Raw genomic sequence first — 55180 nt, 5'->3', positions numbered from 1 at the left:
GCGCGTTCGGTTGCAGTGAGGGCGGGATGGATGAACGGGTGCAGCAGGCGCAGCAGGACGGCTTCGCGGACGGCGGGCTGTCCGCGAGGATCGTGCCGTTGAAGCGGCGCGAGGACGGGCCGCGTGCGGAACGGATCGCGAGCGTGGTCGACGCGTTCGGGCGGTTGCGCGGCAGCGTCGCGCGTTTTGTCGCACTGCTCGCGCGGCGCGACGCGGCGGCACTGGCGCCCGACGCATCGGACGTCATGCCGTTCGATGCGTTGTTGCAGGCGCTTGCCGCGCATGCCGAACGCACGGGGTTTCACTGCCTTCCCGAACTGAACCGCTGCATCGAACGTGCCGGTACGGCGGAACGGCACCGCGACGTGATCTTCGCGCAGGCGCCGCCGGCCAGTGACGCCGCATTGCGCAACGCGGCCGCGATGTTGGAGCGGCTCGATGCCGAGTTCGTCGGCCTGTGCGTTGCGCACGTGCTCGCGTGTCACCCCGCGCACCCGCTGCCGGCCGATGCGGCGACGATGCCGCGCGGCGGCCGCGCGATCGTCGCGTGAATGCCTTTTGAAAGAGGTCTGAGATAGACATGCCCCCGTTTCGACTGTCGCGGCTGGCATCCGGCCACGCCAACGGGCCGGCGCTGCGGCCGCCGCAGGATCGCTGCTGCGCACCCTCGCGCAACCTGAGAGCCAATCTGCGACCCTGACGCGCGTGCAGGGCAAACGCGTCGTGTACGCCGGCGGACGCCCCGGGCCGCATGCGGCGATCCGGCGGCTCGTCGAAGTGGCCGGCGGTTTGCCGACCGTGCACGACGGCGGCATCGAGGACCGCAAGGGCAAGCTGGCCGCGTCGATTCCCGGCGCGGACCTGGTCGTATTCCCGGTCGATTGCGTCGACCACGATTCGATGAACACGCTCAAGCGCATGTGCGAGCGGCACGGGATCGCGTATCACCCGCTCAGGACGGCCAGCGTCGCAAGCTTCGTTGACCTGATGATGGAAGAGCCGGAAGTGCCAGCGACGCAGCACGGCTGCGGTCGCACGACGGCGTTCTGCCTGCGGCACGGCTGACGACGCGCGGGCGGGGCAGTCAGGGCTGCATGAAGCCGGTGAGTGCCGCGATCTGTTTCGCGCAGTGTTTCTGCGCCTGCTGTTCGATCGCGCGATAGAGCCGGACGATCTCGTCGCCGACCGGCGTGAGCGTGCAGCCGCCGCCGCTGTGGCCGCCTTGTTCCGACACGGTGGCGGGCGACGTGAGCGAGCGGTTCAGTTCGTCGATCAACAGCCACGCACGGCGATACGACATGCCGAGGCTGCGCGCGGCTGCCGAGATCGAGCCGTGCTCGCGCACCGCTTCGAGCAGTGCGACCTTGCCGGGCCCGAGCGCGACCGTGTCGCCCATGCGGATGCGCATGCGGAAACTGACCTGCGGTTCGTCGATCGCGCGCCGCTTGGCGGGAGGTGGGGATTTCGTCATGCGCGCAAGGATACACGAACGGGCTGTGCGTGCGCGGGCCGTGCGGTGGCTAGCGTGCCGGCGGAAAGCAGTGCGCGTAGTCCTCGCAGCCGGGGCATCCCGGCGCGGGTCCGGGCGGCTCGCCGAGCTGCGCGGCGATTTCCATCGCGACGAATTTCTTCCAGCGCAGATGCGCGACGTTGCGTGCGGCGAGCGCGGGGAAATTGCGCGCCAGCATCCCGGACACCGCGTCGCGCCCGTCGAGCCCGAGATCCCGCCACAGGCGATCGGAGCGCAGGCACGCGTGCGCTCCGATCGCGGCGATGCACTCGGCGTCGTCGGCGCGAACCGTGTGGCTGACGTCGCGCAGCGGCAGCGCGTTCAGCGTCACACGTCACTCGACGCCGACGATCACGCTCGATGCCTTGAAGATCGCCGTCGCGGCCGCGCCGCTCGCGAGCCCGAGGCGATCGACGCTGTCGTTGGTGACGATCGCGACGATCTGCGCGCCGCCCGGCGCGGCGATCGCGACTTCCGCATTGACCGCGCCCTTCGTGACGGACGACACGGTGCCCGCGATGCAGTTGCGCGCCGACACCTTGTTGCTGTCGACGTCGACCATCACGACGACCGACGACGCCTTGACCAGCGCGAACGCGGCGGAACCGGCCGCGAGGCCCAGCGACGCTGCGCTGCCGTGCGTGATGACGGCGACGATGTCGAGGCCGTCCGGCGTGCGGAGCGTGACTTCGTCGTTGACGGCACCGGCCTTGACGGCGGTGACCTGGCCGGCGAAGTGATTACGGGCGCTGGTTCGCATGATGGATCTCCGGAAGGGATGCCGCTGCCCGGTGGGCAGCGCACGGTGAATGCAGTGCGGCGGATAGTGTACTGCCGCCGCGACCGGCCGGCCGCCGCCGGCTGCTATGTCGCGGATCAGGCGCCGGCCGCGCGTGTCATTCGCCGGCCGCCGGTTTCCGCGCAGGGGTGTTCGCCTGCGGTTGCGCGTGCTGCGCGGCCGGCGCCGCCTCCGCTTCCCAGCCGCCGCCGAGCGCGAGGAACAGCCGCACCTGGTCGGCCGCGACCTGCCCCTCGGCCGCCGCGACCTGCGCATGCACGCTGGTCAGCGTGCGAGTTGCGTCGAGATCGGAGAGGAACGATTCGCGGCCGGCCTGATAGAGCCGATGCGTTTCGTCGGCCGAGCTGCGCGCCGATTCGTACGCGGTCCGCAGCGCGTCCGCGCGCTGCGTATCGGCCGCGTAGGTTGCGAGGCTCGATTGCGTTTCGCGCAGCGCGTTCAGCACGACGCCGTCGAAATGCGCGAGCGCGCCGGCCGTCGCCGCCTCGGCCTCGCGCACGCGCGCGCGCTGGCCGTTGACCGGGAAGGTCCAGCTGATCAGCGGTCCGAACGACCAGCGGTTGGTGGTCGGCGAGAACAGGTCGGCGGCGAGGCCGGTCGTGCCGGCCGATGCGCCGATGCTGACCGACGGGTACAGCGCGCCGGTCGCGACGCCGATCCGCGCGGTGGCGGCCGCGAGTTGCCGCTCCGCTTCGCGCACGTCCGGGCGGCGGCGCAGCAGCGCGGCGCCGTCGCCGATCGGAATCGGCTGGCGCAGCGCCGGCAGCCGCTCGCAGGCGGCGACCGCTTTCGGCAGGTCGGCGGGCGCGCGCGCGAGCAAGGCGGCGAGCTGGTACTGCGCGACCTTGCGGCGCCCCTCGAAGCGCGGAATATCCGCGGCGAGCGTGCGCACCTGCGTCACGCCGCGCGTCACGTCGGTCTGGTTGCCGCGCCCGGCATCGCGCAACCGCTGCGACAGCGCGACGCGCTGCCGCTGCAGCGCGAGCGACTGCTTTGCGATCGCGAGCTCGTCGCCGGCCGAGCACGCTTCGACATACGCACGCACGACGTCAGCGACCACCGCGATGCGCGCGAGATCGCCGGCGGCGCGCACGGCATCGTCGTCCGCGCGCGCGGCTTCGACGCCGCGCCGCAACTTGCCGAACAGGTCGATCTCGTACGACACGCTGATGCCGATCGATCCTTCGTTCACTACCGGCAGCTTCTTTTCCAGCAGGAACTGCTCGGCCGACTCCTGCGCACGCTGCACGCCGGCCTCCGCGCTGCCGGAAAACCCGCCCTGCGCGTTCGCGACGTCCAGCGCCGCGCGCGAGCGTGCGAGGTTGGCCGCCGCCACGCGCAGGTCGGTGTTCGACTTCAGCGCGTCGCGCACGAGCTGGTCGAGCACGGGATCGTCATAGAGCTGCCACCAGTTGCCGGGCACTGCATCATGCGACACGAGCGTGCCGCCCGCGCCGTCGAGCGCGCCGTTCGCGAGCGGCGCGTTCACGTACGCCTGCTGCGGCAGGTGGTAGTCGGGGCCGACGGACTTGCACGCGCCGAGCGCGAAGGCGAGCGGCGCGAGCGCCGCCGCGAGCCGGATGCCGCGCCGCGTCATTGCGACGCTCCCGCCGCGCGCGCGGCCGACGTAGTTGATGCGGTTGATGTGGCCGACGCGGCGCCGGCCGCCTTCGGTTTCGACGTGTCGTCCGCCGCGCGCACCGACACCGTCGCGGTGCGGCCGGCGATCATCCGGAAGTCGTCCGGCACCTCGTCGAGCGCGACGCGCACCGGCACCCGCTGCGCGAGGCGCACCCAGCTGAACGCCGGGTTCACGTTCGGCAGCAGGTTCGCGCCCTGCGTGCGGTCGCGATCCTCGATCGCGGCGACGATGCTCTGCACGTGGCCGCGCAGCGGATGCGGCTCGCCCATCACCGTGATGTCGACGGCCTGGCCGATATGGATGCCGCGCAGCTTGGTTTCCTCGAAGTAGCCGTCGACGCGGAACGAGTTCAGGTCGACGACCGACAGCACGGCCCGCCCGGCCGGCACGTATTCGCCGACGCGCGGCGCGCGATCGTTCAGGTAGCCGTCGACCGGGCTGACGATCGTCGTGCGCTGCAGGTTCAGGCGCGCGGTGTCGAGCGACACCTTCGCATCCTCGACCGTGGCCTCGCCCTGTTCGACGCGGGTGCGGCTCTCCTCGACCTGTTCGCTCGCGACGAGGTTGCCGAGCTTCAGGTTGCGCGCGTATTCGCGCTTCGCCTGCGCGAGCGTCGCGCGGCGCTGGTCGAGCGTCGCTTCGGCGAGGCGTTCCGCGAGCGTGTAGCGCGCCTGGTCGATCACGAACAGCACCTGGCCGCGCTTGACCGGCTGGTTGTCGACCACCTGCACCGACGTGATGAGGCCCGACACGTCGGGTGCGACCTGGATCACGTCGGCGCGCACGTGCCCGTCGCGCGTCCACGGCGAGAACATGTAGTAGTTGACGATGCGCCACAGCACGAGCGCGGCCACGACGACGACGATCAGGGTAAGCAGGACCTGTCCTGCGGAGAACCAGGATTTTTTCACGTTAGGTAGCCACGAGACGGTGGGAGACGATCACGACGGCGGCAAGCACGAACACGTAGATGCCGAGATCGAAGATCGAACGGTGCCAGACGAGGCGATAGAAGCCGATGCGCGTGAGCCCGGCGCGGATCGCGACGTTGATCAGGTAGGCGATCAGCATCAGCACGAGCGGGGCCGGCACGAATACGCCGAAGATGTCGATTTCGCCGATCATGGTCGCGGCCTGGAAAGCGGGGAAGGGTAGCGGATCATGCCTGCGCTCCGCCGCGGGCCCGGGGCGCGTGCGCCGCCTCGGCCGGATACAGCGACAGGCGCAGGCCGACGAGCGCGTGCAGCGTGTCGCGCAGCCAGCGATGCATTGCGGGCGCGGCGGGCGCAGTGGGCGATGCGGCGGCATCGGTGGCCGGCGGCTGCGCGCGGCCGGCAGCGCGGCGCAGCGCGTCGTCGATCGTCGCGAGCAGCGCGTCCGGCGCGGGCTGGCGCGCATTCGCCGCCGCGCAGCGCGCGAAATGCGCGTGGACGCCGCTCAGCACGCGGTCGATCGCGGCCGGCATGTCGCCGTCGAGCTTGCGGCGGTAGCGGCGCAGGTCGAGCGCGTTCAGCGCGATGCGCAGGTCGCGGAAGCTCTCGATCGACGGATGCCGGTGGTCGTCGGACGCGCCGAGGCGCGGCAGCAGGTGCGTCACGCGGTCGAGCATCCGCGACGCATGGTTGCGCGGGTTGTCGATCGGCTGCGTCGACGCCGACAGCGCGACGTCCTCCCAGCCCGAGCGCAGCAGCCGGCGCACCGCGAGCTCCGCGCCGAACGGCCGGGTGGCGCGGGTCCACACGAACGCGAACAGCAGCCCGGCGACGCCCGCGAGGTTGCTGTTCAGGAACACGAAGAAATCGGCTTCGTATGCGCTCTGGATGCTGATGAAGGTGGCCGTGTTGACCGCGACCAGCATCGTCACCATGTTGAACTGCGGCCTCGGCAGCAGCGTGCCGACCAGGATGAACGGCCCGGCGAAGAGCAGCACGAGCATCGCGAAGTCGTGCACGTGCGGCAGCACGACGAACAGGTACAGGCCCGCGATCACGACGCTCGCGCAGGTCGCGAGGAAGAACCGGAACACCATCGGCGCCGGCTCGTCCAGCGCGGCGAAGAAGCTGCACGAAACGGCCACCAGCGTGACGGCGCTCGCGCCGTCGTGCCAGCCCGAGCTGATCCACAGCCCGCAGGCGGCGACGATCGCGCACACCACCGTGAGCGTCGAGAACAGCATCATCCCGCGGTCGAAGAAGCGTTCGGTGCCGCCGAGCCGCCAGTGCCGGTAGCGCGGCTGCCACACGCCCGATTCGTTCGCGATCAGCGCGCGCAGCGAACGGCAGTCCTGCCACACGTCGATCACCTGGCGCAGCCGCCACAGCGCGTTCGACAGCAGCGCGCCGTCCCAGGTCGACAGCGCGGCGTCGGGCGGCTGCAGCGCGGCGATGCGCTCGCGCAGCCGGTCGGCGACCGGATCGTCGACGCTGCCGGTGCTGTCGCCCCGCAGCGCGGGCAGCGGCGCGTCGAACCACTTCGCCGCGTCGGCCAGCAGCGCGTCGAGCCCCGCGGGGCGCACGTGGAGGTCGCGCATCAGCGCGATCAGCGGATCGGCGAGCGACGAGATCAGCGGCAGGAACAGCTGCATCCGGCCGCTCAGCGCCTGCGCGCGCGCGAGGATGCGCGGATGCGCATGGTCGTAGCCGAGCTGGCTCAGCAGGAATTCGAGCCCCGTGATCGTCGCCGCGAGGCGCTGCCGGCACGCGGAAAGCGCCTTGCCCGCGAGGTGCCCGGACAGCGTTTCGCGGCCGTAGAACGCGGCATCCTTGAACCACGCGTCGGTCCGCTCGATCAGCGTGGGCGCGAGCCGGCTCGGGAAGATCGTGCTGCCGACCACGCTCGCGCAGACGATGCCGAGCACGATTTCCTCGGTGCGCGCGATCGCGACGTCGAACACGGTGGTCGGGTCGGTCACGGTCGGCAGCGCGATCAGCGGCATCGAATAGCCGGCGAGCAGGAACACGTAGCTGCGCGCGGTGCGGTCCGACATCGCGAGGTAGAGCAGCGTGCCGCACCACGCGCCGACGATCAGGCTGAACAGGAACGGCGTCTCGACGAACGGCGGCACGAAGAAGATCGCGGCGGCCGCGCCGAGCGCGGTGCCGAGCGCGCGGTACAGCGCCTTCGAGCGCGTGGCGCCGACGAACGGGTTCGACACGATGTAGACGCTCGCCATCGCCCAGTACGGGCGCGGCAGCTGGAAGAACAGGCCGAGATACAGCGCCAGCATCGACGCGGCGAACGTCTTGGTCGAGAACAGCCAGTCGCGAACGCTCGGGAACGTCATGGCGCGGAGCCGGGGGCGTGGCGCGGCGCGGCCTCGCCCGGCGCGTTGAAGGCGTCGAGCACGCGCAGCGTCGTCTCGAGCTCGGCGCGCGTAATGCCTTTCAGCACGCGTGCGCGCAGCACCTTCAGGTCGGCTTCCATCTGCGCGGTGACCGTGCGGCCCGCGTCGGTCAGCGAGATCGTTTTCGCGCGGCGGTCGCCCGGATCCTCGTCGCGGCGCGCGAGCCCCGCCGCGCACAGCTGGTCGAGCAGCCGCACCAGAGATGGCCCTTCGATGCCGACGTGTTCGGCGAGGGTGCCTTGCCGCACGGCCTCGCCGAGCCGCCCGACCATCAGCAGCGGCGCCGCGCAGGCCTCGGAGACGCCGTACGCGTTCAGCACGCCGTCGCTCGTCCGGCGCCATTTGCGGGCGGAGAGCACGAGCATGCTGCTGACGGCAAGGCGGAGATCGTGCAGGTTCGTCATGGCCGAAATGATAGAGGCAATACCATTCGATAGCAAACTATCGGTTTTCGTCATGTACGTGTCACGTCCGCGCGGCTCGCGCGGGACGGCATGGACGCAATGTAGGGTGTCGATCGGGAATCGGTCAAGGTGCGTGGAGGCGTCGGGGTAATCGTCTGACGTAAGCGGCCGAGTGTCGGCGTAGAGGGCCGTGCCGATGCTCATCCGGCGTCGGCCTCCAGCCCGTAGAAACGGTAGAACTGCGCAATTGGTGCATCCCTCGCGAGCGCCTGAAGCGGGAAGGCGTCCGCCGGATTCCGAGTATTCGTCGTGGTTGATAGCTGCCGTATGAAATCCGCGGGAATGCCGGGTCTCACGCGGCCGTGGCGATCGAGAAAGTGCCCCCATAGCGACAAGTCGCGAAATCCCGGTCCCGCGATTCGTTTTGCCGGAACGTGCTCGCGGCGCCGTCCGCGTCGCTCGGCGTCGACGAAGCGGCGCGCCGCGTCGGGCTCAGCCGCCGCAGCTTCACCCGGCTGTTCCGCGAGCAATTGGGGGTGAGCTACGTCGCGTGGCGCGAGCAGGCGTGCCTGCTGGCCGCCATCGCATGGTTTGCGCAGGGCCGCTCGATCACGCGCGTGGCCTATGATCTCGGCTATGGCAGCCCGACGGCGTTTTCGGCCATGTTCAAGCGCGTCGTCGGCGTCGCGCCGCATCATTACCGCACGTAACGTCGAGTGTTCCTGCCGGAACGCTTATCCTGCATTGGAGCGCAAGCGGAGACCATGCACCCTTCCATCCTTCAGCCCGGCACGTTGTGGCCGGCCATCGTGCAACGAACGGCGCACGCCCTGCGGACAGGGGCGTTGCGCCCGATCGAAACCGTCCAATCGTCGATCGTGGACGGCGGCGTGCGGTTCCTCGTCCGTCGCGTGTCGAGCCTGGCCCGCAAGGACACGGCACGCGCGGCGGGCCGTGCCGGAGGCAATCCATTCCTCCCGTACGACCCCGACCTGTTTGTCGCGGATATCTCCGATACCCATGTGGCGTTGCTGAACAAGTTCAACGTCATCGAGCATCACCTGCTGATCGTCACCCGCCGCTTCGAAGCGCAGGAGTCGTTGCTGAACGTGGCGGACTTTGCCGCGCTGCTCACCTGCATGGCGGAGTTCGGGAGTGTCGGTTTCTACAACGGTGGGGCGGCCGCCGGTGCGAGCCAGGCTCACAAGCATCTGCAGATCGTGCCGCTGCCGTTCGTCGAGGGTGGCCCGGCGTTGCCGATCAGCCCGTTGATCGAGTCGGCGCGGATCGCCGGTGCGATCGGCACCATTCCGGGCCTCGCGTTTGCGCATGCGTTCGCGCCGCTGGAACTGTTCGCGGCGCCCGTGCACGAGACGGCGCGCGCGGCATGCGAGCGCTACCGCGCATTGCTCGATGCGGTTGGCATCCGGGCGCTCGATGTCGACGGCGAACCGCGCCAATCGGCGCCGTACAACCTGCTGGTCATGCCTGCGGGGCTGCTGCTGGTGCCGAGATCCACCGAGCGTGTCGAAGGCATCTCGATCAATGCGTTGGGGTTCGCCGGCTCGCTATTCGTGCGGGACGACGCGCAGATGCAGATCATCGACCGCGTCGGCCCGATGAATCTCCTGCGGCGCGCTGCCGAAGCATGAGCCTGTGCGGCGACGTGGGGCCCGGGCTTTGCCGCACCCCACGCATGCACACAGAGGATGCCAGGGGACGCCCCCTGGCATCCGTCGCGTTCAGCCGCGGATAAACGCGAGCAGATCGGCGTTGATCGTTTCGGCGTTGGACGTGGGCATGCCATGCGGGAAGCCCGCATAGGTCTTCAGCGTGCCGTTCCTGGCGAGCTTCGCCGACAGGAGGCCGGAATCGGCATAAGGGACGATCTGGTCGTCGTCGCCATGCATCACGAGGACGGGAATCGTGGTGCTCTTCAGGTCTTCGGTGAAGTCGGTCTGCGAGAACGCGACGATGCCGTCGTAGTGGGCCTTGGCGCTGCCCATCATGCCCTGCCGCCACCAGTTCCAGATGACGCCCTGCGACGGCTTCGCGCCTTCGCGGTTGTAGCCGTAGAAGGGGCCGGCCGGCACGTCGTAATAGAACTGCGCGCGGTTCGCCGCGAGCTGGGCCTGGAGGTTGTCGAACACTTCCTTGGGCAGGCCGCCCGGATTGCTGTCGGTCTTGACCATCAACGGCGGAACGGCGCTGATCAGCACGGCCTTGGAGACGCGGTTCTCGCCATGACGGGCGACGTAATGGATGACTTCGCCGCCGCCGGTGGAATGACCGACGTGGACGGCGCCCTGCACGCCGAGGTGATTCACCACCGCGGCGACGTCGTCCGCGTAGTGATCCATGTCATGGCCGTCCCAGACCTGGCTGGATCGTCCGTGGCCGCGACGATCGTGCGCGACGACGCGGTAGCCCTGGGCCAGGAAGAACAGCATCTGCGCATCCCAGTCGTCCGCGCTGAGCGGCCAGCCATGATGGAAGAAGATCACCTGCGCATCGCGCGGGCCCCAGTCCTTGTAGAAGATGTCGACGCCATCTTTCGTTGTGACGTATCCCATGGTTGCTCCTGTTCAGTAGACGATATCGATCAGTGACGGACATTCCGGTTGCTGCGGATCAATGATGGCGGGCTCCTGACGATGGCGGGTTGATCGAACGGCAATGCGGCTGTCGCGTGCTCGTTGGCGACGAACCGACTCTAGGATTAAAGTTAGATTTAATGTCAATACGCTGAAGAGGCAAGCATGAGAATTGGGGAGCTGGCGAAGGTCAGCGGGCTGACGGCATCCCGGATCCGCTTTTACGAGGCGGAAGGGTTGATTACGGCCGTCGAACGCAGCACGAACGGCTATCGCGACTACTCCGAGGATGCGGTATGGATGCTGGAGATCATCTCCGGCGCGCAAAAGGCGGGGTTCTCGCTGGAACAGATCCGCCATCTGCTGCCGGTGGGGGCCGGCAACTGGCAGCATGAAGGGCTGGTGGAGGCGCTCGAACGGAAAGTCGCCGAAATCGATGCGATGCGCAAGCGCCTCGAGGAGAACAAGGCGCAACTGCTCGTCGCGATCGACAGCATCAGGAACCGGCCGACCGACTTGAACTGCGCCGAGCGCACACGGTGGGTGATGGACCGGCTGCGCGATCGGGGCGCGGCGCCGGCACCGGGCAATGGGCGTCGCTCGAATTCGAGCGACGAATGATGCGACGCCGAAACCGCAACCGATGCGCTTCTCTACCGGGGCCCTTGACCTTAAAGTTGAGTTGAACCTTAAAGTGCCTGCTGACGGCAATGCGTCGGCAGGCTTCGGGTGTTGCCTGCCACGGTCAATCATCGAGGAGGGGCGACGAACATGGACAGGCGGTTTACACAGGTCGAATTCGGGCCGCACAAGGTCGACGTGCCTGAAGGCGGCTACTACGACCGGTTCCGGATGAATCCGGACCTGAACGAAGTCGCGCGGGATCCCGCCGCGGGAAACATCGATTTTTTCCGTCGGATTCCGAAGCATCTGGTCAATTCGAGGGTCGGCCCGACCTGGGCGCCGAACTTCTACTACCGTTCCAGCAACATCCAGCTATTGTTCATGGCGCCGCTCGACCGCCTGCGGGCCATGTTGCCGGCGCCGCTCGAGCCGCTGCGGGCGGTGCCGGGGCACGGGCTGGTGGCGTTGACGTTCTTTTCGTATTCGGTCTGCGACAACGATCCGTATGACGAAGTGTCCGTCGCGGTGGTGATCCGCCGGCCCGGCGCGCGCGGTTCGCACGCGCTGGAGCTGATCGATGCCATGCGGCGCCGGAGCTTCGTCGCGCACGTGCTGGCGCTGCCCGTCACCACGGAAATCGCGCGGGTTCGCGGCGTATACGGCTATCAGCTGCCCAAGTGGCTCGCCGACATCGACGTGAACATCGGCGCCGACGTACGCGCCCGCATTGCCGGCCCGGGCGGCCGGCCGGACCTGAGCCTGCGCGCGCCGCTGCCGGCGCTGAACAACGTTGCGTCGCAGTCGCGGATGAGCACGGCGACCATGATCAATCTCATCGACGGCGAATGGCACCAGAGCTCGGTGCAGACCAATATATTGTCGTTCGCCCAGCGCCTGTTGCCGCGCGACGTCGAGCTGGTGCGGCACGGCGGTCCGCTGAGCCAGTTGCTCGACGGATTGGGCGTATCCACCATCATGCGTCTCGACGTGGCCAACGACGCGCAGCTGGTTCTGAACCTGCCGACGCCCTTGAAAGCCTTCGATGGGCCTGACAAGCAACAATAGCGGCGCTTCGACTCGCCCACTCAAAAGGAATCGATCATGACCGCACCGGCCTATGACCTCGTCGTGTTTGGCGCCACCAGCTTTGTCGGGCAGATCCTGACCCGCTACCTGTCCGAACACTTGTCGGGCGACGTCGAAACGCTGCGCTGGGCCATTGCAGGCCGATCGGAAACGAAGCTCAGGCAGGTCAGGGATGCGCTGGGCGCGGCGTGGCAGGCCTTGCCGATCATCGTCGCCGACGCGGCCGACGAAGCGCAGCTGCGAGCGCTGTGCGCGCAAACGCGGGTGGTCGTGTCGACCGTCGGGCCCTACGCGCTTTATGGGGAGCCGCTCGTCAAGATTTGCGCGGAAACCGGCACGGACTATTGCGACCTCACCGGCGAGACCCAGTGGATCAAGCGGATGATCGACAAGTACGAGCCCGCGGCCCGTCAATCGGGGGCGCGCATCGTCCATTGCTGCGGCTTCGATTCGGTGCCGTCCGACATGGGTGTGTTTTTCCTGCAGCAACAGGCAAGGCGGCAGTGGGGTGTGCCGGCCGAGCAGGTGAAGATGCGCGTCAGAACGCTGAAGGGCGGCGCGTCGGGCGGAACGGTGGCGAGCGTGATCAACGTCGTGCGGGAAGCCGCGGCCGATCCCGCGTTGCGCCGGGAACTGCTCGATCCGTATTCGCTGTGTCCGAAGGAGCACGGATTCATGGCGCGGCAGCACGCCGTCCGATCGGCGGAGTTCGACCGCGACTGCGATGCGTGGATCGCCCCGTTCGTGATGGCGGCCATCAACGAGCGGGTCGTGCATCGCTCCAACGCGCTTGCGGGCAATGCGTACGGCAGCCGGTTCACCTATGACGAAGCCGTCATGACGGGCACGGGCCTCAAGGGCCGCGTGGCCGCGCTGGCGATGGTGGCCGGCCTCGGCGCGTTCATGGTGGGCGTCGTCATCAAGCCGGTGCGCAGCCTGATGGAGCGGTTCCTGCTGCCGAAGCCCGGCGAGGGGCCGAGCGCCGCGGCGCAGCTGGCCGGCCGCTACGATCTGCGTTTCTTCGGCCGCGCCGGCGACGGGCGGACCTTGCGCGTGAAGGTCACCGGCGATCGCGACCCCGGTTACGGCTCGACGGGCAAGATGCTGGGCCAGGCCGCGATCGGTCTCGCGCTGGATTGCCGCAGCGGCGGCGAGAAGGCCGGGCGCGGCGGCGGTTTCTGGACGCCCGCGACGATGTTCGACGAGCGCTATATCGAGCGTCTGGTGCGCCATGCGGGGTTGCGCTTCGAGCTGGCGTGATTCGGCAGCGGTATCGGCATGGAAACAATAAATATCGGCATGCGAATCAATGCGGGGAGGAAGCTGACTGTCACGGCTGATCAGATGGCCGGATCCGATCCGGCCGGGGAGTATCCGGAACATGAAGATCGGGGAACTGGCGGCGCGCACCGGCCTTACCCCTTCGCGCATCCGCTTCTATGAACGCATCGGTCTGTTGACGAGCGTCGAGCGGCAGGCGAACGGTTATCGAACTTATTCGCCGGAAGCGGTGGTGATGCTCGATCTGATCACGGCCGCGCAGAAGGCGGATTTCAGCCTCGACGAGATCCGCACGCTGATTCCGTCCGACTTCGCGCAGTGGCCATGCGGTTCGCTGCTCGATGCGCTGCGCCGCAAGGTGCAGCGCATCGAGGCGCTGGAAGCGCGGCTTGCGCGCAACAAGGCGCACGTCATGTCGCTCATCGCCGGGATCGGGCCGAAACCGGAGGCGGTGGAGTGTGCCGCCCACGCGATGCGACTGCTGTCGCGGGTCCATCCGGAGAACACGGCAAGCGCCGGCCACGCCGACGACGACACGCGCGACAAGCCGGCCCGGCGCCGGACGACCTGACCCCGGACGGCCGCCGGCGCATCGTGTTGCGTTCCGGGCGCGCGCCCGTGCGCCGCGTTACAGGAGCGCGACGACCTGCTCGGCCGTCGCCTTCGCCGATTGCGGATTCTGGCCCGTCACCAGCCGGCCGTCGACGACGACGTTCGACGTGAACGGCAGCAGCGCCTTCTCATAGCGCGCACCGCGCCGCGCCATCTCCTGCTCGACGTTGTAGGGCACCTTCTTCGCGACGCCGGCCAGGATTTCCTCCACCCACGAGTAGCCGGTGATCCGGCGTCCGGCGACCAGCAGCGTGCCGTCCGACAGCGTCGTGTTCAACAGTCCGCAGTAACCGTGGCAGACCGACGACACGATGCCGCCGCGCTCGTAGATCCCGCGCGTAAGCCGCTGCAGCCCCGCATCGTCCGGAAAATCCCACATGACCGCGTGGCCGCCGGTGAAATAGATCGCATCGAAATCGGCCGGATCGAGCGCGTCGGGCCGCGCCGTGTTTGCGAGCAGGGCCTGGTTCGCCTTGTCGGCGCGCCACGCTTTCGCGGCCGCGTCCGCGTGCGGCCATTTGAGCGAGCGGGGCTCCAGCGGCGACACGCCGCCCTTCGGGCTCACGAGCTGCTGCGCGTATCCCTTCGCCGCGAAGATGTGGTGGGCGTGGGTCAGCTCGGACAGCCACAGGCCGGTTGGTTGCGACGGGTCGGCGTAGTGCGCGACGTTGCTGACGACGTGAAGTATGCGCTTGGTCATGATGCGATTCCCTCTTCATCGGCCACGGGCGGTGCATCTTCGACGCGCCGCCGTTTTGTCGGATGGCAGGACACAGACCCATGGCCTCGATACGCTTGCCGAGGCCGACCATAACCTTGAGGTGAAGTTAAAGGTCAAGACCTTTTTGCTTTTCTGCGTACGGGGCTGTCTTGAGACAGGACGAGCCCGTCCAGCAAGGTCGTCAATGCGTCTTCGATCGCATGGTCGCCGACTTTCTCGCGCACCAGCCGCCCGTCGATCTCGAGCATCGTCAGCCCATGAAGATGCGCCCAGCAGGCCGTTGCCTGGCCGAGCGCGGGGCGCAAGCGGATCGTGCCGGCCTGCTGGCCTTGCTCGAGGATGTCGACGACCAGCAGGAAGGGCGCCTGCGTGCGCGGATCGAGATGGATATCCGTCGGCTCGCCGGCATCCGCGGCGAACATCAGGCGGTAGAGATCCGGGTTTTGCTTGCCGAACGCGAGATGGGCGTAGGCCAGCGCGCGCAGCACCGCTGGGGTGTCCGCCGCGGGATCCACGGACGCGGCGAGCGCATCGCGCAGGCGATCGAACCCGATCAGCGCCAGCTCGTGCAGCAACGCGGCCTTGTCCGGGAAATGCCGGTAGGGCGCGGAGTGGCTGACGTTCGCCCGCCGCGCGATTTCACGCAGCGTGAACTGCCAGCCCTGTTGCTCCTGCAGCGTGTCGAGCGCCGTGTCGATGATCGCGCGCCGCAGATCCCCGTGGTGATACGCCTTTTGCCCGGCATCTGCTTCCGACGGCATCGTGTTGCTCCAATGTTGACATGGGACACATTGTGGTCCTATGATCCGGACCGAGCAAGTTGACAGTGTCTACATTGACGCAACCTCGTGAGGCGCACCATGTTCGTTTCCGCAGAATCCAGCTCGAGCATCGACCCGGCGGCGTTGCTGGCCCGCCAGCGCAGCGCATTCGTCAAGGAGGGGCCGCCGGGCGTGCAGCAGCGCAAGGCAAGGCTCGCCCGGCTGCGCGCGGCGGTGCTGGCCCACCGCCGCGACATCGAGGAGGCGATCAGCGCCGACTTCGGACATCGCTCGCGCCACGAAACCGCGATCATGGAACTGGTCGGCGTGATTCAGGCGATCGACTACCTGTCGCGCAACCTGCGCCGCTTCATGAAGCCCCAGCGCCGGCACGTCGGCATCTTCTACCGCGCCGGGCATGCGCGCGTGGAATACCAGCCGGTGGGCGTGGTCGGCGTGATGGCGCCGTGGAACTACCCGTTCTCGCTGACCTTCATTCCGCTCGCCACCGCGCTGGCCGCCGGCAACCGCGCGATGCTCAAGCCGTCGGAGCTGACGCCGCGTACCAGCGAGGTGATCCGGCGGATGCTCGCCGACACCTTCCCGAGCGAGGAAGTCGCGGTCGTGCTCGGCGGCCCGGAAGTCGGCGCCGCGTTCAGCGGTTTGCCGTTCGACCATCTGCTGTTTACCGGCAGCACGCAGGTGGGCCGCAAGGTCATGAAGGCGGCCAGCGACAACCTGGTGCCGGTGACGCTCGAACTGGGCGGCAAGAGCCCCGTGATCGTCGCGAGGGGGCATGTCGACGCGCGGACGATGTCCGGCATCGTGTTCGGCAAGCTGTCGAACGGCGGACAGACCTGCGTGGCACCCGACTACGCGCTGGTGCACGAAGACGATCTGGACGCATTCGTCGCGCAATACGATGCAGCGGTGGCGCGCTTCTATCCGGACGGGCCGACCAGTCAGGACTACACGTCGATCGTCAGCGACCGGCATTTCGATCGCCTGAAAGGCCTCGTCGACGAGGCGCGCAGCAAGGGCGCGCGCGTGATCGAGGCGGGCGTGAATCCGCAGAACGCGGCCAACCGCAAGCGGACGCTCGCGCCCACGTTGATCGTCGGGGCCGGCGACGACACGGCGGTCATGCAGGAGGAGATCTTCGGGCCGATCCTGCCGGTGCGCGCATATCGCACGATCGACGAGGTCATCGACTACGTGAACGCGCGCCCGCGGCCGCTGGCGCTCTACTATTTCGGCGCGCGGGACGGCGACTGCGAGACGCTGCTGACGCGCACCACGTCAGGCAACGTCGGCATCAACAACACGCTCCTGCACGTCGCGCAGGAAGACCTGCCGTTCGGCGGCGTCGGGCCGAGCGGGATGGGCGCGTATCACGGCATCGAAGGATTCCGTGCGATGAGCCATGCGAAGGGCGTATTCGTTCAGGGCCGCTGGGCGCTCCCGAACCTGCTGCGCGCGCCGTTCGGCAAGCTTGCGGATTTCTCGCTGGCGGCGCTGCTCGGGCCGAGCCGGCAACCGGCCGGCGGGCGCGTCGAATGGGACGCGAAGCGCTGAGGCGCGCGAAACACCATGAACGGGGCGCGGCCGCCGCGCCCCGTCAGCCATCGTGCCGCCCGACCCGCCGTCGACGTGCAGCTCGCGCGCGATCGGGTTCGTCGGGCATCTCGCCGAGGAAGCGCAGCGGCCGATCGTTCGTGCCGTGGCCGTGCATCGAAGACGAGGCGTGCGTCGACCTGCGCGACGAAGCGCAAGCCTGCGCATTGCGGGATCGCGCCCCCCGCCGCCGACGTTAAGCAAATTCGAAGTCACGGTTCGGGAAAGACGACTTCGCGAAACCACGGGCGAGGTTCATAGTAGGAGCCTCTGCAGCGTACCGGAGATTTCGCAAGTGTCGACCTCATCATCGCAGGAACCCGCGTCGCCGCCGCTCGACGCGTGGCTGGGCAAGACGGAAACGCTCGGCGACGACATCACGTCGTACCCGCTCGCCGCGCTGGCCGCGACGCTCGATCGCGCGGCGCCCGGCGATACCGTGCCGCCGCTCTGGAACTGGCTGTATTTCCTGCCGGTCGCGCCGCTTGCGCAGGTCGGCGCCGACGGGCATCCGAAGCGCGGCGGCTTCCTGCCGCCGGTGCCGCTGCCGCGCCGCATGTGGGCGGGCGGGCGCCTGACGTTCCATGCGCCGCTGCGCGTGGGCCGCCACGCGACGCGCGAATCGACGATCGCGAGCATCGAGGACAAGACCGGCCGCAGCGGCCGCCTCGTGTTCGTGACGGTCCAGCATCGCTACGAATCGGACGGCGTGCTGTGCATCGAGGAAGAGCACGACATCGTCTATCGCGACGCGCCGCAGCCGGGTGCGCCGGCGCCGAAGCCGGTTGCCGCCCCGCAGGGCGAGGCATGGTCGCGCACCGTGACGGCCGATCCGGTGCTGCTGTTCCGCTATTCGGCACTCACCTTCAACGGCCACCGGATCCACTACGACCACCCGTATGCGACGCAGGCGGAAGGCTACCCGGGCCTCGTCGTGCACGGCCCGCTGATCGCGACGCTGCTCGCCGACCTCGTGCGCCGCGAACGCCCCGGCGCGACGCTCGCGACGTTCGCGTTCCGCGCGGTGCGCCCGACCTTCGACGGCCACGCGTTCACGCTGTGCGGCAAGCCGTCCGACGACGGCAGCACGGTCGAGCTGTGGGCGAAGGACCACGAAGGCCACCTGACGTTGCAGGCGAGCGCGACGCTGGCCTGACCCTGACACACGCCATCAACGAATCTCGCTCATGCAAACGACGCACGACAACACTTTCCAGGACATCCGTGAAGCGGTGCGCGACCTCTGCTCGCAGTTCTCCAGCGAATATTTCCGCAAGATCGACGAAGCGCGCGGCTATCCCGACGCGTTCGTCACCGCGCTGACGAACGCGGGCTGGCTCGGCGCGCTGATTCCGCAGGAATACGGCGGCTCCGGCCTCGGGCTCACCGAAGCGTCGGTGATCATGGAGGAGATCAACCGTTCGGGCGGCAACTCGGGCGCGTGCCACGGGCAGATGTACAACATGGGCACGCTGCTGCGCCACGGTTCCGCCGCGCAGAAGGACAGGTACCTGCCGAAGATCGCGAGCGGCGAGCTGCGCCTGCAGTCGATGGGCGTGACCGAGCCGACCACCGGCACCGACACCACGAAGATCAGGACCACCGCCGAGAAGCGCGGCGACCGCTACGTGATCAACGGCCAGAAGGTGTGGATCTCGCGCGTGCTGCACTCGGACCTGATGATCCTGCTGGCCCGCACGACGCCGCTGGCGGAAGTCAGCAAGAAGTCCGAAGGGATGTCGATCTTCATCGTCGACCTGCGCGACGCGATCGGCAACGGGCTGACGGTCCAGCCGATCCTGAACATGGTTAACCACGAGACCAGCGAGCTGTTCTTCGACAACCTCGAGATCCCCGCCGGGAACCTGATCGGCGAGGAAGGCATGGGCTTCAAGTACCTCCTCGACGGGCTGAACGCCGAACGCACGCTGATCGCGGGCGAATGCATCGGCGACGGCTACTGGTTCATCGACAAGGTCAGCCGGTACGTGAACGAGCGCGTCGTGTTCGGCCGCCCGATCGGGCAGAACCAGGGCGTGCAGTTCCCGATCGCGCGCGCGTTCGTGAACGTCGAGGCGGCGAGCCTGATGCGCTTCGAGGCCGCGCGCCGGTTCGACGCGCACGCGCCGTGCGGCGCGCAGGCGAACATGGCGAAGCTGCTCGCGGCCGATGCGTCGTGGGAAGCGGCGAATGCATGCCTGCAGTTCCACGGCGGCTTCGGCTTCGCGTGCGAATACGACGTCGAGCGCAAGTTCCGCGAAACCCGCCTGTACCAGGTCGCGCCGGTCTCGACGAACCTGATCCTGTCGTACGTCGCCGAGCACCTGCTCGGCCTGCCGCGTTCATTCTGAGGAGAGCCAGCATGCGACCGCTCGACGGCATCAAGGTCATCACGCTCGAACACGCGATCGCGGCGCCGTTCTGCACGCGCCAGCTCGCCGATCTCGGCGCGCGCGTCATCAAGATCGAACGGCCCGGCAGCGGCGATTTCGCACGCGGCTACGACGAGCGCGTGCACGGGCTGTCGTCCCATTTCGTGTGGGTGAACCGCTCGAAGGAGAGCCTGACGCTCGACGTCAAGCAGCCGGAGGCCGCGGAGATCCTGCAGGCGCTGCTCGCCGACGCGGACGTGCTCGTGCAGAACCTCGCGCCCGGCGCGGCGCAAAGGCTCGGGCTCGGCTACGACGCGCTGAAGGATACGCATCCGCGCCTGATCGTCTGCGACATCTCGGGCTACGGCGCGAACGGCCCGTACCGCGACCGCAAGGCCTACGACCTGCTGATCCAGAGCGAATCGGGGTTCCTGTCGATCACGGGCTCGCCGGGCCAGCCGGCGAAGGCCGGCTGCTCGATCGCGGACATCTCGGCCGGCATGGTTGCGTTCTCGAGCATCCTGAGCGCGCTGCTGATGCGCGGGCGCACTGGCCAGGGCAGCCGGATCGACGTGTCGATGCTGGAGAGCATGGTCGAGTGGATGAGCTATCCGCTCTATTACGCGATCGACGGGCAGAGCCCGCCGGCGCCGTCGGGCGCATCGCATGCGACGATCTATCCGTACGGCCCGTTCCCGGCCGGCGACGGCAAGACCGTGATGCTCGGCCTGCAGAACGAGCGCGAGTGGAAGCTGTTCTGCGAACAGGTGCTGCGCCAGCCGGGCCTCGCGGACGACGCGCGCTTCAACGCGAATTCGAAGCGCCATGCGGCGCGCGATGCGCTGCACGCGCTGATCGTCGACGCGTTCGCCGCGCTCACCGCGGCCGACGTGATGCAGCGGCTCGACGCGGCGGGCATTGCGAACGCGCAGATGAACACGCTCGACGATGTATGGCGCCACCCGCAGCTCGGGGCGCGCGAGCGCTGGCGCAGCGTCGAGACGGCGGCCGGCGCGGTGCCGGCGCTGCTGCCGCCGGGGCTGCCCGACGGCGTCGAGCCGCGCATGGACGCGGTGCCCGCGCTCGGCCAGCATACGCACGCCATCCTTGCCGATCTCGGTTATACGCGTGCACGCATCGACGCGCTGCGCGCGAACGGCACGATCTGATTTCTCGACACGCACCGACGCCATGACGAACCTGCAGACCCATCCCGGGCGCGACGGCCGCGCGCTGGCGGGGCGCGCCGACGAGCCGAAGGGCGATCCGGGCAATACGCTGTCGCGCGACGAGATCGCGGACAAGGTGCGCCGGCTCGCGGCGTTTGCCGGGGCGGCGACGGCGGGCGAGGTCGCGCGGCGCGTGGCCGGCGCGTGGGAGATCGCGGCGCAGCCGGCGCTCGGTTCGCTGTTTCAGGAGGGTTCGGCATGACGGCCGTGTCGTCGCGTTCGTGGCTGTTCGTTCCCGGCAATCGCGCCGAACGTTTCGACAAGGCGCGCGCGTCGGGCGCGGATGCGGTGATCCTCGATCTCGAGGATGCGGTGCCGCTCGCCGAGAAGCCGGCGGCGCGCGCGGCCGTCGTCGCGCATCTCGATGCGGCCCGGCCGGCGTGGGTGCGCGTGAACGCGACCGACACCGCATGGTTCGCGGACGACGTCGCGGCGATCGCCGCGCATCCCGGCGCCGCGGGCGTGATGCTGCCGAAATGCGAGACGCGTGCGCAAGTCGATGCGGTGCTCGCGCATGCACATGCGCAACTCGCATTGCTGCCGCTGATCGAAACGGCGCGCGGAATCGCGGGGCTCGGTGAAGTGTGCGCCGCGCCGCGCGTGGCGCGAGTCGCATTCGGCACGCTCGATTTCCAGGTGGATCTCGGCATCGACGGCGACGGCGATGAACTGAATGCGTTCCGCTCGCAGATCGTGCTCGCGTCGCGTCTTGCCGGCATCGAGCCGCCGGTGGACGGCGTGTCGACCGTCATCGACGATGCGGCGGCGATCGAGCGGCATGCGCGCGCCGCGCGGAAATTCGGCTTCGGCGGGAAGCTGTGCATTCATCCGAAGCAGCTCGACGCCGTGCATCGCGCGTATGCGTGGAGCGACGCCGAGCGTGCGTGGGCCGCGCGCGTGCTCGATGCGGTCGAAGCGAGCGGCGGCGCGGCGGTCGCCGTGGACGGGAAGATGGTCGATGCGCCGGTCATCCTGAAGGCGCGGCGGATCATGCGCAGGTGATCGCTGCCGACCTCGCATCCGCAACTAACGGTCAATCCCGCTCGCGCCCGCCTGTTTGCGAAAAGCCAGCGCGACGATTCATTTCCGGGATCTTTCCCTGCATCCATGAGTTGCCGCACCGCCGCGCGGCCCGCGACCATGACGCCGCGGGCCGCAGTCGGCCCATCAGAACTTGTGGCGAATCCCGACGACCGCGAGTTCCTGCGTGTTCGTACCGGAGTTCACGCCGTACGAACCGACGGATGCCGCCGCTTTCACGACCGCGCCGTTCGCATTCAACGTATGGCCGCTCGCGCGCTGGTAGCCGAACAGCGCATACAGGTCGGTGCGCTTCGACAGCGCGTAGTCCGCACCGAGGTTGACCTGGTTGTAGTGCGCGGAGGTCGGGCCCGTCAGCGACGTGTAGTTGTAGCCCACGCCCGCGCGCAGCGCCGGCGAGAACTGCCAGTTGAAGAAGGCCGAGCCGTTGTTGAACTTCGCGGTCTGGCTGAACGCCGACAGCGTGTCCGCGCCGTACTGCGTGTTCGAGTACGCGAGCCCGAAGGTGGCCGCGCCGAGCACGTACTGGCCGGCGACGCGCACGATCTGAATCGACTTCGCGCTCGAGAAGCCCTGGTTGATCACGGTGTTGAAGAGCGTATCCGAGCTGCTCGTCCACGAGCGCAGGCCGTTCGCGCCGGTCGTGCCGCCGTTCGCGAAGAAGTAGCCGGCGCCGAGCGACAGCGGCCCGTTCGCGTAGCTCAGGCCGAAGCTGTACGTGCGGCCGCTGCCGGTCGCGCCGGCGACGCCGCCGAAGCCATACAGCGCGGCGAACTGGAAGCCGGAGATCAGCGGGCTCGTGTACTTCACCGAGTTGCTGACGCGCAGGCTGTTGTCGTAGTTGTCGAGGTCGCCCGGCGTCGAGAACACGCCGCCGAAGTAGTTGTCCTCGGTCAGCCCCTGCACCAGATCGACGACCGGATCGTACTGGCGGCCGAGCGTCACGGTGCCGTACGTGTTGTGCGCGAGGCCCACGATCGCCTTGCGGCCGAATTCGCGTTGGCCCTGGCCGAGCGCGCCGGTGCCGATGTTGAAGCCGTTCTCGAGCTGGAACAGCGCGGCGAGGCCGCCGCCGAGATCCTCGGTGCCGCGCAGCCCCCAGCGGCTGCCCGACAGGTTGCCGCTGCCGAACTTCACGAGATTCGATGCGTTCCCGCCGTCCGCGTTCTGTGCGTTGTGCACGTACGCAATGCCCGCGTCGACGATGCCGTACAGCGTGACGCTGCTTTGCGCGTGCGCACCGCCGGCGGCGAGCGCGGCCGGCAGCGCGAGAAGGGCGAGTCGCTTGGTTGCTTGCATGCTGTGGTGTTCCCCGTAGTCGATTGATCAGATGAAACGCTGAACGATACGGATCACGGACAATCAAGGAAACCAATAAATTCTCGAATGTTTATCAGGCGACGCGGCGCTTGCCCCCGCGCGAAATGCATGGCATTCCCGAGCGCCGCACCGCCTACTGCGCGACTTCCTCCGTCTCCCCGAGGAACCCGCCGCTCTGGTGCGCCCACAGCGCCGCATAGATGCCGCCCGCCTGCAGCAACTGCTGGTGCGTGCCTTCCTCGACGATGCGCCCTTCGTCGAGCACGATCAGCCGGTCCATCGCCGCGATCGTCGACAGCCGGTGCGCGATCGCGATCACCGTCTTGTCGCTCATCAGGCCGTCGAGGCTCTGCTGGATCGCGGCCTCGACCTCGGAGTCGAGCGCGCTCGTCGCCTCGTCGAGCACGAGGATCGGCGCGTCCTTCAGCATCACGCGCGCGATCGCGACGCGCTGCCGCTGGCCGCCCGACAGCTTCACGCCGCGCTCGCCCACCTCGACGTCGTAGCCGCTGCGGCCGTGGCGGTCGCGCAGCCGCGCGATGAACTCGGCTGCCTCGGCGCGCGCGGCCGCGTCGTGCATCTCGCGCTCGGTGGCGTCGGGGCGGCCGTACAGCAGGTTCTCGCGCATCGTGCGGTGCAGCAGCGACGTGTCCTGCGTGACCATGCCGATCGCGCTGCGCAGGCTGTCCTGCGTTACGTGCGCGATGTCCTGCCCGTCGATCCGGATCGTGCCGCCGCTCACGTCGTAGAAGCGCAGCAGCAGGTTCACGAGCGTCGACTTGCCGGCGCCCGAGCGGCCGATCAGGCCGATGCGCTCGCCCGGCCGGATCGTCAGGTTCAGCCCGTCGAACACGGCGCGGTCGTTGTCGTCGTGCGTGAAGCGCACGTCGTCGAACACGATCTCGCCGCGCCGCACGGCGAGCGGCTTCGCATCGGGCGCGTCGACGACGCTGCGCACCTTCGTCAGCGTATTGATGCCGTCCTGGATCGTGCCGACGTTCTCGAACAGTTCGGTCATCTCCCACATGATCCAGTGCGAATAGCTCGACAGGCGCAGCGCCATCGCGATCACGGCCGCGACGACGCCCGCGCTCGCCGCGCCGTTCATCCACAGGTAGAGCGCGAGGCCCGTCGAGCCGACCAGCAGCAGGGTGGACAGCAGGTGGTTGACGACTTCGAACGCGCTGACGAGACGCATCTGCGCATCGCCCGTGACCTTGAACGCCTCCATCGCGCGGCGCGCATGGTCGGCCTCGCGCCGCGTATGCGAGAACAGCTTCACGGTCGTGATGTTCGAGTACGCGTCGGTGATGCGGCCCGTCATCAGCGCGCGCGCGTCGGCCTGGCGGCTGCCGACGGCGCCGAGGCGCGGCACGAAATACGCGCACGCGGCGCCGTAGCCGAGCGCCCACAGCGCGAGCGGAATCATCAGCCGCCAGTCGAAGCTGGCCGCGAGCGCGAGGATGCCGATCAGGTACGCGGTGACGCCGATCACGACGTCGACCGACATGAACAGCGCATCGCGCACCGCGAGCGCGGTCTGCATGATCTTGGTGGTGACGCGGCCCGCGAACTCGTTCGCGTAGAACGACAGGCTCTGGTCGAGCATCAGCCGGTGAAACAGCCAGCGCAGCCGCATCGGGAAGTTGATCGCGAGCACCTGGTGCTTGACCATCGTGTGCAGCGCGATCAGCAGCGCGCTGCCGGCGAGGATCGCCGCGAAGCCGGCGAGCGTGCCGAAGTGCCGGCCGCCGAAATTGGCCGGCGTCGCGGTGGCCAGCCAGTCGACCACGCGCCCCATCATCGCGAACAGCGCGGCTTCATACGCGGCCAGCGCGGCCGAGGTCAGCGCGATCAGCAGGAGCCAGCCGCGCGCGCCTTTCGTGCACGCCCAGACGAACGAGAAGAACCCCTTCGGCGGCGTGACGGGATCTTCGAGCGGGAAAGTCGGCAGGCGCCGTTCAAACCACGAAAACATCCAGTTTCTCCTTGAGTCTCACTGCAACGGCCCGGTGACGCGGCCGGGCCGATGCCTGTTGCTGTCGATCACTGTGACCGGATCCATGCCGCGATCGGGCCCAGCGTGCCCGGCGCGTATGCGTCGCGCCCGAGCGCCACGAAGAGCCAGGTCTTCCATCTCGGCCAGTCCGACTCCAGCTGGTAATCGAACCAGCGCGCGCGCAGCAGCCCGTGCGTCGCGCCGGGCACGACCACCACCCGCCGGCCCGCCCGGCCCGCGAACGCATGGGCATAGGCGTTCGCCTCGTCGGCCGGATCGACGTTGCGATCCTGCGCGCCCCACACGGCGAGCACGGGGCCCCGCATCGTCGCGAGCGCCTGCGACGCGTCTTCCATGTAGTTGCGCGCGACGAAGCCGAACCGGCGCGGCGCGATGTCGGGGCGCCGGCGCGGGTCGGCGGGCGCGTCCGCTCGACCGAAGATGTCGTCGTTCTTGCGTCGCTCGGCCGCCAGTGTCGCATCGATCCGTTCCGGCTGCATGCCGGTTGCCTGGAGCTGCTGCCGCGTCAGGTAGGCGCCTTGCCGGCGCCAGTTGACGGCGCCGCCGACGATCACCGAGAACGCGGGCCGCGCGGCGTTCGCGACGCGCGGGATCACCCAGCCGCCCTGCGAGAACCCGAGCAGGCCGATCTTGTTTGCAGGCCCGACGGCGGCGCGCACGCGCGCCATCGCGGCGAGCGTTTCGTCGGCGCGGTCCTGCATCGATTGCGAGAGCCAGTCGCCGCCGCTGTGGCCGACGCCCTGCTTGTCCCACGCGAACACGCCGATGCCGGCGTCGAGCAGGCGATTGACGAGCGGCAGCATCGCGTTGTCCGCGAAGCGGTCGCGCGGGCCGTCGCCGTGGACGAGCAGCGCGATCGGCGCGTCGGGCGCGTGCGCCGGCAGCGCCAGCGTGCCGACGAGGTCGGCGCTGCCGGCGCGGAACGTCAGCGTCGTGATGTGTGCGTTGTGCAGGTCGAAATCGGACAGGCCGCGCAGCGCGAGCGCGCCGAGCGCGAGCAGCAGTGCCGCGATGGCGGCGATGGTGAGGCGGACGAAGGTGGTGCGTTTCAAGCGGGGTTCCCCGGCCAGGCGGCTTGACGCGTCGGTGCCGCGGTTTGATAATAGATCGAGTAATCAGTCTATTAAAGATTCGAATCAACGTCCAGCGCGGAGTGCACAGTGAGAAAGGTCGATCCGGAAAAAGTCGAAGCGAAGCGGCGCCAGATCCTGGATGCGGCGATCGAATGTTTCGCGCGCAACGGTTTCCACGGCACGTCGACGGCGGCGATCTGCGCGGCCGCGGGCATGAGCCCCGGCAATCTGTTTCATTACTTCCCGACCAAGGCCGCGATCATCGCGGCGATCGCGCAGGAAGACCGGCGCGAGTCGGCCGAGCTGTTCGCGCAATGGGCGGATGCCGATGACGTGGTGGCCGCGATCGAGGCAATCGCGCTCGAGAAGATGAAGGCCGCGAGCGAGCCGCTCTATGCGCGCATCAGCATCGAGATCGCGGCCGAGGCGTCGCGCAATCCGGATGTCGCGGCGCTGTTTGCCGAGAACGAGGCACACGAGAAGGGCCTGCTCGTCGCGCTCGTCAAGCGCGGTATCGCGCAGGGGCAGATCGACCGTGCGCTGAAGCCGGCCGTGATCGCCACGTGGCTGATCGCGCTCGCGGAAGGCGCGGTCGGCCGCGTCGTGTTCGAGCCCGGCTTCAACACGAAGACGCATGCGCCGATGCTCCGGCTGATCATCCGGCGGATGTTGCAGCCGCAATGACGCGCGGCCGGCAACGTCACGCGTTTCGAATAGTCAGGATTCGGCAGCCGATATTTGCGCGGCATTTTCGTCGTCTGTATAACTGGAGCCGGCTCGCATCGTTGCCCGTCACACGGATAAGAACGGGCGCGCGAGCGACGCTCAACCTTCGGCAAGGAGATATGGTGATGATCAGGATTCGCGTAGTTTCGATGGCAGCGGCGGTATCCGTCGGCCTCGCGCTGGCGGCTGCGCCGGCAGCGTTCGCACAGGGGCCGGCGAGCGACGCCGCGCCTTCGTCGGCTGCTGCGCCGACGTCCAAGCAGATGAGCAAGGCGCAACGCAAGGCGGCGCGCAAGGCGGCCCGCCAGAAGCGCAACGAGGATCTGAACGCGATCCGGAAGGACGGCTACAGCCTGACGGGCGACCGGTCCGGTTTCCCGCAGAACGGCCAGGGCGCCGCGCCGAAGGCGGCCGACGGCGCGGCATCGGCGCCGGCGCAGTAACCGGGCGGTGACGGACGGGCCGCGGCGTGATGCGCGGCCCGCCATGCCGCACGATCTCGCGCCGGCAAACGACTTCCACTGCAATGCACGCGTGAGCGCGACGCTCGCGACATCCAGACGAAACCTCCAGCCGTTCCAACATCGCAGCGTCGATTCCGTGCGCCTGTTCGACGAGAAAATGCGACCGCCAAAAAACATCGCTTGATTCGCGGAATCAAGATTGACGCTCGAAATTGCCGGGACATAGACTTTTCCCACCCTATCCATGACCCGGGAACATCCATGTCCGAACCTGCTTCGACGTTGGCGCCGGAACGCGCCGGCAGCGCATGTACCGATGCCTTTCTGCATGACATCTGGCATGCGCTGAACGGCGACGCCGACCTTCTGAACACGCTGACGTTCAGCGGTTCGGGCGTGTTGCCGTCGGTGTTTCCGGTGACCGATTTCGCTTCGGCCGCGATCGGCGCGGCGAGCGTGGCGATCGCCGAACTCGTGCGGCACGCGAACGGCACGTTGCCCGCCGTCGATGTGAACCGGCGCTACGCGTCGCTGTGGTTCGGCACGTCGCTGCGCCCGCACGGGTGGGCCATGCCGCCGCAATGGGACGTGATCGCGGGCGACTATCGCACCGCCGACGGCTGGATCCGGCTGCACACGAATGCGCCGCACCACCGCGACGCGGCGCTCGCGGTGCTGCGCACGCCGCTCGACCGCGCGGCCGTCGCGCGCGCAGTCGCTGGCTGGCGAAAGCACGAACTCGAAGCCGCGGTGATCGCGCAGGGCGGTTGCGCGGCCGCGATGCACACGCAGGACGAATGGGCCCGCCATCCGCAGGGCGTCGCGGTGCAGGCCGAGCCGCTGCTGATCCACGATGCGATTGCCGCCGAAGGGCCGCGAGCGTCCTGGACGGCGCCGGCCGCGCGGCCGCTGCACGGCGTGCGTGTGCTCGATCTCACGCGCATTCTCGCGGGCCCGGTCGCCACCCGCTTTCTCGCAGGCTTCGGCGCGGACGTGCTGCGCATCGATCCGATCGACTGGGACGAGCCGAACCTCGTGCCCGAAGTCGTGCTCGGAAAACGTTGTGCACGCATCGATCTCAAATCGCGGGAAGGGTGCGCACTGCTGCGCGACCTGATCCGCGATGCCGACGTGATGGTGCACGGCTACCGGCCCGATGCGCTCGACCGTCTCGGCTTCGACGCCGACGAGCGGCAGCGGATCAATCCGGGGCTCGTCGACGTGTCGCTCGATGCATACGGCTGGAGCGGGCCGTGGCGGGGGCGCCGGGGTTTCGACAGCCTGTTGCAGACGAGCACGGGCCTCGTCGAAACGGCGATGCGTGCGACGGGCGCGGACCGTCCGGTGCCGCTGCCGGTGCAGGCGCTCGATCACGGCACGGGCTACCTGCTGGCCGCCGCCGCGATTCGCGGGCTGACGCGCCGGCTGGCGACACACACCGGCACGCGCACGCGCGCGTCGCTGGCGCGGACGGCGCTGCTGTTTGCGTCGGGCGGTATGCAGGCACAGGACCGGGCGCTGATCGTTCCCGAAGACGCGTGCGACCTGTCGGCCACGATCGAGGAAACGAGCTGGGGCCCGGCGCGGCGCGTGCATGCGCCGGTGCAGGTCGATGGCGCGCCGATGCACTGGGCGCATCCGGCGCGCGCACTGGGTTCGTCGATCGCCGCGTGGTAGCGGCGCGCGCGTCGCGCGGCCCGGCCGTAAACGATCGCGGGCCCCGCATCGCTGCGGGGCCCGCCTATCGGCGTCACGCGTCAGCTCACGCCCATTCTGCCGTCACTTCGACCGGACGCAGGTCGAACACCAATACTTCGGCATCCTTGCCGTCCGAGAATGCCAGCGCTTCCTCGCCGCGCACGCGGGCGCCGTCGCCTTCGCCGAGCGTCTTGCCGTTGACCGTCACGCTGCCGCGTGCGACGTGCACGTACGCAAACCGGTCCGGCGGCAGCGTGAGCGTCGCACGCTCGTCGCCGTCGAACAGGCCCGCGTAGATGCGCGTGTCCTGGCGGATCTTGAGCGAGCCGGCGGCGCCGTCCGGCGACACGACGAGCGTCAGCTTGCCGCGCTTGTCGTCGGCCGGAATGTTCGTCTGCTGGTAGCGCGGCTGCGCGCCTTTCTCCGACGGCCCGACCCAGATCTGCAGGAAGTGCACCGACGCGTCATGCGAGTGGTTGAACTCGCTGTGCCGCACGCCGGTGCCGGCGCTCATCAGCTGCACGTCGCCGGGCACGATCACCGAGCCCGTGCCCATCGAATCCTTGTGCTCCAGCGCACCGTCGAGCACGTACGACAGGATTTCCATGTCGCGGTGCGGGTGCGTGCCGAAGCCGCGGCCCGGCATCACGCGGTCGTCGTTGATCACGAGCAGGTCGGAGAAGCCGACTTGCTGCGGATCGTAGTAGTTCGCGAACGAGAACGTGTGACGGGAGCTGAGCCAGCCATGTTCGGCGCGGCCGCGTTGGTTTGCTGCTCGGATCTCAATCATTTGGTATGTCCTCAAAGTCGCCGAACCTCGAAAGTGGGCCCGGCCGATCGTTGAGATGAATCTTAAGTCAATCGATTTGACAAATAAATCGCCTATAAGATAATCACTGTCACATTGAGGTGGACAATATGGAACTAGGCGATCTGAGGATTTTTGTGGCGACGGTCGATGCGGGCAGCTTCACGGCGGCCGCCGACCAGCTGATGCTGTCGAAGCAGTTCGTCAGCCGGCGCACGATGGCGCTCGAGGCGGCGCTCGGCGTGCGCCTGCTGCTGCGCAACACGCGCAACCTGGCCGTGACCGAATCGGGGCACGAGTTTTATGCGCGCGCGCAGCGGATCCTCGCCGAGGTGGCCGATGCCGAGCAGGCGATGTCGGTGCGCAGCACGGAGCTGCACGGCTCGCTGAAGATCAGCGCGCCGCTGTCGTTCGGGATCACGCACCTGTCGCCGCTGGTCGCCGAGTTTCTCGCCGCGCACCCGGCCGTGCGGCTCAATCTCGACCTGACCGACCGGCGCGTCGACCTGATCGGCGAAGGCTTCGACCTCGTGCTGCGGATCGGCCCGCTCGAGGATTCGACGCTGGTGGCCCGCCCGCTCGGGCAGTGGCGGATGATCGCGTGCTGCAGCCCGGCCTACCTGCGCGAGCATGGCGCGCCGGCGACGCCGGCGGACCTGCACGCGCACGTCTGCCTGCTGTATGGGCGCGAGCGGCGGGTAGGCTGGGAGTTCCGGGTGGACGGCGCGGCGCGCACCTTCGACGTGCAGGGGCCGCTCGTCGCGAACAACGGCGAAGTGGTGCGCGACGCGGCGATCGCCGGGCTCGGCATCGCGCTGCTGCCGCACTTCATCGTCGGCGGGGCGCTCGACAGCGGCGCGCTCGTGCCGGTGCTCGATGCGTATGCGCCGCAGGCGCTGAAGCTGAATGCAGTCTTTCCGCAGCATCGGGAAGGGTTCGTCACGCTGCGCACGTTCATTGCGTTCCTGGCCGAGCGGCTGGAGCCGGGGCTGTCGGGTTGAGTCTTGGTGCCGGATGATTGTCAACCGGGGCAAGACAGCGAATCCGATTTAGACGGATTGATGATTCCAGTTGAGACAGTAGACTGCACACGTGCTTCGCCAGATCCGATCCGGCACCGCGCCAACGGGGCGCAACCGGATCGCATCGCCGGCGGCGAGCCGCTCAGGCCTGCCGTTCGATCGTGCGAGGGTGTAGTCCGTGGCATGCGTGCCCCGTTGCATCGGGATGCCGCCGCCGGACGCGTGAATCCGTCAATTCAATGGGGCTTGCAATGCGTTACGTTTCGCTGGAATCGAAGAAGGATGGGCTGCTGCTGGCGGCTCGGGTGCTGATGATGGTGCTGTTCGTGCTGTTCGGCTGGCAGAAGCTCACCGGCTTCTCGGGCACCGTCGCCTACATGGCGTCGACCGGCTCGCCGTCGCCCGAACTGTCCGCGGTGATCGCCGTCGCGCTCGAACTGGCCGGCGGCCTGCTGATCGCCATCGGTTTCTACACGCGGCCGCTCGCGCTGCTGTTCGCGGCCTATACGCTCGCCACCGCGTTCATCGGGCACCGCTACTGGTCGCTGAACGGGATGGAGCAGTACGTCGCGATGATCAACTTCTACAAGAACATCAGCATTCTCGGCGGGCTGTTGCTGCTTGCGCTGACTGGCCCGGGGAAGTATTCGCTCGACAGGAAGTGATGCGGCGCGGCATCGGTGATGGTGCGACGGGCCCGGCGTGCGGAAGCACGCCGGGTTTTTGTCGTGATGGCGCTAATAGGTAGATGTCGCCCGCTGTGGGGGGGCGTCTGATGCACGGGTACTTACCTTGTCCGGAGTGCCGAGGTTCTTGCGGAATCAAGCGCCATAGATCGAATTGTCGTCAGCGACCAATGGCAAGCCACAGCGAACTGATTGATAAAAGGCCGCCGGGCTACGTACTTCGACGATCGCGCTCACCCATTCGCCGGTGCGAACATGCGGATCGGCAATCGAGAGCGCCGATGTGGTAGCGCGAAGAAGGACGGTTGCCGACCTGTTGCTGCCGGTCGAGCCGTTGCACCTCCGAAGGCAAGTGTCAGAGCACAACGGTCGCTCGTTCCGAACATCCGATCGCTTGTCCTCCCTCAGCGGATCGGTTGCAGCGACCGAAAGCCCGGCGCACCACGTGACTGACCTGACTCCAGCCCCGCACCCAGCCCGACCTGCGACCCCAATGGCAAGCAATGATCAGAGATCTCCGCGCACTTCACCGGTTCCCAGCGCGCTCCGCTGCCGGTTGACTTCCGCCCAAAGCTCATCGCTGTCGTCATTGCGCAGCACGACCATCCAGTCCAGTTGATCGTCGGTCACGCCGAAGTATTCCAGGATTTCCCGGCGAGCCGCATCGACGAACTGCGCGTATTCCGGGGTTGCCTGGGCCTGCGCGTGCAGGGCGTCGTATGCTGCATCGTCCGCGCCGCCGCCGTGCTCGTCGATATAGCGCGAGATCCACTGGTCCAGTTCTCGGTCGTAATCGGCCTCGGCGCGCATCGCTTGCACAGCCGTGTAGAAATCCAATTGGGCAAACGCGGCGATCGCCGCCGTTGTCGCCTCGTCGAATGTAGTCGTCATTCCATCTCTCATGTTGGTCAAGACGCATCATCGCACGGGTCGCACCCGTGCAGGCACCGCGAATTCGGCCGGCGCAACACACCGCCTCGCGCCAACGTTTGACCGGAGCAAAGGCATCGTGATCAGGGGCACGTCTTCCAGTGCGCCACTCATCGGGGCCGCCCGGGCAACAGGACACTCATTTTGCTTCACTGCAAGCACAGTGAAGAAAGCCATCGGGCGCGGCAAATCGCAGAACAAGTTTCGAGCGTATCGCCGCAAGCGTCACTCCGGCACTTAGGCGCCAATGCGGGCGCCGATCGTGAACGGCGCGTAACGGCCGAACCGAACGCCGTTGGATACTCCCCGGTGGTCCGTTACCGGGGGCCAATGCCAACCGCACGTTCCGATGATCGTTTGCCGACATGCTGATAAAGGATTCCCACCAGGCCCACTCGTCGGTCAGTCGAATAGGCCTTCAGCCCATGATCTGCGCGCCGGACACATGCGCCTGTCAGCCACAGACGCGCAGTTCCTACGGCAAGACGGAGTAGCCTGCGTTGCTGCGCAACTGGGCCGCATCGCCCCTCTCGCCGCCGCCGAAAAAGCGAAAGCCCGGTGCGAAGCCGGGGTTACGGAAACGCGCCGATGTAATCGCTCTCAGGCCGACGATGCCGCCGACGCATTGCCGCCCGCCCGGCGACGGTACAGCCCGAGCGTCGCGCAAAAGCCGCAGAGCGCAGCGAAGCTCAGCCAGTAGCCGGGTGCGGCCTTGTCATGCAAGACCTGAATCAAATACGTCGATACGGCCGGCGTAAAGCCGCCGAACAGCGCCGTCGCGAGACTGAACGCCAGCGAGAAGCCCGCGACGCGCACTTCGACCGGCATCACTTCGGTGAGCGCGGCGACCATCGCGCCGTTATACATGCCGAAGAAGAACGAGAACCACAGCAGCACGATCAGCATGCGCGCGAAGCTCGGTGCATCGGCGAGCCAGGACAGCGCCGGATAAGCCGTGAAGATCGTCAGCACGGAAATGGCGAGCAGCAGCGGTTTGCGGCCAATGCGGTCGGAGATCGTGCCGCCGATCGGCAGCCAGACGAAATTCGACGCAGCCACGAGCAGCGTCACCATCAGGCTGTCGGAGGTGGACAGCTTCAGCACCGACTTCCCGAAGGTCGGCGTATACACGGTGATGAGATAGAAGGTGGTGGTGGTCATCGCCGTCAGCAGCATGCCGCCGATGACGGTGCGCCAATTGCCGAGCAGCATCGTAAAAATGTCGCGCGCCTGCGGGTGATGCCGTCGCGCTTCGAACGCTGCGGTCTCCTGCAGCGAACGGCGCAGCATGAACAGGAACGGCACGATCGCGCAACCGATGAAAAACGGCACGCGCCAGCCCCATGCACCGATCTGCTGCGCGGACAGCCACTGGTTCAGCCCGTAACCGATGGCCGCCGCCACGACGATGGCGACCTGCTGGCTCGCCGACTGCCAACTCGTGTAGAAACCTTTGTTGCCGGGCGTCGCCATTTCCGCGAGATAGACCGATACGCCGCCGAGTTCGGCTCCTGCCGAAAAGCCCTGCAACAGACGCCCGAGCAGCACGAGCGCCGGTGCGAGCAGGCCGATGGTCGCGTACCCCGGCACGCAGGCAATCAGAATGGTGCCGCTCGCCATGATCGACAGCGTAACGATCAGCCCGGTGCGCCGTCCGACCTTGTCGATATACGCGCCGAGAAAGATCGCGCCGAGCGGACGCATCAGAAAGCCTGCGCCGAACACGGCGAAGGTGAGCATCAGCGAGGCGAACTCGCTGGTGGACGGGAAGAAGATCTTCGCGATCGATGTCGCGTAGAAACCAAACAGAAAGAAATCGAACTGTTCGATGAAATTGCCGCTGGTCACACGCAACACGGCGGCGGCCCTTGTCGTGGGCGAAACGCCGGGCGTAGCGGCGATCGGTTCGGTACGGTTCATTGCGTCTCCTGCTTCTTTTCTGTAGTGATGGGCGCCCAAGGCGCACCCTGGTAACGGGCTAATCGGAACCGAGGCTCAGCGTGTTGCGTTGCCGCTTCTCTATCGACGATTTGAGCAATGCCGCCGAGCGGAAGATGCCGTGCGCGAACTTGCCGTAAGGCAGCGTGGCGAACAGCGCCATTACGATGCCGAGATGAATCGCGAGCAGCGACGGCATCGCCGAGGTCGTGCGGAGCGCGAGCAGCGCGAGACCGGATGCGCTCGTCAGAAGCAGGAGCGCGATGAAGCCGCGGTCCATCGGACGCTGACGGGCATCGCCGCGCTCCGGAACGCGTTTCAGGTTCAGCCACAGCAGTCCCGCCGGCCCCGCAATCAGTCCGACGCCGCCCGCCGTTCCCATCAGCACCGGCACGCTCAGAAACGGATACGGCGCTTCCAGACCGAATGCATAGTGATAGAGCGTCGCGACTGCGGTTGCCGCAAAGCACAGCATGAAGCCGTAGAACGTCAGGTGATGGAAACGACGCCGCGCCAGCGTGAAGGCATCGTTCTCTTCGTTGCAGCCGTCGCCGTGGCCTCCGTCCAGGTACTTGAGCGTCAGCGCGTTCCTGGCCGCTTCCGCGACGGCTGGCGCGGAAGCGCTTGCCGTTCCTGCCGACACGTCGCGCCAGAAGCGCGTGACGCCCAGACCGAGCGCGAGAATGGCGAACAGGAAAACGATGCCAAACATCGCCGCGAGCAGGCGGTGCGGGAAGATCGCGTAGAAGTTCGCTGGCGCGACATCGCCCGACAAGCCGCCGTGCAATGCCGTACCGAGCAGCAGAAACAGCGCGATTCCGGCCGCCAATGCAACCGACAAAGTCAGGCCATTTCGCTTGTACAGCGCGCCGAACGACGCGGGAAACGCGTATTCGGTGTAGGTTTCGAGCCGGACTTCGGCCATCGCTTTCGGCACGTTCACGCCGAATTCGTGCGGCGGCGCGTATTGGCACGCGTGATAGCACGCGCCGCAGTTGTGGCAGAGATTCGCCAGATAGTTGACGTCCGCCTTGCCGAATTCCAGGCGGCGCGTCATGGCCGGGAATACGGCGCAGAAGCCTTCGCAATAGCGGCAGGCGTTGCAGATCTGCATCTGCCGTGCCACTTCGGTTTCGCCGGCGCTCATCTGCACAATGGGGATCACGCGCGCCATGCTGCCGTGTGAAGTCTTTTTCGTATCGACCGATAACGCCGTGCGCGTGCGTTCGGGCGCGAGCGGGTCAGACTGCTGCACTGGTTGCCTCCGTTGTCCTGAGTGCGGCGCGCGCGGCCTGCGTCCCGGCAATGCGCCCGAAGGCCGTGCCGATCGACATGCCGACGCCCGCTGTATAGCCCTTGCCGAGCACGTTGCCGGCCATCATTTCGCCGGCTACGAACAGGTTCTCACTGGCTTTGCCGGCGAAGTGAACCTGCGCGCGGTCATTGGTTTTCAGTCCGAGATACGTGAACGTGATGCCTGGCCGCAACGCATAACCGTAGAACGGCGGCGTCTCGATGCGGCGCGCCCAGTGCGTCTTGGGCGGCTCGAGGCCTTCGGTGTGGCAGTCGTCGAGCGCGGTGTGGTCGAAGGCGCCGTCGCGGCATGAATCGTTATAGCGCGCGAGCGTTTCCATGAAGCGCGCTTCCGGCAGCCCGAGCTTGCGCGCGAGTTCCGGCAGCGTGTCGGCCTTTTCGCCCGGAAACACCGGCGGCATGAAGCGGCCGATTGCTTTCGAGTCGATGATCGAATAGCCGATCTGCCCGGGCTGATGCGCAACGAGCCGTCCCCAGATTGCATAGCGCTTCGGCCAGAAATCCTCGCCTTCGTCGTAGAAGCGCTCGGCGTCACGATTCACCACGACGCCCAGCGACACGCAGTCGATGCGTGTGCAGATGCCGCCGTCATACAGCGGCGCGCGCGCATCGATGGCGACGCAATGCGACTGAGACGGGTCGCCAATCATGTCCGCACCAGCGTCGGTCATATGCTTGATGAGCACGCCCTTGTTGAAGCGTGTGCCGCGAATCAGGAAGTTGTCGGCGGGCCATTCGCCGCGCTCGTTTTGCCCCCACGCTTCGCGCAGCCATTCGCGATTTGATTCGAAGCCGCCTGCCGCCAGCACGCAGGCGCGCGCCTCGAAGCGCTGGCTGCCGCTGCGCGCCGCGATGAAGAGACTGCCGTTGAGTTCAAGCGAATCAACGGGTGTTTCATAGCGGATCTCGACGCCGAGCGCTTCGGCGCTGCGGTAATACGCGTTGACGAGCGCCTTGCCGCCCCCCATGAAGAACGCGTTGGTGCGTGCCACGTGCAGCGCACCGGACAGCGGCGGCTGGAAGCGCACACCGTGCTTCTGCATCCACGGCCGGCACGACGACGACGCGCGGATCGTCAGCCGCGCGAGATGCTCATTCGTGATGCCGCCGGTAACTTTCAACAGGTCCTGCCAGAATTCCTCTTCCGGATAGGCATCGACGAGAACGTCTTGCGGCGCATCGTGCATGCAGCGCAGATTGCGCGTGTGTTGCGAGTTGCCGCCGCGCCATTCGCGCGGCGCGGATTCGAGAAGCAGGACCGACGCGCCCGCTTCGCGCGCCATCAATGCGGCACACAGCGCGGCATTGCCTCCTCCGATTACGAGCACATCGACCATCAGACTTGCCTCCTTTTGGACAAATCGTAAAGGCGTCGTGCCCGCGTCGCTACCAGCCTGCCGTCAACGGGTCTTCACTTTTTGTGAAGGCTGAGGTTCCCGCAGCCGCGCACCGGGCCAGCGGCCTTCCTGCACCAGTTGACGGGCGACATCGGCGAGCACCACGCGCGCAGCGAGGCCGGCGGGAGACAGTTCGTCATCGGAGATGCTGGCAAGCATGTTGGGCCGCGTGGCGTATTTCTCGGCGACCGGCACGCTCGTCAGTATCACGTTCTCGGGCCTTGCGAGCGCCGCGCCCGGCTGTATCGTCGCGCCGATGCCGGTGCGGACGAAGTCCATCAGGAGCGCGAGACCGTCGACTTCGGCGACGATGTTCGGCTCGTACTCGGCGCGCCTGAACGCGGATAACAGCAGCGAACGCAGCCCGTGCGTGCCGCTGGGGAGAATCAGCGGAAGCCTGCCGAGATTTTTCAGCCGGACGGATGTGCTCGTCGGCATGCCATCGAGATCGCCCGCGCCGATCAGGAACAGCCGCTCGTCCAGCAGCGGCAGCACGCTCCAGCGTTGCGCGGACTCCTCACGGAACAGCACGGCGAGATCGATCTGACGCGCGCTCAACATGGACGCAAGATAGCCGGAGAGACTTTCGACCATGTGCAACCGTACATCGGGATAGCGCGAGCGCATGGCCTGCATGAATGGGACACCCAGCACGCTCGCCGTGCTCGGCGCCATGCCGACACTGACATGGCCCGACAGACGGGCTGAGCGTGCCGCAAGCGCGGCATCATCGATATGACGCAGCGCGAGTTGCGCCTGACGCCAGAACGCCAAACCTGCGTCGGTCGGAACGACGCCCGCCGAGGTGCGTTGCAGCAGACGCGTGGACAGTTCGCCTTCGAGACGGCTGATCTGCTGACTCAATGCCGAGGTCACCACGCCGAGTTCCAGCGCTGCCTTGCCCATGCTTCCGTGTTCCACGACACTGAGAAAATAGCGTAGTTGTCTGAGTTCCATTCCGCGCTCGATCAGAAGGATTAGGCGGATATTTTGACAGAACGTCGTCGGGCAATCGTCAGCGTCGAGGCCGGATCTTTACAGCACGTGCGCTTCTGAAGCAGTCGCACATATCAAGCAATAGATCCCACAAACACATAGCGAGATTGCCTGGAACGTAGCCAACACGAGCTAGGATGAGCATCCAGCTTGGCTCACGTATTCGAGTTGCAGACTATGAGTTTCCAAACTCCCAGGCAGTCAATCGACGAGCGGCGCGGTAGCTTATGGCCTTACCGGGAATCGTTCACACGATGCGAAGTTCGATTCAACGCCATTGCCGGCCGGGTCGCTGAAACGCGCACATGCCATAATTCGCCAGTTCCTGAGCTACCGAACGCATCGTGTCCTACGCGAAATGACTTTGATCAGATCACTTGCCGCCGCCTGCCTGTTGCTGGCTGGATGTATTGCTACAGCGCACGCCGAGACGTACCCGCCGGAAGTATCGAGAAACATCGACAAACTCCAGTCCAAATGTTCCCGCAAGTCCAACGATCCTGAGGCGCCAGCCTGCATCGAATACAAGGCCACGCTGGCCCGCACCATTCCACCCGCCGTCCAGGCACTGATGCATCAGGAAGAAGTGGTCAATGACAAATGCCGGAACGGCCCGGCACCGAGACGATTGCCTGATGGGCAATATGCTCCGGGGAGCGCCTGCGCACAACGCGAACAGTTGATGAAGATCATTCGCCGGCACGGCTGGTGCTGGGGGCATACGGACATGGACAGCTATCAGCCGGGTTGGGTGATCTGTCATCCCGGTGAATGGCAGTAAGGCCGCGCACGACGGCAACGCGCGTGTCGAATGATGCGCGCATGCCGGCGATGATGTGGATGAACGCAAGCGCCCCGTAACACTTCTGCCGAGTCGAGCCACACGCATGCCGCTTGCGGCATGCTACGCGCGCGGCCTTCTCCTCGAACGCGCGGCTATGCCTGCGTAACCACGCGGACTCGATCCGCCCTCCGGCCTTTCAGCCTCGTCTGCGTCGATGATGTGCGCGATGTTTGCCATCCGTCGACACACAGTCTGACCGCCGTCAAACAAACACACGAAACGGCGAACCGGATATCGCGCGCAAACCCATGCCGCTCCGGCGCATCGCGCGATTCAGCCAGATTTTGCAGAAGACCTTTCCTGTGCAGCGCGTTAATCGACAGTTGCGCCATCTCCAATAATGGGCCCCCATCGGCCGGCTGAGCCACCGCGGAGCGGTGGCCCGCCGGCATTCTCGCCAAAGCAACCTGAAAAAATAATATATGCACTGCTACAGACCGAACAAAACGCGCAACGCGGCCCGCTCCATCACGAACGGAGCAGCGTCCGGCAGCCGGCGGGTGTCCGGCATCGCCGGAACCATGGTGGCCGCGTGCCTCGCCGGCTTCGGCGCGGGGGCCGCGCACGCGCAAAGCAGCGTGACGCTGTACGGCCTGATCGACACGTCGATCACCTACGCGAACAACCAGCGCACCCATGGCGCAGGTTCGCCGGGCAGCAGCAACTGGTCGATGACGAGCGGTGCGCTGAATGCGTCGCGCTGGGGGCTGCGCGGCAGCGAGAATCTCGGCGGCGGGCTGTCGGCGATCTTCGCGCTCGAGAACGGCTTTTCGGGCACCACCGGCGCGCTGTCGCAGAAGGGCGTCGACATGTTTGGCCGGCAGGCATGGGTCGGGCTCAGCTCGAAAACGGCCGGGTCGCTCACGTTCGGCCGCCAGTACGACCTGATCCTCGATTTCGTGACGCCGCTGGGCGCGTCGGGCCCCGGCTGGGGCGGCAACCTGGCTGTTCATCCGTACGACAACGACGATTCGAACCGCAACATCCGCATCAACAACGCGGTGAAGTACACGAGCCCGACGTATCGGGGCTTCACGTTCGGCGCGATGTACGGCTTCTCGAACACGGCCGGCCAGTTCAGCAACAACGCGGCGTGGAGCGCGGGCATGTCGTATGCGAACGGCCCGTTCAAGCTCGGCGCGGGCTACCTGAAGATCAACCGGAACCGTAACCTCGCGAACCCGAACGGCGCGCTGAGCACGGTGGACGGCTCGGCGACGATCACCGGCGGCAGCCAGCAGATCTGGTCCCTGGCCGGGCGATATGCGTTCGGCCCGCACTCGGTCGGCCTCGGGTGGTCGCATTCGGCGACGGACGGCGTGACCGGCGTGCTGCAGGGCGGCAGCATCGCGCCGCTCAAGGGCGAATCGCTGGTATTCGACAACTTCTCCGTCGACGGACGCTACTTCGTCACGCACGCGCTGAGCGTGGCGGCCGCGTATACGTACACCATGGGCCGCTTCGAGACGCACACGGGCGAAACGCGTCCGAAGTGGAACCAGGTGGTCGCACAAGTCGACTATGCGTTTTCGAAGCGCACCGACGCGTATCTCGAAGGCGTTTACCAAAGCGTGAGCGGCGGCAACGGCAATCCGGCGTTCAACGCGACGGTCTGGACGCTGACGCCGTCCGCGAACAGCAACCAGGTTGTCGTCGCGCTGGGGCTGCGGCACAAGTTCTAACCGCCTCGGGCCGGCGCATGCCGGCCTAGGCGCTGCCCTGCGCTTCCATGCGCACGTCGCGCCGGAGCGCCTGCGGCGGAACGCCGAACCCGCGCACGAACGCTTCGCGCATGTGACGGCGGTCGCGAAAGCCGGTTTCCCGCGCAATCACGTCGAGCGGATGCCGGCTCTGCTCGATCATCAGCCGCGCCGCCTCGAGCCGAAGCCGCTCGATGGCCTTGGCCGGCGACTGCCCCGTTTCGAGCGTGAACACGCGGCTGAACTGGCGGGGGCTCAGGTGAACGGCCTCGGCCAGTTCCTCGACCGTCAGCGCACGGCCCAGGTTCTGGCGCGCATAGTTCAGCGCATTCTGGATGCGGTCCGATTTCGGCGCGAGATCCAGCATTTCGGAATGCTGCGACTGGCCGCCCGCGCGGCGCTGGTGCATGACCAGCTTGTGCGCGACCGAGCGGGCCGTTTCGGCGCCCAGATCCTTTTCCACCATCGCGAGCGCGAGGTCGAGGCCGGCCGTCATGCCGGCGGAAGTCCAGATCGGCCCGTCGACGATGTAGATCCGGTCGTCCTCGACGCGGATGTCCGGAAAGCGCTTCTGCATCTCGCGCCCGTATGCCCAGTGCGTGGTCGCACGCCGCCGCGCCAGCAGGCCCGCTTCCGCAAGCACGAACCCGCCGGTGCAGATGCCCGCGATGCGCCGCGCGCGCGTGCCTGTCTTGCGCAGGAACGCGAGCACGCCGTCCGGCGCGGGCGACGTGAGCGGATCGTTGACCCCCGCGACGATCCACGTATCCACGTCGAGCCGGCCGCGCAGCGGCCGCGTGCTCACCGCGACGCCGAGCGACGAGCGCACGTCGCCGCCCGCGACCGAGAAATTGTCGAGCGTATAGAACGCTTCGCCCGCCGTGATGTTCGCGTACTCGAACACCGATTGCGACGCGAGCGCCATGATCTGGAACCCGTCGCTGATCAGGAAGCCGATCCGGTGCATGTCCGTTCTCCCGTCGATTCGTGCACAACCCAAAACCGTCGCGCGATGTCCTGAATCATACCCATATACGTCATTTATGTCTTTCCGGTTCGAGGCCAGAATGCACTCACGCATTCACCGATGACCTTCGAACAGGAGTGACGTCATGTCTCAAGCACACCGAGGTACGGCCCTGATTACCGGCGCATCGTCGGGTATCGGCGCCCTCTACGCCGACCGGCTCGCGCGCCGCGGCTACGACCTGATCCTGGTCGCGCGCAACCGCGACCGGCTGGCCGCCCTTGCCGAACGCATCACGAACGACACGCACCGGAGCGTCGAAATCGTCGATGCGGACCTGAACGACCGCGCGGCGCTCGCCGCCGTCGAAGCGAAGCTGAAGCAGGACGCGAGCATCACGCTGCTGGTCAACAACGCGGGCGTGGGCACGCATACGCCGCTGCTCGACAGCGACGTCGACGCGATGACGCGGCTGATCGACCTGAACGTCACCGCGCTCACCCGCCTTACGTACGCGGCCGTGCCGGGCTTCGTCGCGCGCGGCAACGGGGCCGTCATCAACATCTCGTCGATCGTCGCGATCTCGCCGGAGACGCTCAACGGCGTCTACGGCGGCAGCAAGGCGTTCGTGCTCGCGTTCAGCCAGTCGCTGCATCACGAACTGGCCGACAAGGGCGTGCAGGTGCAGGCCGTGCTGCCCGGCGCGACGGCGACGGAGTTCTGGCAGACCGGCGGCCTGCCGATCGAGCACTTGCCGAAGGAGATCGTGATGTCGGCCGCTGACCTGGTCGATGCGGCGCTGACGGGCTTCGACCGTCGCGAGCTGGTGACGATTCCGTCGCTGCATGCCGGCGAGGAGTGGGACGCATACGAGGCGGCGCGGCGCACGATGTCGCCGCATCTGTCGAGCGATGTTCCCGCGTCGCGCTACGCGGCGGCGCGATAAGCCATCCCTGCCGATCCGGCATTCGGTCGATTCTTATCAGGCGTCCATGACATGAAACTCAGCGGAAACACCGTGTTCATCACCGGCGGCACGTCGGGCATCGGCCGCGCACTGGCGGAAGCCTTCAGCGAGCGCGGCAACAAGGTCATCATCGCGGGGCGGCGCAAGGCGCTGCTCGACGAGATCGCGAAGCAGCACCCCGGCATCGATACCGTCGAGCTCGACGTCGGCGATGCGGCGCAGATTCGCACGGTCGCCGCGCAGCTGATCGAGCGTTATCCGGCGCTGAACGTCGTGATCAACAACGCCGGCATCATGCCGTTCGACGACGCGGGCGGGGCGCTCGACGACGAACAGGCCGTCGGTCTCGTCAACACGAACCTGCTCGGCCCGGTGCGCGTGAGCGCCGCGTTCGTCGAGCACCTGAAGCGGCAGCCCGACGCGACGCTCATCAACAACAGCTCGGTGCTCGCATACGTGCCGCTCGCGGCCACCGCGCTGTACTCGGCCACCAAGGCCGCGATTCACTCGTACACGCTGTCGCAGCGCTTCGCGCTGCGCAATACGAGCGTGCGCGTGCTCGAGATCGCACCGCCATGGGTCGACACGGACCTCGTGCACAAGAGCGGCGACCCGCGCGCGATGCCGCTCGATGCGTTCATCGCCGAAACGATGGCGCGGCTGGAAACGGCCACGACCGAGGTCGTGGTCGACGCGGCCCGATCGCTGCGCGACAACGCTGGGCCCAACGAGCATGCGTTCGTCGAGCAGTTCAATCAGTTCATCGTCGACAACCCGATTCCTGTCGCGTAACCCGCGACGTCGACATTCATCGGTGAGGATGTGATGACTGCAACACTGGAAGAGCGGAACACCGCATGGGTGCTCGAAGCGCTGGATAGGCTGTTCAACCGGAAGGACTTCGAGCGGGCCGCGCAGTTCTGGTCCGACGCCTGCGTCCAGCACAGCCGGCATGTTCCGGCCGGGCGCGACCGGCTGTTCGGCCTGGTGCGTTCGACGCCGCGATCACTTGGCCGAGGCCGAGCCGTCCTTGGGTGCGGGCGATGAAGCGCCGATGCTGCTCGACTGCCTGACGAGCTGCTCGGTCATCGCGGCGGCGACTGCGTTCGACCCTGCGGACGAACCGTGCTGATCGGTACTCGAGCGAACCGGAAGGTTGGGCATCGGCAACGACGGATCGAGCTTGGCCGACTCGCGCACGAGGGCGGCCGTCTCGGGCGTCGTGCCCGGATTTGGCGTTGCGTGACGTTCCAGGCCATCGCGTCGGCGCGGCGCGCGTGGCGTCGGGGCTGTTTTAGACGCTGGCGAGTCCTGAGCATCGATCGTGACGACGGTGACGGACGGTGGCGCGCTCGGCTGGGCCGCTGGTTGCGGTTGCGCTTTCGGCGGCGGTTTCAGCTGCACGCTGACGCGCGGGGCCGCCGGGGTTGATGCGGGCGCCGGTGGCTGCGCCGTGACGACAGGCGCGGGCGGATGTTGCGGCGCTGCGTCGGCCTGCTTCGCGGGTGCGGCGGGTGCGGTGGGTGCGGCGGGTGCAGCAGGAACCGGCGCGGGCCGGATGCTGCCTTGCGTCGCGTGATCGTTGCCCGGTCGCACGTCTGCGGACAACGTTCGGGCAGGATCGGCGATACCGGCCGTGCCTTCTTCCATTGCACGGTGGTCGGCCTTGAGGAGCATCAGGTACGACGTGCCTGTCGCAACAACCAGAAGCCCCCCGGCAATCATCAGTGTCTTGCGGGCATTCCTCATACTTCGTTCACCGGGCATTCGATCGACATGACCGAACGATGATAAACGACCGTCGTCGCACCCCCGACGACGAATACAATTTGTTGCATTGCCGCTGAGGCCCCGTTTCCCGGCGGCGATGCCTACCCGAACCGCACGCAATAGACAGGCGGCAAATGCGCCGAAACGAGACGCCAGCTTTCGCCGCCGTCGCCGGATGTCCAGAGCCCGCCCGTGGTCGATCCCATTGCAAGGCGCGTGCCCGTGCCGTCGACCGCGAGCCCGTGGCGATACACGAGGTCATAGGCCGGCGCGGCGGGCAAGCCGTTCGAGAAGCGCTCGAACGTGCGGCCGCCGTCGCGCGTGCGCGTGACGACGAACCGGCCGTTCACCGGAATTCGGCATTCGTCCTTCACGGCGGGCACGAACCATGCGGTGTCCGCGTCGCGCGGGTGCACGGCCACCGCGAAACCGAAGCTCGACGGCTGCGCTTCGATCCGCTGCCAGTGCGCCGCGCCGTCGGTCGAGCGGAAGATCGCGCAGTGATGCTGGGTCCACAGCACGTCGGGGTTGGCCGCGCATTGCACGACACGGTGCGGATCCTGCACGTTGGCGTCGCCGCGCCGCTCGGGCGGCATGTAGTCGGCCTCCATGCCGTCGGCAGTCACGCGCCACGTCGCGCCGCCGTCGTCGGTTTGCCAGACGCCGCCGCATGACACGCCGATCGACACGTGCCGGCTGGCGCGCGGGTCGACCATCACCGAATGGATGCCCGGCGCGTCGTAGCCGCCGCCGAACCATTCGCGGCGTTCCGGGCGATCCCACAGTGCACGGTTGAGCGTCCATGTGTCGCCGCCGTCGTCGGAGCGGAACAGCCCGCCCGGAATCGTGCCGGCCCACAACGCGCCCGGCTCGTCCGGGCCGCCGGTTTCGAGCGACCAGATTTGCTGCAGCGACCATGGTGGCGCTGGCGGGGTGGGGTCGGCCGTACTCGCACCTGCGTTCGCGTTTGCGCTATCGCCGGGGGGCGCTTCGTCGGGTGGCTGCGGCGGGTAGACAGGCACACCACATGCTTCCCATTCGGTTTTCCCCGCACGCCGACGATGCAGCTTCACGCCGAAGTGGCCGAGATTGAGCGCGGCATACAGCGTTCCGTCGCGCGGATCGGGCAGCACCATGCTGACCGGCTCGCCCGCGAAATGCGGTTCGCCGAGCGTCCAGCCGCCGTTGCCGTCGGTCTGCAGAACGAACAGACCCTTTCGCGTCGCGACCAGCAATCGATCATCCATATCGAGTGTCTCCGTGCCATGCTCGAAAACGTGACCCTGCTATCCGCCCGACAGCGCCTGCACGACATACACCCGGCTTTCGTCGCCGAGCGCGTCGGTGAGATGCTGGCGATCGCGCACCGGCCGGCCGTCGACGAACACGGCGAGATGCTTTCGCAGCGCGCCCTGATCGTCGAGGATGTAGCTGCGCAGCGGGGGCTGCTGGGTGAAGACGGTTTCAAGTGCTTCGCCGAGCGTGCGCGCGGCGATCTCGCGCTCGGGCGTTGCGATATGTCGCTGGATCGAAGCCGCGAAGAAGAGGTGCGCCATGGCGGGAGGCCGGTGGACGAGCCGCGCGGGAAGGGCTGGGCCCGATGGTTCTGTAGTTTAGGCGATACGTCGCGGCCGTTCGACAGAAGCGTGCGAATCGGCAACAATGCGGGCCGGATTGATATTGAGTGACGGAGTGATCTGGCATGCCGCGATTGGCCTTGTCGATTGTCGCGCCTGCCGTTGACGACATCCTGGCGGGAAGGAAGCAGGTGGAGATTCGATCGTGGGCGCCGCCGTCGCTTCCGTTAGTCGATCTCGTGCTGGTGCAGAACACAGTCTATTTGCGACAGGACGGGCAGGAAGATCCAAACGGCGTCGCGCTCGCACTGGTCGACGTCGTCGGCGTACACGACTGGACGCCCGACGAAGCGCGTGCGCAAGGCATGACATGGTGTGCCGGATACGTCTGCTGGGAGCTGGCCAACGTGCGGCCGCTTGACCGGCCACTCCCGTGCATCGCCAGGCGCGGCATCCATGCGCTGGAGCCTGCCTGCCTCGCGGCAACCTGGCGCTACGCGCGATGATCGTCGCCGGCCGCGATCCGCACCGCCGTTTGCCCGTCCTTGCCGTCGTCGATTCGCCAGCCCAGCGTAAGCAACGTCGCTCGTATGCCGTCGGCCTTGGCCCAGTCCCGTTCGGTGCGCGCCCGTGCGCGTTCTTCGAGCAATGCCCGAATGTCATCGGGAATCGCAGCGACGGCCGGCTTCCAGTCCCGCAATCCAAGCCCGAGCACCCCGTCGAAGTAGTCGACGGTCGCCCTCAGCGTCGCAGGCGGCAGGTCGCTTTTCGCGAGTTCCCACAGCACCGCGAGCGCCTTCGGCAGGTTCAGGTCGTCGTTCACTTCCGCGTCGAATCGTGCGGCGAAATCCGCATCGATGCCGCCGCCTTCCGGCCAGCCCGCATACGCGTTGCGAAGCCGATTCAACGCGGTGTGCGCCGCGTCGAGCGATGCCCAGCTGAAATGCAGCTTGCTGCGATAGTGCGCGGTGGCGCACAGATATCGGTACGCCAGCGGATCGACGTGCCGGTCGCGCAGCGTTTCCAGCCGAATGAACGTGCCGCCCGACTTCGACATCTTCTCGGCGTCCAGCGTCAGGAAGTGCCCGTGCATCCAGAAGTTCGCGAGGCGCGTGCCGTGGGCCGCTTCGGTCTGCGCGATCTCGTTGCTGTGATGCACGGCGATATGGTCCTCGCCGCCGCAATGGATGTCGAACCACGTGCCGAGGTATTTCGCCGACATCGCCGAGCACTCGATATGCCAGCCCGGAAAGCCGCGGCCCCATGGGCTGTCCCATTCCATCTGACGCTTGACGCCGGCCGGGCTGAACTTCCACAGCGCGAAGTCCGTGATGCTCCGTTTCGCGCCGAGCGCGACGCGCTTGCCCGCCTGCAGCCCCGCGCGGTCCAGCCGCGCGAGGTAGCCGTAGTCGTCCTGCCGGCTGGTGTCGAAGTAGAGGCCGTCGTCCGTCCGATACGCGTAGCCCGCGCGTTCGATGTCGGCGATCAGCGCGATCTGCTCGCCGATGTGATCCGTCGCGCGGCACCAGACCGACGGCTCCAGCAGGTTCAGCGCGCGCCAGTCCGAAACGAACGCATCCGTATAGCGTTTCGCGAGGGTCCACGCCGATTCGCCGGTGCGCCGGCTGCCTTTCTCCATCTTGTCCTCGCCTTCGTCGGCATCGGAAACCAGATGACCGACGTCGGTGATGTTCACGACGTGACGCACGTCATGGCCGTTGCGCATCAGCGTGCGACGCAGGATGTCCTCGAACACGTAGGTGCGCAGGTTGCCGATATGCGCATGGTCGTAGACGGTCGGGCCGCAGCAATACATCCCGACGTAACCGGGCTGGATCGGTTCGAATGGGCGCACGGTGCGCGACCAGGTGTCATACAACGCGAGCGGCATGGCAAGGTCCTGTCGTGAAGGCGTTGAGCGAAAACAAAAAAGCCGCCGGTTTTTCAACGGGCGGCCAGAGGCAATCGATTCGACGTATAGCGCAGGCTAGACGCAGCTTCCCCCCGGCATGTCATGACAACATGCGAGAACGAACGAGGCGGGGAACGGGTAGGCGCTATGCATGCTGGCGATGGTAGCGTTTTCCTCGCGTCGTGGTCAATGGCATTGCGTCGCGAGCGCTCAGAACGTGTGGTCCGCAATCACCCGAGCCACGGTTTCGAGAGACTGCTCGAGCGTCGGCAGGCTGACGGAACCGAGCGCCAGCCGGATCGCATGAGGCACTTGCGGCGACGTCGAATACGGATGGGCCGTCGATACCGAAATGCGCTCGCGCTGCAGCGCCATCGCAACCGCGTCCGACCGAACCTCCGGTGCAAGCGGCAACCACAGAAAGTACGACGCGGGATGGCCGACCCGTCTCAAGCCGTGCAACATGCGCGCCGCGATGTCCTGGCGCAGCGCGGCATCCCGGCGTTTCTCGGCTTCGAGCAGCGCGACCGTGCCGTCGTCGATCCATCCGCAGGCGATGGCCGTCATCGTCGCGGGGGTGTTCCAGGTGGTCGCGCGAATCTTCCGCTCGATCTTCGGAATCCACTCGCGCGGCGCGTGGACGAAGCCGACGCGCAGCCCCGTCGCAACACTCTTCGACAGGCTCGATACGTAGACCGTCGTTTCCGGCGCGAGCGAGGCAAGCGCCGGCGGTGCGTGCTCGGCGAGGAACGCGTACGCCGCGTCCTCGATGATGAGCAGCCCGTGCCGTCGCGCGATCGCGACCAGTTCCCTGCGGCGCGCCGCGCCCGTCACCCAGCCGAGCGGATTGTGCAGGATCGGCATCGTGTAGACCGCGCGTACCCGTCGGCGCCTGCACAGTGCCGCCAATGCGTCCAGGTCGGGGCCGCGCCCGGCGGCCGGAATCGGCGCGAGCTCCAGTCGATTGGCCTCGGCCGCCAGCCTGAAGCCCGGGTAGGTGAGTGCGTCCACCGCCACCACGTCGCCGGGTTCGAGCAACGCCATCGCGGTTGTCGTCAGCCCGTGCTGCGCGCCGCTGACGAGCAATACGGTTTCGGCCGTTGCCGCTTTCAGGCCGCGGTCGGACAGGTGGCGCGCCGCCGCCGCGCGCTCATGGTCGCGGCCGCCATGAGGCTGGTAGCGCAGCAGCGATTCGAGGTCGCCCCTGGCCGCGAGCTGGCGCAGCGCCGCCCGGAAAAGCTCGGCCTGGTCCGGCGAAGACGGATAGTTGAAGCTCAGGTCGACCGTGTCCGCGCCCCACGCATGCAGGTCGATGCCTTGCCCGAGCGGCAGCGGCTCCTTGACGAAGGTGCCGCGCCCCGTTTCGCCGCTGACCAGCCCCATCGCCCCCAGCTCCGCGTAAACGCGAGTCGCCGTCACCAGCGCGAGGCCTTAGCGCTCGGCCAGGTCGCGATGGGTCGGCAGGCGCGTGCCGGGAAGCAGACGGCCTGCGCGGATATCGGCCGCCAGGCGATCGACCAGTGGTTTGTAGCGGGGTTCGCGCATGCCGGCGTATCCATGACAATAATTTGATTGTATTGATTGTCGGCCATAGCATGGCGCAATACAACTTCACCGCCTGCACGAGGCCGCCATGCACATCGCCATCCTGACATTCGAAGGTTTCAACGAACTCGATTCGCTGATCGCGTTCAACATCCTCAACAGGGTCGGAAAACCCGGCTGGCGCGTGTCGATCGCAAGCCCCGCGCCGCGCGTGCGGTCGATGAACGGCGTGGTGCTGGAGGCGCAGGCGTCGCTGGAGGAGGCCTGTGCGGCGGACGCCGTGCTCGTCGGCAGCGGGGTGCGAACCCGCGATATCGTCGCCGATGCCGGATTGATGTCGCGGCTCACGCTCGACCCGGCGCGCCAGCTGCTGGGCGCGCAATGTTCGGGCACGCTGGTGCTTGCCCGCTTGGGTTTGCTCGGCGATGTGCCGGCATGCACGGACCTGACCACGAAGCCCTGGGTCGAAGAGGCCGGCGTGCCGGTGCTCGACCAGCCGTTCGTGGCGCGGCACAACGTGGCGACCGCGGGAGGATGCCTGTCGTCGCCGTATCTCGCGGCGTGGGTGATTGCGCGTCTCGCGGGCGTCGATGCGGCGCGCGACGCGATTCACTATGTCGCGCCGGTGGGTGAGAAGAATGCCTACGTGACGCGCGCAATGGAGAATATTGCGCCGTTCCTCTGAGGAATGCGCGGTGCGGCGTACTTCACCGAACTCGGGATCGGCCGTCGTGTCGAACGGCTATCACCGGAGACCTGAATGAAGCGCCTGGGCTCGATCGCTGTACTCACCGTGCTTGCCGCCGCCTGCTCGCCGACGGCCTTCTGCGCAAGCCAGGACACCGTCCCGCCGATGGCGACGGAAGCACGAAATTGCGTCCCGCCGTCCGCCGCGGGCGCGCGTCGCCCGCCCTCGATCCGTGTGTGCGTGAGCGATCCCGACACGCAGCTGACCTTGCCTTGGTTCCTGACCGACATCATCAACGCGGTGAACACGCGCCAATCGGGTGGTGAGTTGCTTCACCAGATGCGAAAGGATTTCTGAGTCTCGGCCATCGGCTTTCCGGAAGGCACGAACATGAGTGAACTATGGTATCCGAACGAAAGCCGCGCCTATCGCGAGGCACGCGACCTGTTGCTCAAGGAAGAACAGGAACTGGTCGACAAAGTGCGAGCGGTAGCGGTAAAGCGCCGCAGTCTTCCTCTTGGCGGCGAGTTGAAAGAGGACTACGTGTTCGAATGGGCCAGCGACGGGAAGGTCGGCACCACGCCGCCGCAGGATTTCAGGTCCGAGTTTCTGGAAAAGAACGATCTGGACAACACGTAGTCGTCAGATACCGCGCTCGTTCGCGGCCCCCCGCCCGGCCGATTCCCTGACTTGCGCCGCGCACAGCCTGCGCGCCGCCCGGCACGTCGTCCCGATTTGCGCTACCTTTTCGCTCACATGCATCGCGACATCGGCGTCGTCGATGCGATGGCGATATGGAGAGGACGAGGCGACTATGCGAATTCTGATACTTGGTGCAGGCGCGACAGGCGGCTATTTCGGCGGCCGCCTCGCGGCGGCGGGGCGCGATGTGACGTTTCTGGTGCGCGATTCGCGCGCGCGGACGCTCGACCGCGACGGTCTGGTCATTCGCAGCCCGCGCGGCGACCTGACGCTGACCGACGTGAATACCGTCAGCGCGAACGACCCGGCCACGCCGTTCGATCTGGTTTTCCTGAGTTGCAAGGCGTACAGCCTCGATGACGCGATCGCCGCCATCGCACCGTTCGTCGGCCCGGCCACGCTGATTCTGCCGGTGCTCAACGGGATGAGGCATCTGGACGTGCTGCAGGCGAAGTTCGGGCCGTCCCGCGTGCTGGGCGGCTTGTGCGTGATCGCGGCGACGCTCGATGCGCAGCAGCACGTCGTGCACCTGAACGACACGCACGGCGTATCATTCGGCGAGCTGGGCGGCGGCGTGTCCGCCCGCACGGAGGCGGTTGCCGGCGTGCTCGGCGACGCGGGCTTCGACGTCACGCCGAGCGACGCGATCATCGCGCGCATGTGGGAGAAGTGGGTGTTTCTGGCGACGCTCGCGGCCGGCACGTCGCTGTTTCGCGGCTCGGTGGGCGACATCCTGGCCGCGCCGGACGGCAAGCTGCTGCTCGACACCCTGCTGGGCGAATGCGTGGCGATCGCCCGGCACAACGGCTACGCGCCGAGCGGCGAATTCGACGCCCGCGCGCGGAAGATGCTGTTCACGCCGTCCGGCCTGACCGCGTCGATGCTGCGCGACGTCGAGCAGGGCGCGCGCGTCGAGGCGGACCATGTGATCGGCGATCTGCTCGCGCGCGGCGGCGATACGCAGCCGGCGAACGGCGGGATCTCGCTGCTGCGTGTCGCGTACAACCATCTGAAGACTTACGAAGCGCGCTTGGCGCGCGAGGCGGGCGCGGCGTAGGGCGGCCTGCGGTCCCGCGTGACGGACGGGACGCCGCACGCGTTCCGTCGATCCGACGCGAATCTCCGGCCGCCAGCCGTCAGCGCACCGCCTCCCGGCCGTGCGCGTCGCCCGCAAGCAGCGCCTGCAGCGCACGCGCATCGGGCAGCCGTTCGAGCGACAGGCACGCGTCGCGCAGCGCGTCGACGCCTGCGGTGTCGAGCGCGCCCGCGGCCAGCGCCCGATACTTCGCGAGCAGCGCGTCGTCCGACAGCGGATTGTTTGGATCACCGAGCGCAATCGGTACGTGACGCGAGACGGGTTCGGCATCCTTGCGATGCAGCGTCACCGTCGGTTCGTCGAGATCGCCGAGCGCCGGATCGACGTCGACCGCAATGCGCGCGAGCATCGCCGCGATGCGCGGGTCCGCACGCCGCTCGGCGCGATACGCGTCGAGCCCCGTGTCGCCGAACACGAACGCCGCCGCGACCGCGTACGGCAGGCTCATCTGCGCGGACGACAGCGTCGACAGGTCGCGTCCGCCGCACATCCGCGCGACGAAGCCGCTCGCGCGCACGACGATCCGTTCGATCTCGCCGGCCTCGAAGGTGCGGCCGTCCGCGAGCAGCAGCGCGGCGTCGACGGCCGCATGCGCGCTGCGGCACGACGCATGCGGCTTGATCGAGCAGCGCATCAGCTTCCAGTGCGCGCCGAGGCCGTCCGTCAGCGCGTCGGGGGCGAGCGACCGCGCAGCGAACGTGTTGAGGAACCCGCCCCACACGTCGTCGAACACGTGTGCCGGGCCGCTCACGCCCGCGCGCGCGAGCAGCGCCGCGAGCACGCCGCCTTCCGCCGCGCGCCCCGCATGCAGGCGCTTCGTCTGCGAGCCGTCGTGAATGAATCCCCATAGCCCGCCCGCGAAGCTCGCCGCATGGCCGAGCGCGTCGCGGGTGCGCGCCGCGTCGAGTCCGAGCACGCGCGCGCTGGCGGCGGCCGCGCCGAACACGCCGCAGCTGAGCGTCGAATGCCAGCCCGTGCCGTTGTGCGCCGAGTAGCCGCCCGCCGCCTCGAGCACGCGCCGGCCGACGTCATAACCGAGCACGATCGCGGTCAGGCATTCGAGGCCGTGCACCGGCTCCGGCACGCACGCGAGCGCGGCGAGTACGGCCGGCAGCACGACTGCGCCCGAATGGTCGCAGCCGCCCGAATCGTCGAGCTCAAGTGCGTGCGCCGCAATGCCGTTGACGAAGGCGGCGTCGCGCGCGCCGGCGGTGCTGCGCGTCCCCCACAGCAACGCGCCCGGTTGATCGGCCGGGCCGGCCAGCTCGCGCGCGAGGCGCGTCTCGATCGCCGATGCGCCCGCGAGCGCCGCGCCGAACGTATCGAGCACGTGCCGCTTGGCTTTCGCGACGACGTCCGCCGGCAGTGCGTCGGCCGGCGTCTGCGCGACGAAGGCGGCGAGGCGCGCCGCGCGCGTTTCGGTGCGCGCCGTCATCGTGCCGCCTCGTCGGCGCGGCAGCGCGCGAACACGTCGACCGGATGGCCGGGCGCATTGACCGGCGCATGCCCGCGCCACCAGCGCGCGATGTCGCGCCCCGTCGCGAACCACGCGTCGCCCGCGTCGCGCAGATGCGCGAGCAGCGCACGCAGCAGGTCGATGCGCCCGGCCGTGCCGATGATCTCCGGATGCAGCCGCATCACGCAGCAAAGACCGAAACGCCGGAACCCGTCGACGTCGCGCCGCCAGTTGTCGAGCACGTCGCGATACGACGCGATGCGCGGCTGGCCGGCCGGCACCGGCGGAAACAGGTTGAACTCGAAATACGGTTCGTCCTCGAGTTCGTAATGCAGCGGCAGTTCGACGAGGCGCGCGCCGTCCGCGCGAGCGTCGCCGCGCGGATGCACGTAAGGCAGATCGTCGCCGCGCCACGACGACGACCATGTGAAGCCTTCCGCGACGAGCCAGTCCGCGAAGCCGTCGGCCCAGTTGCCGGTGAACGAGCGGAAGCCTTCCGCATCGCGGCCGATCGCGCCCGCGAGCGCCGCGCGTCCCGCGCGGCACGCATCGATCTGCGCGGCGAGCGGCAGCGCGTCGAAATCCTCGCAGCGATCGCCGCTCACGCCCAGTTCGTGGCCGGCCGCCGCGATCTCGCGCACCGCGCCGGCATGCGATTGCGCGACCGCGCCGGGCACGAACCAGCTCGCCGGCACGGCGAACTCGTCGAACGCCGCGAGCAGCCGGTCGACGCCGCGCGTCGCGCCGTAGCGCCACGCCGACAGCGATTTCTCGCGGCCGGCGATGCGCGGCTCGCGCGTCTGGATGCCGTGGATGTCGTTGAAGTCGACCGTGATCGCGACCGCGCATCGCGCGCCGCCCGGCCAGATTGGAGATGTCGTCACGTCTCGTTCCGTTGCATCGGTTCCGCGTCGCGCGCGTACTGCGCGAGCCACCAGTCGGCCACGTCGCGGCAGCGCGCGAACCATACGCCGTCCCGCGCGCGCATGTGGCCGAGCCACGCCTCCAGCAGCGCGATGCGCCCCGGCTTGCCGCACACCTTCGGATGCAGCAGCGTCGTCAGGCACAGGCCGTCGCGGTACACGCCGTCGAATTCGCGCGTCCAGTTGTCGAGCGTCGCGCCGTAGCCGGCGATCCGGTCGAGCCCCGCCGGATAATCGGGGTTGCGGTGATACGCGAGTGACGCGTAATCGTCGGTCTCCCAGCGCCCGGGAATCTCGACGAGCGGCGGCTCGCCGTCGCGGCCGGGCAGCAGGTACGGCCGGTCGTCGCCGCGCATCGAGCTCGAATAGCGCACGCCCGCTTCGCGCAGCACGGCCGCAGTCTCCGCGCTCCAGTCGCCGGACGGCGTGCGGAAGCCGACGGGCCGCACGCCGAGCGTGCGCGCGAAGAGGTCGGCCGATTGCGCCATGATGTCCCGCTGCCGCTCCGGCGAAAGCGTCCAGAACGCTTCGTGCCGGTAGCCGTGGTAGCCGATCTCATGGCCGCGCTCGACTATCGCCGCGCATTGCGCGGGCCACGTCTGCGCGACCCACGCGGGCACGAAGAACGTGGCGGGCACGTCGAACGACGCGAGCATGTCGAGCAGCCTCCCCAGCGCGCGCCACGGCCCGTAGCTGCCGAGCGTGAAGTACGCCGGATTGCGCCAGATCGACCCGTTCAGCATCGCGTCGCCGGTCGGGCCGTCGAGATCGAACGCGAGCGCGACGCACGCGCGCTGCGCGTCCGGCCAGCGGGGAGGGCGCGGCGTCATCGCGCGCTCAGTGCGTGCCGTTGACCAGCGCCTTCGGCACCGCGTGTTCCCGCAGGTCCCACTTCGCCAGCAGCTTCTGATACGAACCGTCCGCGATCAGCTGGTTGAGCGCCGTCGTCAGCGCGTTCGCGAGCGCGGTGTTGGACTTCGCGATGCCGATGCCCGTGTATTGCGACAG

Annotated in this window: 56 protein-coding genes and 3 pseudogenes (1 of these 59 only partly in view); 29 read left to right on the top strand and 30 right to left on the bottom strand. The window is 67.6% G+C overall.

Annotated elements, in window-relative coordinates; genetic code table 11:
• The first annotated feature begins 26 nt into the window (after window positions 1-26).
• Window positions 27-551 carry a hypothetical protein gene (locus ABFO07_RS34355; protein ID WP_059803917.1) on the top strand — a complete coding sequence of 175 codons (525 nt, stop codon included), beginning with the start codon at window positions 27-29 and terminating at the stop codon, window positions 549-551.
• Between the two features lie 154 nt (window positions 552-705).
• Window positions 706-1065, top strand: a complete 360-nt coding sequence (locus ABFO07_RS34350) for a DUF2325 domain-containing protein (protein ID WP_409071633.1) — start codon at window positions 706-708, stop codon at window positions 1063-1065.
• 19 nt (window positions 1066-1084) lie between these two features.
• Here the strand turns inward: ABFO07_RS34350 and ABFO07_RS34345 are convergent, their stop codons facing one another.
• From ABFO07_RS34345 to ABFO07_RS34310, 8 genes and pseudogenes are all read right to left on the bottom strand, one after another.
• On the bottom strand, window positions 1085-1408 hold the full coding sequence (locus ABFO07_RS34345; RefSeq protein ID WP_059881288.1) for a winged helix-turn-helix domain-containing protein: 324 nt from the start codon (window positions 1406-1408) through the stop codon (window positions 1085-1087).
• Between the two features lie 112 nt (window positions 1409-1520).
• A pseudogene (locus ABFO07_RS34340) lies at window positions 1521-1808 on the bottom strand (nitrogen fixation protein NifQ); the annotation flags it as partial.
• 36 nt (window positions 1809-1844) lie between these two features.
• Window positions 1845-2270: a TOBE domain-containing protein gene (locus ABFO07_RS34335; RefSeq protein WP_059892861.1), complete on the bottom strand. Its 426-nt coding sequence runs from the start codon at window positions 2268-2270 to the stop codon at window positions 1845-1847.
• Window positions 2271-2406: 136 nt separating this feature from the next.
• On the bottom strand, window positions 2407-3906 hold the full coding sequence (locus ABFO07_RS34330; RefSeq protein ID WP_060365415.1) for an efflux transporter outer membrane subunit: 1500 nt from the start codon (window positions 3904-3906) through the stop codon (window positions 2407-2409).
• On the bottom strand, window positions 3903-4862 hold the full coding sequence (locus ABFO07_RS34325; RefSeq protein WP_347469819.1) for an HlyD family secretion protein: 960 nt from the start codon (window positions 4860-4862) through the stop codon (window positions 3903-3905). Before ABFO07_RS34325 ends, ABFO07_RS34330 begins: the two co-directional genes overlap by 4 nt.
• Before the next feature lies 1 nt (window position 4863).
• A complete protein-coding gene (locus ABFO07_RS34320) occupies window positions 4864-5076 on the bottom strand; it encodes a DUF1656 domain-containing protein (protein ID WP_059558033.1) in 213 nt (70 codons plus the stop codon).
• A 34-nt stretch (window positions 5077-5110) separates the two neighbouring features.
• The gene (locus tag ABFO07_RS34315) at window positions 5111-7234 is read right to left on the bottom strand and encodes an FUSC family protein (protein WP_347469818.1); all 2124 of its coding nucleotides are present in this window, start codon (window positions 7232-7234) and stop codon (window positions 5111-5113) included.
• Entirely contained in the window at window positions 7231-7698 is a 468-nt protein-coding gene (locus ABFO07_RS34310) for a MarR family winged helix-turn-helix transcriptional regulator (RefSeq protein ID WP_059907299.1), read from the bottom strand. Before ABFO07_RS34310 ends, ABFO07_RS34315 begins: the two co-directional genes overlap by 4 nt.
• Before the next feature lie 434 nt (window positions 7699-8132).
• Between ABFO07_RS34310 and ABFO07_RS34305 the strand changes: the two genes are divergently transcribed.
• Both ABFO07_RS34305 and ABFO07_RS34300 read left to right on the top strand, forming a co-directional pair.
• Window positions 8133-8408: a helix-turn-helix domain-containing protein gene (locus tag ABFO07_RS34305; RefSeq protein ID WP_347469817.1), complete on the top strand. Its 276-nt coding sequence runs from the start codon at window positions 8133-8135 to the stop codon at window positions 8406-8408.
• A gap of 54 nt (window positions 8409-8462) precedes the next feature.
• Window positions 8463-9350, top strand: coding sequence for an ATP adenylyltransferase family protein (locus ABFO07_RS34300; protein WP_347469816.1), 888 nt, complete (start codon window positions 8463-8465; stop codon window positions 9348-9350).
• 90 nt (window positions 9351-9440) lie between these two features.
• Here ABFO07_RS34300 and ABFO07_RS34295 read toward each other — a convergent pair whose 3' ends face one another.
• Window positions 9441-10271 (bottom strand): alpha/beta fold hydrolase, encoded by an 831-nt coding sequence (locus tag ABFO07_RS34295; protein WP_059907301.1) that lies wholly within the window; start codon window positions 10269-10271, stop codon window positions 9441-9443.
• Window positions 10272-10457: 186 nt separating this feature from the next.
• On the opposite strand from ABFO07_RS34295, the gene ABFO07_RS34290 reads away from it, so the two are divergent.
• From ABFO07_RS34290 to ABFO07_RS34275, 4 genes are all read left to right on the top strand, one after another.
• Window positions 10458-10913, top strand: coding sequence for a MerR family transcriptional regulator (locus ABFO07_RS34290; protein ID WP_059881306.1), 456 nt, complete (start codon window positions 10458-10460; stop codon window positions 10911-10913).
• Between the two features lie 150 nt (window positions 10914-11063).
• Window positions 11064-11981 (top strand): acetoacetate decarboxylase family protein, encoded by a 918-nt coding sequence (locus ABFO07_RS34285; RefSeq protein WP_347469959.1) that lies wholly within the window; start codon window positions 11064-11066, stop codon window positions 11979-11981.
• A gap of 36 nt (window positions 11982-12017) precedes the next feature.
• Window positions 12018-13262 carry a saccharopine dehydrogenase family protein gene (locus tag ABFO07_RS34280; protein WP_347469815.1) on the top strand — a complete coding sequence of 415 codons (1245 nt, stop codon included), beginning with the start codon at window positions 12018-12020 and terminating at the stop codon, window positions 13260-13262.
• Window positions 13263-13383: 121 nt separating this feature from the next.
• Window positions 13384-13854, top strand: coding sequence for a MerR family transcriptional regulator (locus ABFO07_RS34275; RefSeq protein ID WP_059907304.1), 471 nt, complete (start codon window positions 13384-13386; stop codon window positions 13852-13854).
• A gap of 57 nt (window positions 13855-13911) precedes the next feature.
• Here the strand turns inward: ABFO07_RS34275 and ABFO07_RS34270 are convergent, their stop codons facing one another.
• Both ABFO07_RS34270 and ABFO07_RS34265 read right to left on the bottom strand, forming a co-directional pair.
• Window positions 13912-14595, bottom strand: a complete 684-nt coding sequence (locus ABFO07_RS34270) for a type 1 glutamine amidotransferase domain-containing protein (RefSeq protein ID WP_059907305.1) — start codon at window positions 14593-14595, stop codon at window positions 13912-13914.
• A 134-nt stretch (window positions 14596-14729) separates the two neighbouring features.
• A complete protein-coding gene (locus tag ABFO07_RS34265) occupies window positions 14730-15377 on the bottom strand; it encodes a TetR/AcrR family transcriptional regulator (protein WP_059924032.1) in 648 nt (215 codons plus the stop codon).
• Between the two features lie 99 nt (window positions 15378-15476).
• Between ABFO07_RS34265 and ABFO07_RS34260 the strand changes: the two genes are divergently transcribed.
• The 6 genes and pseudogenes from ABFO07_RS34260 (at window position 15477) to ABFO07_RS34235 (ending at window position 21594) form a co-directional block, all read left to right on the top strand.
• Entirely contained in the window at window positions 15477-16952 is a 1476-nt protein-coding gene (locus tag ABFO07_RS34260; RefSeq protein ID WP_059924033.1) for a coniferyl aldehyde dehydrogenase, read from the top strand.
• 334 nt (window positions 16953-17286) lie between these two features.
• The gene (locus ABFO07_RS34255; RefSeq protein WP_347469814.1) at window positions 17287-18147 is read left to right on the top strand and encodes an FAS1-like dehydratase domain-containing protein; all 861 of its coding nucleotides are present in this window, start codon (window positions 17287-17289) and stop codon (window positions 18145-18147) included.
• A gap of 31 nt (window positions 18148-18178) precedes the next feature.
• Window positions 18179-19342: an acyl-CoA dehydrogenase family protein gene (locus ABFO07_RS34250; RefSeq protein ID WP_059881321.1), complete on the top strand. Its 1164-nt coding sequence runs from the start codon at window positions 18179-18181 to the stop codon at window positions 19340-19342.
• Between the two features lie 11 nt (window positions 19343-19353).
• A complete protein-coding gene (locus ABFO07_RS34245) occupies window positions 19354-20532 on the top strand; it encodes a CaiB/BaiF CoA transferase family protein (RefSeq protein WP_347469813.1) in 1179 nt (392 codons plus the stop codon).
• A gap of 49 nt (window positions 20533-20581) precedes the next feature.
• Window positions 20582-20794: pseudogene (locus tag ABFO07_RS34240) on the top strand (MmgE/PrpD family protein); the annotation flags it as partial.
• Window positions 20791-21594 (top strand): HpcH/HpaI aldolase/citrate lyase family protein, encoded by an 804-nt coding sequence (locus ABFO07_RS34235; RefSeq protein WP_347469812.1) that lies wholly within the window; start codon window positions 20791-20793, stop codon window positions 21592-21594. The pseudogene ABFO07_RS34240 and the gene ABFO07_RS34235, both read left to right, overlap by 4 nt.
• Before the next feature lie 165 nt (window positions 21595-21759).
• Here ABFO07_RS34235 and ABFO07_RS34230 read toward each other — a convergent pair whose 3' ends face one another.
• The 3 genes from ABFO07_RS34230 to ABFO07_RS34220 form a co-directional block, all read right to left on the bottom strand.
• Window positions 21760-22932 carry a porin gene (locus ABFO07_RS34230; RefSeq protein WP_059881329.1) on the bottom strand — a complete coding sequence of 391 codons (1173 nt, stop codon included), beginning with the start codon at window positions 22930-22932 and terminating at the stop codon, window positions 21760-21762.
• A gap of 154 nt (window positions 22933-23086) precedes the next feature.
• Entirely contained in the window at window positions 23087-24931 is a 1845-nt protein-coding gene (locus ABFO07_RS34225; RefSeq protein ID WP_059881331.1) for an ABC transporter ATP-binding protein, read from the bottom strand.
• 68 nt (window positions 24932-24999) lie between these two features.
• Window positions 25000-26025, bottom strand: coding sequence for an alpha/beta hydrolase family protein (locus ABFO07_RS34220; protein WP_347469811.1), 1026 nt, complete (start codon window positions 26023-26025; stop codon window positions 25000-25002).
• A 108-nt stretch (window positions 26026-26133) separates the two neighbouring features.
• On the opposite strand from ABFO07_RS34220, the gene ABFO07_RS34215 reads away from it, so the two are divergent.
• The 4 genes from ABFO07_RS34215 to ABFO07_RS34200 all read left to right on the top strand — a co-directional run bounded on the left by ABFO07_RS34215 (window position 26134) and on the right by ABFO07_RS34200 (window position 28913).
• Window positions 26134-26730 carry a TetR/AcrR family transcriptional regulator gene (locus ABFO07_RS34215; RefSeq protein WP_059892886.1) on the top strand — a complete coding sequence of 199 codons (597 nt, stop codon included), beginning with the start codon at window positions 26134-26136 and terminating at the stop codon, window positions 26728-26730.
• A 167-nt stretch (window positions 26731-26897) separates the two neighbouring features.
• Window positions 26898-27215, top strand: a complete 318-nt coding sequence (locus ABFO07_RS34210; protein WP_059804001.1) for a hypothetical protein — start codon at window positions 26898-26900, stop codon at window positions 27213-27215.
• Between the two features lie 43 nt (window positions 27216-27258).
• Window positions 27259-27420, top strand: coding sequence for a hypothetical protein (locus ABFO07_RS34205; RefSeq protein WP_155681452.1), 162 nt, complete (start codon window positions 27259-27261; stop codon window positions 27418-27420).
• 77 nt (window positions 27421-27497) lie between these two features.
• Window positions 27498-28913, top strand: a complete 1416-nt coding sequence (locus tag ABFO07_RS34200) for a CoA transferase (RefSeq protein WP_347469809.1) — start codon at window positions 27498-27500, stop codon at window positions 28911-28913.
• A gap of 85 nt (window positions 28914-28998) precedes the next feature.
• On the opposite strand, the gene ABFO07_RS34195 is transcribed toward ABFO07_RS34200, so the two are convergent.
• Window positions 28999-29724 (bottom strand): pirin family protein, encoded by a 726-nt coding sequence (locus ABFO07_RS34195; protein WP_059803991.1) that lies wholly within the window; start codon window positions 29722-29724, stop codon window positions 28999-29001.
• Window positions 29725-29852: 128 nt separating this feature from the next.
• Here ABFO07_RS34195 and ABFO07_RS34190 point away from each other — a divergent pair, with 128 nt between their 5' ends.
• Both ABFO07_RS34190 and ABFO07_RS34185 read left to right on the top strand, forming a co-directional pair.
• Window positions 29853-30743: a LysR family transcriptional regulator gene (locus ABFO07_RS34190; RefSeq protein ID WP_059557985.1), complete on the top strand. Its 891-nt coding sequence runs from the start codon at window positions 29853-29855 to the stop codon at window positions 30741-30743.
• Window positions 30744-31015: 272 nt separating this feature from the next.
• Window positions 31016-31429: a DoxX family protein gene (locus tag ABFO07_RS34185; RefSeq protein WP_059557983.1), complete on the top strand. Its 414-nt coding sequence runs from the start codon at window positions 31016-31018 to the stop codon at window positions 31427-31429.
• 528 nt (window positions 31430-31957) lie between these two features.
• Here ABFO07_RS34185 and ABFO07_RS34180 read toward each other — a convergent pair.
• The 5 genes from ABFO07_RS34180 to ABFO07_RS34160 form a co-directional block, all read right to left on the bottom strand.
• Window positions 31958-32341, bottom strand: coding sequence for a hypothetical protein (locus ABFO07_RS34180; protein ID WP_059557980.1), 384 nt, complete (start codon window positions 32339-32341; stop codon window positions 31958-31960).
• Between the two features lie 639 nt (window positions 32342-32980).
• Window positions 32981-34300, bottom strand: coding sequence for an MFS transporter (locus ABFO07_RS34175; protein ID WP_059923729.1), 1320 nt, complete (start codon window positions 34298-34300; stop codon window positions 32981-32983).
• A gap of 58 nt (window positions 34301-34358) precedes the next feature.
• Window positions 34359-35573, bottom strand: coding sequence for a tricarballylate utilization 4Fe-4S protein TcuB (tcuB, locus tag ABFO07_RS34170; RefSeq protein ID WP_347469808.1), 1215 nt, complete (start codon window positions 35571-35573; stop codon window positions 34359-34361).
• Window positions 35560-36969 (bottom strand): FAD-dependent tricarballylate dehydrogenase TcuA, encoded by a 1410-nt coding sequence (gene tcuA / locus ABFO07_RS34165; protein WP_347469806.1) that lies wholly within the window; start codon window positions 36967-36969, stop codon window positions 35560-35562. The genes tcuB and tcuA overlap by 14 nt, the downstream gene beginning before the upstream one ends.
• 63 nt (window positions 36970-37032) lie before the next feature.
• Window positions 37033-37986 carry a LysR family transcriptional regulator gene (locus ABFO07_RS34160; RefSeq protein ID WP_347469805.1) on the bottom strand — a complete coding sequence of 318 codons (954 nt, stop codon included), beginning with the start codon at window positions 37984-37986 and terminating at the stop codon, window positions 37033-37035.
• A gap of 397 nt (window positions 37987-38383) precedes the next feature.
• Here ABFO07_RS34160 and ABFO07_RS34155 point away from each other — a divergent pair, with 397 nt between their 5' ends.
• Window positions 38384-38806, top strand: coding sequence for a hypothetical protein (locus ABFO07_RS34155; RefSeq protein WP_081063306.1), 423 nt, complete (start codon window positions 38384-38386; stop codon window positions 38804-38806).
• A 584-nt stretch (window positions 38807-39390) separates the two neighbouring features.
• On the top strand, window positions 39391-40551 hold the full coding sequence (locus ABFO07_RS34150; protein WP_347469958.1) for a porin: 1161 nt from the start codon (window positions 39391-39393) through the stop codon (window positions 40549-40551).
• Between the two features lie 25 nt (window positions 40552-40576).
• Here the strand turns inward: ABFO07_RS34150 and ABFO07_RS34145 are convergent, their stop codons facing one another.
• On the bottom strand, window positions 40577-41536 hold the full coding sequence (locus ABFO07_RS34145; protein ID WP_059881353.1) for a GlxA family transcriptional regulator: 960 nt from the start codon (window positions 41534-41536) through the stop codon (window positions 40577-40579).
• 145 nt (window positions 41537-41681) lie between these two features.
• On the opposite strand from ABFO07_RS34145, the gene ABFO07_RS34140 reads away from it, so the two are divergent.
• Window positions 41682-42482, top strand: a complete 801-nt coding sequence (locus ABFO07_RS34140) for an SDR family NAD(P)-dependent oxidoreductase (protein ID WP_060272932.1) — start codon at window positions 41682-41684, stop codon at window positions 42480-42482.
• Window positions 42483-42533: 51 nt separating this feature from the next.
• Window positions 42534-43295, top strand: coding sequence for an SDR family oxidoreductase (locus ABFO07_RS34135; RefSeq protein ID WP_059923723.1), 762 nt, complete (start codon window positions 42534-42536; stop codon window positions 43293-43295).
• A 213-nt stretch (window positions 43296-43508) separates the two neighbouring features.
• Here ABFO07_RS34135 and ABFO07_RS34130 read toward each other — a convergent pair whose 3' ends face one another.
• The 3 genes from ABFO07_RS34130 to ABFO07_RS34120 form a co-directional block, all read right to left on the bottom strand.
• Window positions 43509-44252, bottom strand: coding sequence for an extensin (locus ABFO07_RS34130; RefSeq protein ID WP_347469804.1), 744 nt, complete (start codon window positions 44250-44252; stop codon window positions 43509-43511).
• Between the two features lie 122 nt (window positions 44253-44374).
• Window positions 44375-45520, bottom strand: a complete 1146-nt coding sequence (locus ABFO07_RS34125; RefSeq protein WP_060015352.1) for a WD40/YVTN/BNR-like repeat-containing protein — start codon at window positions 45518-45520, stop codon at window positions 44375-44377.
• A 39-nt stretch (window positions 45521-45559) separates the two neighbouring features.
• Window positions 45560-45829 carry a MoaD/ThiS family protein gene (locus tag ABFO07_RS34120; protein ID WP_060015353.1) on the bottom strand — a complete coding sequence of 90 codons (270 nt, stop codon included), beginning with the start codon at window positions 45827-45829 and terminating at the stop codon, window positions 45560-45562.
• A 146-nt stretch (window positions 45830-45975) separates the two neighbouring features.
• Between ABFO07_RS34120 and ABFO07_RS34115 the strand changes: the two genes are divergently transcribed.
• The gene (locus ABFO07_RS34115; RefSeq protein WP_081075509.1) at window positions 45976-46356 is read left to right on the top strand and encodes an ASCH domain-containing protein; all 381 of its coding nucleotides are present in this window, start codon (window positions 45976-45978) and stop codon (window positions 46354-46356) included.
• On the opposite strand, the gene cysS is transcribed toward ABFO07_RS34115, so the two are convergent.
• Both cysS and ABFO07_RS34105 read right to left on the bottom strand, forming a co-directional pair.
• Window positions 46344-47741: a cysteine--tRNA ligase gene (gene cysS / locus ABFO07_RS34110; RefSeq protein WP_059959599.1), complete on the bottom strand. Its 1398-nt coding sequence runs from the start codon at window positions 47739-47741 to the stop codon at window positions 46344-46346. The genes ABFO07_RS34115 and cysS overlap by 13 nt on opposite strands.
• A gap of 231 nt (window positions 47742-47972) precedes the next feature.
• A pseudogene (locus ABFO07_RS34105) lies at window positions 47973-49307 on the bottom strand (PLP-dependent aminotransferase family protein).
• An 88-nt stretch (window positions 49308-49395) separates the two neighbouring features.
• Between ABFO07_RS34105 and ABFO07_RS34100 the strand changes: the two are divergent.
• The 4 genes from ABFO07_RS34100 to panE all read left to right on the top strand — a co-directional run bounded on the left by ABFO07_RS34100 (window position 49396) and on the right by panE (window position 51754).
• Complete coding sequence (locus ABFO07_RS34100; RefSeq protein WP_059907327.1) at window positions 49396-49992, top strand: DJ-1/PfpI family protein; 597 nt, start codon at window positions 49396-49398, stop codon at window positions 49990-49992.
• Between the two features lie 75 nt (window positions 49993-50067).
• On the top strand, window positions 50068-50352 hold the full coding sequence (locus ABFO07_RS34095; protein WP_347469803.1) for a hypothetical protein: 285 nt from the start codon (window positions 50068-50070) through the stop codon (window positions 50350-50352).
• Window positions 50353-50385: 33 nt separating this feature from the next.
• Window positions 50386-50634: a DUF899 family protein gene (locus tag ABFO07_RS34090; protein WP_430733095.1), complete on the top strand. Its 249-nt coding sequence runs from the start codon at window positions 50386-50388 to the stop codon at window positions 50632-50634.
• Between the two features lie 175 nt (window positions 50635-50809).
• Window positions 50810-51754, top strand: a complete 945-nt coding sequence (gene panE / locus ABFO07_RS34085) for a 2-dehydropantoate 2-reductase (protein WP_059881368.1) — start codon at window positions 50810-50812, stop codon at window positions 51752-51754.
• Between the two features lie 79 nt (window positions 51755-51833).
• Here panE and ABFO07_RS34080 read toward each other — a convergent pair whose 3' ends face one another.
• The 4 genes in view from ABFO07_RS34080 to ABFO07_RS34065 are tightly spaced (at most 7 nt apart) and all read right to left on the bottom strand, a layout consistent with a single transcriptional unit that may run on beyond the window.
• On the bottom strand, window positions 51834-53228 hold the full coding sequence (locus ABFO07_RS34080; RefSeq protein ID WP_347469802.1) for an MmgE/PrpD family protein: 1395 nt from the start codon (window positions 53226-53228) through the stop codon (window positions 51834-51836).
• A complete protein-coding gene (locus tag ABFO07_RS34075) occupies window positions 53225-54133 on the bottom strand; it encodes a polysaccharide deacetylase family protein (RefSeq protein ID WP_060015372.1) in 909 nt (302 codons plus the stop codon). The genes ABFO07_RS34080 and ABFO07_RS34075 overlap by 4 nt, the downstream gene beginning before the upstream one ends.
• Entirely contained in the window at window positions 54130-55002 is an 873-nt protein-coding gene (locus tag ABFO07_RS34070; RefSeq protein ID WP_059993519.1) for a polysaccharide deacetylase family protein, read from the bottom strand. The genes ABFO07_RS34075 and ABFO07_RS34070 overlap by 4 nt, the downstream gene beginning before the upstream one ends.
• Window positions 55003-55009: 7 nt before the next feature.
• On the bottom strand, window positions 55010-55180 hold the 3' end of the coding sequence (locus tag ABFO07_RS34065; RefSeq protein WP_059923716.1) for an ABC transporter substrate-binding protein. 669 nt of this gene lie beyond the right edge of the window; only the last 171 of its 840 coding nucleotides appear in the window; its start codon lies off the right edge, out of view; the stop codon is at window positions 55010-55012.

The organism is Burkholderia stagnalis (genome assembly GCF_039848545.1).
Classification (GTDB): Bacteria; Pseudomonadota; Gammaproteobacteria; order Burkholderiales; family Burkholderiaceae; genus Burkholderia; species Burkholderia stagnalis.
The sequence above is the reverse complement of the archived record's forward strand: the minus strand, read 5'-3'. Positions and strand labels throughout refer to the sequence as shown.

Coding starts and splice junctions, on each gene's coding strand:
- ABFO07_RS34355 (WP_059803917.1), top strand. CDS start 27: ATGGATGAACGGGTGCAGCAGGCGCAGCAGGACGGCTTCGCGGACGGC.
- ABFO07_RS34345 (WP_059881288.1), bottom strand. CDS start 1,408: ATGCGCATCCGCATGGGCGACACGGTCGCGCTCGGGCCCGGCAAGGTC.
- ABFO07_RS34335 (WP_059892861.1), bottom strand. CDS start 2,270: ATGCGAACCAGCGCCCGTAATCACTTCGCCGGCCAGGTCACCGCCGTC.
- ABFO07_RS34330 (WP_060365415.1), bottom strand. CDS start 3,906: ATGACGCGGCGCGGCATCCGGCTCGCGGCGGCGCTCGCGCCGCTCGCC.
- ABFO07_RS34320 (WP_059558033.1), bottom strand. CDS start 5,076: ATGATCGGCGAAATCGACATCTTCGGCGTATTCGTGCCGGCCCCGCTC.
- ABFO07_RS34315 (WP_347469818.1), bottom strand. CDS start 7,234: ATGACGTTCCCGAGCGTTCGCGACTGGCTGTTCTCGACCAAGACGTTC.
- ABFO07_RS34310 (WP_059907299.1), bottom strand. CDS start 7,698: ATGACGAACCTGCACGATCTCCGCCTTGCCGTCAGCAGCATGCTCGTG.
- ABFO07_RS34300 (WP_347469816.1), top strand. CDS start 8,463: ATGCACCCTTCCATCCTTCAGCCCGGCACGTTGTGGCCGGCCATCGTG.
- ABFO07_RS34295 (WP_059907301.1), bottom strand. CDS start 10,271: ATGGGATACGTCACAACGAAAGATGGCGTCGACATCTTCTACAAGGAC.
- ABFO07_RS34290 (WP_059881306.1), top strand. CDS start 10,458: ATGAGAATTGGGGAGCTGGCGAAGGTCAGCGGGCTGACGGCATCCCGG.
- ABFO07_RS34285 (WP_347469959.1), top strand. CDS start 11,064: ATGGACAGGCGGTTTACACAGGTCGAATTCGGGCCGCACAAGGTCGAC.
- ABFO07_RS34280 (WP_347469815.1), top strand. CDS start 12,018: ATGACCGCACCGGCCTATGACCTCGTCGTGTTTGGCGCCACCAGCTTT.
- ABFO07_RS34275 (WP_059907304.1), top strand. CDS start 13,384: ATGAAGATCGGGGAACTGGCGGCGCGCACCGGCCTTACCCCTTCGCGC.
- ABFO07_RS34270 (WP_059907305.1), bottom strand. CDS start 14,595: ATGACCAAGCGCATACTTCACGTCGTCAGCAACGTCGCGCACTACGCC.
- ABFO07_RS34265 (WP_059924032.1), bottom strand. CDS start 15,377: ATGCCGTCGGAAGCAGATGCCGGGCAAAAGGCGTATCACCACGGGGAT.
- ABFO07_RS34260 (WP_059924033.1), top strand. CDS start 15,477: ATGTTCGTTTCCGCAGAATCCAGCTCGAGCATCGACCCGGCGGCGTTG.
- ABFO07_RS34250 (WP_059881321.1), top strand. CDS start 18,179: ATGCAAACGACGCACGACAACACTTTCCAGGACATCCGTGAAGCGGTG.
- ABFO07_RS34245 (WP_347469813.1), top strand. CDS start 19,354: ATGCGACCGCTCGACGGCATCAAGGTCATCACGCTCGAACACGCGATC.
- ABFO07_RS34235 (WP_347469812.1), top strand. CDS start 20,791: ATGACGGCCGTGTCGTCGCGTTCGTGGCTGTTCGTTCCCGGCAATCGC.
- ABFO07_RS34230 (WP_059881329.1), bottom strand. CDS start 22,932: ATGCAAGCAACCAAGCGACTCGCCCTTCTCGCGCTGCCGGCCGCGCTC.
- ABFO07_RS34225 (WP_059881331.1), bottom strand. CDS start 24,931: ATGTTTTCGTGGTTTGAACGGCGCCTGCCGACTTTCCCGCTCGAAGAT.
- ABFO07_RS34210 (WP_059804001.1), top strand. CDS start 26,898: ATGATCAGGATTCGCGTAGTTTCGATGGCAGCGGCGGTATCCGTCGGC.
- ABFO07_RS34205 (WP_155681452.1), top strand. CDS start 27,259: ATGCCGCACGATCTCGCGCCGGCAAACGACTTCCACTGCAATGCACGC.
- ABFO07_RS34200 (WP_347469809.1), top strand. CDS start 27,498: ATGTCCGAACCTGCTTCGACGTTGGCGCCGGAACGCGCCGGCAGCGCA.
- ABFO07_RS34195 (WP_059803991.1), bottom strand. CDS start 29,724: ATGATTGAGATCCGAGCAGCAAACCAACGCGGCCGCGCCGAACATGGC.
- ABFO07_RS34190 (WP_059557985.1), top strand. CDS start 29,853: ATGGAACTAGGCGATCTGAGGATTTTTGTGGCGACGGTCGATGCGGGC.
- ABFO07_RS34185 (WP_059557983.1), top strand. CDS start 31,016: ATGCGTTACGTTTCGCTGGAATCGAAGAAGGATGGGCTGCTGCTGGCG.
- ABFO07_RS34180 (WP_059557980.1), bottom strand. CDS start 32,341: ATGACGACTACATTCGACGAGGCGACAACGGCGGCGATCGCCGCGTTT.
- ABFO07_RS34175 (WP_059923729.1), bottom strand. CDS start 34,300: ATGAACCGTACCGAACCGATCGCCGCTACGCCCGGCGTTTCGCCCACG.
- tcuA (WP_347469806.1), bottom strand. CDS start 36,969: ATGGTCGATGTGCTCGTAATCGGAGGAGGCAATGCCGCGCTGTGTGCC.
- ABFO07_RS34160 (WP_347469805.1), bottom strand. CDS start 37,986: ATGGAACTCAGACAACTACGCTATTTTCTCAGTGTCGTGGAACACGGA.
- ABFO07_RS34155 (WP_081063306.1), top strand. CDS start 38,384: ATGACTTTGATCAGATCACTTGCCGCCGCCTGCCTGTTGCTGGCTGGA.
- ABFO07_RS34150 (WP_347469958.1), top strand. CDS start 39,391: ATGGTGGCCGCGTGCCTCGCCGGCTTCGGCGCGGGGGCCGCGCACGCG.
- ABFO07_RS34145 (WP_059881353.1), bottom strand. CDS start 41,536: ATGCACCGGATCGGCTTCCTGATCAGCGACGGGTTCCAGATCATGGCG.
- ABFO07_RS34140 (WP_060272932.1), top strand. CDS start 41,682: ATGTCTCAAGCACACCGAGGTACGGCCCTGATTACCGGCGCATCGTCG.
- ABFO07_RS34135 (WP_059923723.1), top strand. CDS start 42,534: ATGAAACTCAGCGGAAACACCGTGTTCATCACCGGCGGCACGTCGGGC.
- ABFO07_RS34130 (WP_347469804.1), bottom strand. CDS start 44,252: ATGAGGAATGCCCGCAAGACACTGATGATTGCCGGGGGGCTTCTGGTT.
- ABFO07_RS34125 (WP_060015352.1), bottom strand. CDS start 45,520: ATGGATGATCGATTGCTGGTCGCGACGCGAAAGGGTCTGTTCGTTCTG.
- ABFO07_RS34120 (WP_060015353.1), bottom strand. CDS start 45,829: ATGGCGCACCTCTTCTTCGCGGCTTCGATCCAGCGACATATCGCAACG.
- ABFO07_RS34115 (WP_081075509.1), top strand. CDS start 45,976: ATGCCGCGATTGGCCTTGTCGATTGTCGCGCCTGCCGTTGACGACATC.
- cysS (WP_059959599.1), bottom strand. CDS start 47,741: ATGCCGCTCGCGTTGTATGACACCTGGTCGCGCACCGTGCGCCCATTC.
- ABFO07_RS34100 (WP_059907327.1), top strand. CDS start 49,396: ATGCACATCGCCATCCTGACATTCGAAGGTTTCAACGAACTCGATTCG.
- ABFO07_RS34095 (WP_347469803.1), top strand. CDS start 50,068: ATGAAGCGCCTGGGCTCGATCGCTGTACTCACCGTGCTTGCCGCCGCC.
- ABFO07_RS34090 (WP_430733095.1), top strand. CDS start 50,386: ATGAGTGAACTATGGTATCCGAACGAAAGCCGCGCCTATCGCGAGGCA.
- panE (WP_059881368.1), top strand. CDS start 50,810: ATGCGAATTCTGATACTTGGTGCAGGCGCGACAGGCGGCTATTTCGGC.
- ABFO07_RS34080 (WP_347469802.1), bottom strand. CDS start 53,228: ATGACGGCGCGCACCGAAACGCGCGCGGCGCGCCTCGCCGCCTTCGTC.
- ABFO07_RS34070 (WP_059993519.1), bottom strand. CDS start 55,002: ATGACGCCGCGCCCTCCCCGCTGGCCGGACGCGCAGCGCGCGTGCGTC.